The sequence below is a fragment of the Rhizobium centroccidentale genome, from assembly GCF_030182565.1.
Taxonomy (GTDB): Bacteria; Pseudomonadota; Alphaproteobacteria; order Rhizobiales; family Rhizobiaceae; genus Rhizobium.
Map to the genome: position 1 here is coordinate 57,672 of NZ_JAQJCG010000018.1, position 56,825 is coordinate 114,496.

Consider the following 56,825-nt stretch of genomic DNA (forward strand, 5'->3'; position numbering starts at 1 on the left):
GCATGGCCGGCCAAGGCCTCGTCGATCGCGTTATCGACCACCTCATAGACCATGTGATGCAGGCCCGAACCATCATCCGTATCGCCGATATACATGCCGGGACGCTTGCGCACGGCATCGAGTCCTTTCAGGACCTTGATGGAATCTGCGCCATACTCGGCGTTGCCACCATTATCGGTTACGGACGTGTCAGTCATATATTGAAGTCTTTCCAGTGTTTAGAGAACGCTACCGATCCCTAGAGCATGATGCCGAAAAGTGTGAGCGGTTTTCGGACGGCATCATGCTCTACTTCTTTAAGTTTGGAGCGGATTCAGATTTCAGGTCGTGAAATCATCCGACCCTAACGAATCAGCGGTTTTTCCTAGCTTGTATATAGGATGTTTCACCCTGAAGTTCCAAACGGAAGGCCCCGAAATCAGGTATAAAACAGGGGATTAAGGCGGTTTTCAGCCGGTTTTTCCGGCATTTTCCAGAACCTTCGAGAGTTCGCGGATCGTTGCTGCGTCAAGGCTGCGGATCTTGCCTGCCAAGTGATTGACAAAGGCCGTATATTCCGGCGCAAGCCCGGAGGTATCGACGACGACGCGCGGGTCGGAAAACCGCGCCAGCAAGAACAATTCCTCGGCCTCGTCCCAGATGATGTTGAAGTAGCCGGCGATGCGCTGCAGGAGATCGAAGGTCGGCAGACCGCGCTTTCCGTGTTCTAAGGCGGATAAATAAGCCGGAGTCACGTTCAGCGCAGCCGCCATCTGCTTCTGCGAGACGCCCTTGCGTAGCCGCAGCTTGCGTACCGCTTCGCCGAAAGGGGTCAAAGCTTCTCCCCCTTCAGGCGCGACAGGCGGATATAGAGCGCACCCTCACCACCGTGATGTTGTGCCGCCGTCTCGTAAGAGGAAATCAGAAAACGGAATTCCGGCTTGGAAAACCAGAGCGGTACGGCGCGCTTCAGCGCTCCTTCGCTGCCCATGGAGCTGCCCTTGCCTGTTATGACGAGCACATGGCGAAGGCCGCGGCTATGGGCGCGCAGCAGGAAATCCAGAAGCATGCCATGAGCCTCGCTCTGGATGAGGCCGTGAAGATCGATCCTGGCTTCGAGTGCCAGATGCCCCCTGGCGATCTTGCGCTTGACGGGCCGTTCGAGCGGATAGTGACGGCCGGCGGGCTGCTTGGCCGGTGCCGGAGTTTCCTGCGTTTCGGCCGAGGAAGACACTGGCTTCGTCTTTGCGGCGCGGGCGATTTCTTCGATTTCGGCTTCCGCCTGCAGTGCCGCTTCGAAAGCCTCGATATCAGCCACACGTCCGGGCATGGGACGCGTGCTCTTGGCGACCTTACCCCAGAGGATACGGTCCTCTGCACTGAGCTTTCGTTCCTTGTTCTGCCGTTCCGGGGCCATCAGCCAAACCTCTGCGCCGCCGCCTTCGGAATGAGTATATAAAAATCAGCGTCGTTGCGCACGGTGCCGGCGAGCTCTCCGGCATCGTAGCCGGAGCCGGTAAAGATATCGCCACGCGCCGGCCCCACGATCGCCGAGCCAGTATCGAGCGCCAGCATCAGCCGAGCGAAGGGCTTGCCAGCGTCGAGATGCGTCAGGCTTTCAGATCGGATGAAGAAGGGGAAACCGAAAGTGTGGATGAGCCGGTCGACCGCAAGGGAACGGCCTGGTACCAGCGGCACCTTCGCCGCTGCAATCGGGCCGAGAGCGGGATCGCTGACATCGGCTTCACGGAAGAAGATGTAGGATCGATTGTGCGAGAGGACCTCGTCGACCTGATCCGGATGGGCATACAGCCAGTCGCGGATCGTCTGCATAGAGATCGTCGCGCGATCCAGCAGGCCCCGGTCTATGAGCAGGCGCCCGACGGCGGAGAAGGGATGACCCGCCTTGGCGGCGTAAGTGATACGGCCAAGACGCCCGTCCGGATAGCGCAGACGCGCCGCGCCCTGCACATGCACGAAGAAGACATCTACCTTGGATTTCGCCCAGGCGATCTCCAGGCCCTCGCCTTCGAGATAGCCGCGATCGATCTCGCCGCGGTCCGGATAAGCGGAAATTATCCCGTCTCGCAACCGTCCGAACATGTAGGATGGGTCAAGTTCCGCGGGTCGGTTGCTGTCATCCAGATCGATCAGATCGGCCGGCCGGCGATAGAAGGGGTAGCGATAGGGTCCACCCGGCACAGCCGAAACGTCTATTTCCGGCTCGAAGAAGGCGGTTACGAAACCACTGGCACCGCCATCGCGGCGAATGAAGAAGGGCTGGCAGTGCTCTTCGAAGAAGGCTCTGGCTTCGGCTGCATCGCCAGGCTCTTTCCGTTCTGCGGCATCGAGGAGCGTCAGGAGATCCTTAGCCGTCAGTCCGGCAGCGCCGGTGCGATAGGGCTTCCCATCGCGGATATGGGTGCGACAGTCCTTCATCGCGCGAAAAAGGCTGGAAGGATCGTCCTCCTCCCAGCCCCTCAGATCGGCGAAGGTTGTCGGCTCCAGCCTGAAGTCCTGCGATGGGCTCGTCATTGTTCCGATTCGGTCGCCACGAGTTTCCAGTTCGGATCGCGCGAACGCGTGTCGCGGGCAAAGGTCCATAGGTCGCTGATTTCCGCAACAGCTTCAGCATCACCATCGATCAAGGTGCCGGCCTTGTCGTAGGTGGCCGAGATCATCTGGCTGACGATGCGCATGGTGATGAGGGCATCCGTGCCCTTCACCTCGGCGGTGACGATATCGGCCTTGTCGATGCCGACGAAGGTCGATTTGACCTTTTCACCCTTGGCTTCGCGTTCGGCGATGGCGGCATCGAAACCCTCGTAGACCTCACGCGACAGCAGCCCCTTCAGCGACTTGCGGTCGCCCTCGGCAAAGGCCATGACGATCATCTCATAGGCCATGCGGGCACCGTTGACGAATTCCTTCGGATTGAAGGAAGGATCGGCCTTGCTTACGTCGCGCAGCGAATCATTGAGTGGCGTTCCGGCCGGGGTGAAGGCATCGATCGCAGCAAAACGGTCTTCCTCTTCGGTGCCGTCACGGCGCGGCAGGGTGACCACCTTGCCGGCGTCCGGTGCCGTCTGGCTATTTGCCGGATCTGCAGAACCGTAGAGATCGCGCGGCGGCTTCTCATTTCCCGTACGGCGGCCAAGAACGCTGCGCAGCTGAAAGAAGATCAGCACCGCCGCCACCAGGAAAAAGATCGTCACAAAGTCGTTTGCACCCATCTCGTATCGGAACCACCGTTAAAATTAAAAGATCAAACCCCATATAGTCCGCATCGATCTATCATTCAAATAGCGGACCCGTTTCTTTATTATATGCGAGAAACCAACGCTTACGCGAAGAAACACGCTCTCAGGACCACCGTAACATGCGCCTATCACTTCTTCCTATCGTCGTTTTTCTGATGCCTCTGGCTGAAATCGCCGGATTCATCGTGGTCGGAAAAATGATCGGCGTCTGGGCAACCCTGGGGCTTGTCATCCTCAGCGTGCTGCTCGGTGCCGCTCTTTTGAGAATCCAGGGCATTGGCATTCTCCAGCGCATCTCTGCCGAAAGCCGCAACGGCGGCGATCCCGGTCGCGAGATGGTGCATGGCGCCATGATCGTCGTGGCAGCCTTCTTCCTGATGCTGCCCGGCTTCATCTCAGATATCATCGGCCTGCTGCTCTTCATCCCGGCCGTACGCGATCTCGCCTGGCAGGTTTTGCGCAAGCGCATCGTCGTTGTCGGCAATTCGCGGGCGTTCCGCCGCGGGCAAGGCCCGGGCGCCGGACCGCAGGGCCGGCCGAACAAACCCGGAAACGTCGTCGATCTCGATGAAGGCGATTTCCATCGGGAGCCGAACCGCAACTCGCCCTGGTCGGACCAAAAGCGGCTGGAAGACTAGAGAACGGCCTCCGGAGCGCCGGAGCCATAAGGGTTGTAAGCCCCTTTTCTAAATGCTAGATGGCGACACCCATCGAGACGTGAGAGGACACCCCCATGGCCAACGAGACCAACGGCAACGGTGCTGCCAGCCCGAGCCTCAGCATCCTTGCTCAGTACACCAAGGATCTTTCCTTTGAAAATCCGGGTGCTCCGCGCTCGCTTCAGGCCCGGGAAAATGCCCCCGACATCAATATCAATGTGAACGTCAACGCCAACCCGCTGTCGGATTCCGATTTCGACGTCGTGCTGACGCTGAGCGCCGAAGCCAAGGATGGCGAGCGCGTACTCTTCCACACCGAGCTGGTCTATGGCGGCGTCTTCCGCGTCACCGGTTTCCCGCAGGAACACATGCTGCCCCTGCTCTTCATCGAGTGCCCGCGCCTGCTGTTCCCCTTCGCACGCCAGATCATCGCCGATGTCACGCGCAATGGCGGCTTCCCGCCGCTGATGATCGACCCGATCGATTTCGCGCAGATGTTCACGCAGCGCATGGCCGAAGAGCAGGCTCGCGCTCAGGTTTCGGCTGTTCCGAACTAAGCCTGTATTTTTCCAGTTCCAGAAGCGAAAATGCCCGGATCGCACGTCCGGGCATTTTCCTTTGATGTTTTGGAAAGCGCTTTTACTCGGAAGCGCTGTATTTCGACCAAACTCCCTTCGTGCCGAGCTTGGCGACCAGCGCTGCATGAGCCGCGAGTTCCTCCTCGGTCAGTCGGCTCGGCAGCGGAGCGGGCCGCGCGAAGATGTCGACGACGACTTCTTCCGCGACATCGTTCTGGCGTGAGCGCGCTGATGAACCGGTGACGCTGCCAAGCCCCAGGGCCGTCTGCCTTCCACCGATCATCTCGATATAGACTTCGGCCAGCAGTTCGGAGTCGAGCAACGCGCCATGTTTCGTGCGGTGCGAATTGTCGATGCCGTAGCGACGGCAGAGCGCATCCAGCGAATTTGGCCCCATCGGATGCTTGCGTCGCGCCATGGCGAGCGTATCGATTACCATGTCGGGAAGAATCGGCGGGCGGCCAAGCCTTGCGAACTCCGCATTGACGAAGCCCATGTCGAAGGTGGCGTTATGCGCAATCCATTTGGCATCGCCGAAAAATTCGAGAATTTCGTCTGCGACGGTTTCGAAGAGCGGTTTGCCCGTCAGGAACTCGTCGGTAATGCCGTGCACGGCCAGAGCATCGGGATGCACTTTGCGGTCACCCGGATTGATATAGATGTGCAGCGTCTTTCCGGTCGGGAAATGGTTGAAGAGCTCGATGCCGCCGATTTCGATAATACGGTCGGCCCTGTTGTCGAGGCCTGTGGTTTCCGTATCGAAAATGATTTCGCGCATATCGAAACTCCGCTTTCCTATGTCTTGCTCTGCTGTTTGCGCCGCAGATCCGCAATGATCTCTCTGACCTGTTCGCCGGCCGCCTCGATGCTTCCGCCGGTATCGATGACGTAATCGGCGCGCGCCCGTTTTTCCGCATCCGGCGTCTGGCGGGAGAGAATCATATTGAATTTTTCCTCCGTCATGCCCGGTCGGGCAAGCACCCTCTGCCGTTGAATCTGTGGATCGCAGCTGACGACGACGATTTTATCCACGCGTTTGTCGGCGCCGGTTTCGAAGAGCAGGGGGATATCCAGCATCACCATATCGGCGCCGGCCTTACGCTGACGTTCCAGAAACTGACGCTCGCGTTCGCGCACCAGCGGATGAACGATGGCCTCGAGACGCTTGAACCCGGAAGGATCGCCGGCAAGCTTTCGGCTGAGCTCCTGCCGGTCGACCTTGCCGCTGCTGGTCGTGCCCGGAAAGGCCGCCTCGACCAGCGGAACGGCTTCGCCACTATAGAGATCGTGCACGACCGCATCGGAATCGTTCACAGGTATTCCGGCTTCGGCGAAGAGTTTTGCCGAGGTCGATTTTCCCATACCGATCGATCCGGTGAGCCCGATCCTGATCATATTAGTGCTTTTCCATGTCGGCGATGATCAATGCCCTCAAGGTTTCATCAACTGCCGGACGCTTTCCAAACCATTTTTCGAAGCCCGGCACGGCCTGGTGCAGTAGCATGCCGAGACCGTCGACGATGGCAAAGCCCTGTTCCTCGGCTTGGGCGAGAAGCGGCGTCTTCAGCGGTACGTAGACAATGTCGGTGACGACGGCGCCTTCGGCAAGGGGAGAGAAATCGATGCGGGGCGCTGCTTCGCCATCCATGCCGAGCGATGTCGTATTGATAAAGAGACCGGCATCCTGCATGACCTCGCCGAGCGCGGTCATCGGATGAGCATGGACCCGCTCGCCGAAGCGATCCGCTAGTTCCTGCGCCCTCTCGATCGTGCGGTTGACCACATGAATTTCCTTGAAACCGCGATCGCGCACCGCCTGGATGACGGCTCGGCTGGCGCCGCCGGCTCCAAGGATGACGGCACGATCGCTGCGATCCCAACCGGGATGACGCTCGTCGAGGTTTGCCGTGAAGCCGCGGCCATCGGTATTCGTTGCATGCAGCTTGCCATTTTCAAGCCACAGGGTGTTGGACGCGCCCAATTCTTCCGAAAGTTCGTCGGGCCGATCGGCGAGTTTGAAGGCTGCTTCCTTATGAGGGATGGTGACGTTGCCGCCGCCGAAGCCGCTGGTGCCATCTTTCAGGGACGCAATGAAGGCGGCGAAATCCTCCGCTGCCACTTCATGGGCGCGGTAGGTTCCGGCCAGACCGAGCTGCTTCAACCAATAGCCGTGGATCAGCGGCGAACGCGAATGCCTGACCGGATAACCCGTTACGAAAGCGTTTACGCTTTGTGTTTCACGTGAATCATCCATCGATCGTCCCCAACTCTCGCAGTTTTTCCAGAAGCGGTAGCATCGGCAATCCGAGGATGGTGAAGTAGTCGCCGTCGATTTTCGAGAAGAGCTGGATGCCTTCGCCCTCAAGCTGATAGGCGCCGACGCTTGACAATGCCTTCTCGCCGACGCGGCTCAGATGCCGATAGATGAAGTCGGCCGGCAGCTGCCGCATGGTCAGATCGGCGTGGGATACATGTTCCCAGATGATATCGCCGTTGCGCGCCAAAGCGATGGCGCTGTTCAGCCGATGGGTTTTACCCGATAGCGTCCTCAGATGATTTTCCGCATCGGCCATCGACTTCGGCTTGTGAAAGACCTGGGCACCGAGCGACATGGTCTGATCCGAACCGATGACGAGCGAGGCGGGAAAGCGATCGCTCACCTCTTTTGCCTTCGCCTTTGCCAGCACGAGCGCGACCGCATCCGGGCTGGCGCCACCCAGTTCCAGCGGTGCTTCGATGGCGCGCTCATCGATATCGGCGGCGATCGCCTGAAAATGTAATCCGGCGTTTTCCATCAGCATCCGCCGGAATGGGCTGGATGATGCAAGGATAAGGGGCGAGGTCATGACGGCTGCCTCCGAGATAGTCATGGGGAGCGCTTAGCGCAGCTTGGGTCGCAGGGCAACAATGGCGGCGGCGGTCTCTTCGATGGAGCGGCGGGTCACATCGATGATCGGCCAATTGTGCCGCGCGCAGAGGGAACGAGCATATTTGAGCTCTTCGGAGATGGCGGCTCGATCCGTATAGCCACCACGATCGAAGCCAGGGGTCGCCCCGAGAATGCGATTTTCACGAACCTGCGAGATACGGTCGGTCGTCGCAACCAGTCCGACGATCAAGGGCTTCGTCGCCCTGGCGAGGCTTTCCGGCAACGGCACGCCATGGACGATCGGAATGTTGGCCGTCTTGATGCCGCGGTTCGCCAGATAGATGCTCGTCGGCGTTTTCGAGGTGCGGCTGATACCGATTATGACGACATCGGCTTCGTCGTAATCGTCGGGCATCTGGCCGTCGTCGTGATCCATGGTGAAGTTCAGCGCCTCGATGCGGGCAAAATAATCGGCATTCATCACATGCTGCGCGCCGACGCGCCGGCGCGACGCCGTGCCGAGATAGGTCTGGAAAACATTCATGACCGGCTCGAGAACATTGACGGATGGTACGCCCATCTCCCTGCAGCGCTCGGCGATGAAATCGGCAAGTTCGCGATCGACGATCGTATAGAGGACAATGCCGGGGCTGTGGTCGATCGCCTCCAACACAGGCAGAAGCTGCTTGCGGTTTCTGATCAGCGGATAGACGTGCTCGATCGGCTGGCTGGCATGGAATTGCACCGAAGCGGCGCGGCCGGCGGAGATGAGAGTCTCGCCCGTTGAGTCAGAAATCAGGTGCAGATGAAAGAAGCTTGTTCGGTTTTCCACGCTACTTTCCATCACCTGTTGATATCTCGGGAGAAAAGAGAGGTACGGGAAGGGGGCCATCTTGGGCAAGTGGAAAACGGCCGAGTTTTCCACATTTGGAATTTTCGAGAGACGGCTTTCGCGGTGGCTGTGAGCAATGTGGATAAGATCGACAACACCTCACTCATTCCCGACTTGTCCCCAGAAGGCGAAAAGCCGAATTTCTCCTCAAGCTCCTCAAAAGATTGAAAAATCACCTTTCTTTTCCACATATCGGCTTTTGATCTCGAAATCTCTCCAAATTTATGCGCGAGGCGCGACAAATTGGACAGGCAAGGGATGAACTTTAATCCTTGCTACTCACCGACTCTAAGAAATAGAAACCTTTCAATATATGTTTGGTTTTATATAGGACGACGTCTGTGACCGATGAACGCCGGAAGATCATGCGGGTCTTGAGCGGAGAAACGCTCACCCCTCCCCCGCTCTGGCTGATGCGGCAGGCAGGCCGTTATCTACCCGAGTATCGTGAAACGCGCGCGAAGGCGGGAAGCTTTCTCGATCTCTGTTATTCACCAGAGCACGCCGTCGAGGTGACGCTGCAGCCGATCCGCCGTTATGGCTTCGATGCTGCCATTCTCTTCTCCGACATTCTTGTCATTCCCGATGCATTGAAACGGAATGTTCGCTTCACCGAGGGGCATGGGCCGGAAATGGACCCAATCGACGAGACGGACATCCTGGCTTTGAAACCGGAAGGCATCTTGACGTATCTGGAGCCTGTCATGGAGACGGTGCGTCGGCTGCGGCGGGACTTGCCCCAGGAAACCACGCTTCTCGGCTTCTGTGGGGCTCCCTGGACCGTTGCGACCTATATGATCGCCGGACATGGCACGCCGGATCAGGCCCCTGCCCGATTGTTTGCCTATCGCTATCCCAGGGCCTTCGAACATCTGCTGATGCTGCTTGCGGACATTTCAGCCGATTATCTCGTGGCCCAGATCGATGCCGGTGCGGATGCCGTGCAGATTTTCGATTCCTGGGCAGGCGTGCTTGGTGAAAAGGAATTCGAGGCTTTCGCCATCAAGCCGGTCGCGAAGATGATCGCGTCGATCAAAGCGCGGCGGCCGCAGGCTAGGGTGATCGCCTTCGCCAAAGGTGCGGGCTATCTGCTGAAGACCTATCGGCAGAAGACGGGTGCCGATGCGATCGGCCTCGACTGGTCGGTGCCTTTGGCCTTTGCTCGGGAACTGCAGAAGGACGGACCGGTGCAGGGCAATCTCGATCCGATGCGCGTGGTTGCCGGCGGCAAGGCTCTGGAGGACGGGATCGACGATATCCTGCAGCAGCTCGGAAATGGCCCGCTGATTTTCAATCTCGGGCATGGCATCACGCCGCAGGCTGATCCCGCCAATGTGGCGGCGCTGGTCGAACGCGTGCGGGGACGGAGGAACTGATGACAGTGGAAAAGCAGACGGATTCCGCGCCGGGCCAGAAGGCCGGACGGCGGGCCTATTTCATGATCCTGATCTTTGCGGTGCTCGCGATCGGTCTTTTCGCCTGGCATCCGGCCGATCTCTATCTCTGGATCAAGGCGCTGCACATCATCGCCGTCATCTCGTGGATGGCCGGCATGTTCTATCTGCCGCGGCTTTTCGTCTATCACATCGATGCCGAGCCGGGTTCGCAGCAATCGGAGACCTTCAAGGTGATGGAGCAGCGTCTGCTGCGCTATATCATCAACCCGGCGATGATCCTGACCTGGATTTTTGGGCTTTATCTTGCCTGGTCGGTATATGATTTCCAAGGCGGCTGGCTGCATGCGAAGATCGGGCTTGTCGTGATTCTGTCGGGCGTTCACGGTTATTTCAGCAGTGCGGTCCGGGCTTTCGCAAGGGACGAAAACAAGCATTCGGCGCGTTATTGGCGTCTCATGAACGAAGTGCCGACACTTTTGATGATCGCGATCGTCATTCTCGTGGTCGTCAAGCCGTTTGCGTGAGGCGGGCTGTATTAGGGGTAGCGTTAAATTTCTTTCATTTTGTTTGCCCCCCTTGCGGTTCAGAAAGCGAGTCGCTATTTTCCCGCCATCTCTCTTCGTGGCATGTATCCATTCTGTCGCCCGCGAGCGCCCCTATCGCGGTTCTGAATACGAACAACATTGCCTTTCCCCTCCTAAAAAAATGAGTAATTCCCTTCATGGCTGAAATGAAGCTTCAGGAACTGAAAAATAAATCCCCGACCGATCTCCTGGCCTTTGCCGAATCGCTCGAGGTCGAAAACGCTAGCACGATGCGCAAACAGGAACTGATGTTTGCAATCCTGAAGGAGCTGGCGAGCCAGGACGTAGAAATCATCGGCGAGGGCGTCGTCGAAGTTCTGCAGGACGGCTTCGGTTTCTTGCGTTCCGCAAATGCAAATTATCTTCCCGGTCCGGACGACATCTATATCTCTCCCTCCCAGATCCGCCGCTTCTCCTTGAAGACGGGCGACACGGTCGAGGGACCGATCCGCGGACCGAAGGAAGGCGAGCGCTATTTCGCGCTGCTGAAGGTCAACACCATCAATTTCGACGATCCGGAAAAGATCCGTCACAAGGTACACTTCGACAATCTAACGCCGCTCTATCCGAACGAGCGTTTCAGGATGGAGCTCGACGTTCCCACCTCGAAAGATCTTTCGCCCCGCGTGATCGATCTTGTCGCACCGCTCGGCAAGGGCCAGCGCGGTCTGATCGTCGCACCGCCGCGCACGGGTAAGACCGTCCTGCTGCAAAACATCGCCCATTCGATCACCGCCAATCATCCGGATTGCTATCTGATCGTTCTGCTGATCGACGAGCGCCCCGAAGAAGTGACTGATATGCAGCGCTCTGTGCGCGGCGAAGTCATCTCGTCGACCTTTGACGAGCCGGCCGTGCGCCACGTTCAGGTCGCCGAAATGGTCATCGAGAAGGCCAAGCGCCTCGTCGAGCATGGTCGCGACGTGGTCATCCTGCTCGATTCCATTACCCGCCTCGGCCGCGCCTACAACACCGTCGTCCCCTCCTCCGGTAAGGTTCTGACTGGTGGTGTGGACGCCAATGCCCTCCAGCGCCCGAAGCGCTTCTTCGGTGCTGCGCGTAATATCGAGGAAGGCGGTTCGCTAACCATCATTGCGACGGCCCTGATCGATACCGGCAGCCGTATGGACGAAGTGATCTTCGAAGAATTCAAGGGTACCGGTAACTCGGAAATCGTGCTTGACCGCAAGGTTGCCGACAAGCGCATCTTCCCTGCCATGGATATCCTCAAGTCCGGCACGCGTAAGGAAGACCTCCTGGTTCCGCGCCAGGATCTGCAAAAGATCTTCGTTCTTCGTCGCATCCTCGCGCCGATGGGGACGACCGACGCGATCGAATTCCTGATCGACAAGCTCAAGCAGACGAAGAATAACCCGGATTTCTTCGATTCGATGAATACGTAATCCTTAGCCGGATTCATCAAATCGGCGCTTTGACGGTGCTTTTAGGATGTTATGATCGGGCTGCATATTGCGGCCCGATTTTGTTTTTTGGGATCAGAAGCCGACCTCGAGGAACGCGAGGCGATCGATTCGGATGCGGATCAATCTTATGCTGACGATGAACGAGACGATCTATGCTTTGTCCAGCGGCGGCTTGCCGGCCGGCGTCGCCGTGATCCGCATCAGCGGAAATCTGGCGCTTCGCATTGCTGAAGCTCTTGCTGGCGTGTTGCCGCAGCCCCGACAAGCTGCACTTAGAACGATTCGGACTCGTAACGATCTGGTCATTGATCGTGGCCTTGTGCTGGTTTTTCCGGGTCCGGCCTCTTTCACGGGCGAAGATTGCGTGGAGATTCATGTTCACGGCGGCAAAGCCGTGGTGAATGCGCTTCTCAAGGAGCTCTCGACCTTTGAGCATTGTCGTTTGGCGGAGCATGGTGAGTTTTCGCGGCGAGCTCTCGAGAATGGAAAGATGGATCTCGTTGAGGTGGAAGGCCTTGCCGATCTCATCGGTGCTGAAACGGAGATGCAGCGCAGGCTCGCGCTGGAGCATGCGGCCGGCGGGCTGTCGGGTATCTATAACGGTTGGGCCGACAGGCTAACGCGGGCACGCGCTCTGATCGAGGCGGAACTCGATTTCGCTGATGAAGACGATGTGCCTGGTTCCGTCTCGGACACGGTATGGGCCGATATGAAGCGGCTGCGTCTTGAAATTTCCGATCATCTTGCCGGCGCCGATCTCGGCGAAATCATTCGCGACGGCTTGAAGGTGGTCATTGCAGGCGCGCCCAATGCCGGCAAGTCCAGTCTCATGAATGCGTTGGCAAAGCGCGAGGTGGCGATTGTTACAGATATTGCCGGCACGACCCGCGACGTGCTGCATGTCGATCTGAATATCGAAGGATATGCGGTCAAGCTTTACGATACGGCGGGCCTGCGGGAAACGGATGAGGTCGTCGAGCGCGAAGGCATTCGCCGGGCGCTACGGACAGTTGCGGATGCGGATCTTGTTCTGTCTCTTGCCGAGATCGGCAGTGAGGCGCAGCGGAGTTTTCCCGGTTTTCCCGGTAAGGTCCTGACTATGGGTACGAAAGCGGATATTCACGCCGGGGAAGAAGCCAACGGCTATGATTTGTTGATCTCCTCGACCACTGGCTCAGGCCTGGCGGAATTGCACGAGCTTCTTCGCCAGGATCTGCAGGCCCGTTCCGGGATGTTGTCGCTCGCTTTGCCGAGCCGGCTGCGCCATCGCACCCTGCTTGCCGAGAGCCTTAACGCGGTTGAAGCTGCACTGGCTTCGGAAGATCGCGGTCTGGATATCAGAGCCGAATACCTGAGACAGGCGGCAACAAGCCTTGGGCGCATTACCGGACGGGTCGATGTGGAAGATTTGCTGGATGTAATCTTCTCGGAATTCTGCATAGGAAAATGATTCACGTGAAACAGAGTAGCTAGAGCTTCTTGACTGACGTTTCACGTGAAACCTTCTTGACTCCTGAAATTGGTGTGCCAAACAAGCGGCACGACCGAGGACTTGATGATGTTCAATAAAGCGTATGATGTGATCGTTGTGGGTGGCGGCCATGCGGGCAGCGAAGCTGCCGCTGCGGCCGCACGCCTGGGCGCGCGCACGGCACTGGTGACGCACAAGCGCGACACCATCGGCGTCATGTCCTGCAACCCCGCCATTGGCGGTCTCGGCAAAGGTCATCTGGTTCGAGAAATTGACGCCCTTGACGGCTTGATGGGCCGCGTTGCGGATGCGGCTGGTATTCAGTTCCGCATGCTCAATCGCAAGAAGGGTCCCGCTGTGCGCGGTCCCCGCACCCAGGCAGATCGCAAGCTTTATCGCCTGGCCATGCACGCGGAGATCAACGCGATCGACAATCTGGAGGTTATCGAAGGCGATGCTTTCGATCTTACCTTCGAGCACGGCAGGGTGTCCGCGGTGATCTTGAAGGACGGCCGCGCCTTTCGCTGCGGAGCCGTTGTTCTGACAACAGGAACTTTTCTTCGCGGTCTCATTCATATTGGCGACAAGAAGATACCGGCTGGCCGCGTTGGCGAAGAGCCGTCCCTCGGACTTTCTGCGACATTGCTGCGACACGGCCTTGCCCTGGGTCGATTAAAAACCGGAACGCCGGCTCGCCTCGATGGGGCGAGCATCGATTGGGATTCTGTCGGACGTCAGGGTGCGGACGAAGATCCGACACCCTTCTCTTTCATGACCGAGTCCATCGTGAATCCGCAGATCGAATGCGGGGTAACCCGTACGACGCCCGAAACCCATAGGATCATCGCCGAAAACCTGAAGCGTTCGGCAATGTATTCCGGTCAGATTGAAGGTGTGGGACCGCGCTATTGCCCATCGATCGAAGACAAGATCGTTAAATTCGGTGAACGTGACGGTCATCAAATCTTCCTTGAGCCGGAGGGATTGGATGACAGCACGGTCTATCCAAATGGCATATCGACTTCCTTGCCCGAGGATGTTCAGGATGAATTCATCAAGACCATTCCGGGTCTGGAACGAGTTCGCATTCTCCAGCACGCCTATGCCATCGAGTATGATCATGTCGATCCCCGCGAATTGAAGCTGTCTCTCGAAGTGGAAAAGATTCCCGGGCTTTTCCTGGCTGGCCAGATCAACGGTACGACGGGATATGAAGAGGCCGGCGCCCAAGGTCTTGTCGCGGGGCTGAATGCCGCGCGTCTGGCTGCTGGCGGCAAACCGATCGAGTTCAGCCGCACGGAATCCTATATCGGTGTCATGATCGACGATTTGACGTCGCGCGGCGTGGCGGAGCCTTATCGCATGTTCACCTCGCGCGCGGAGTATCGCCTATCGCTCCGGGCGGACAATGCAGATGTCCGGCTGACGCCCATCGGCCTTTCCATAGGTTGCGTCGGTTCCGGCCGCGCATCACGTTTCGATCAGTATATGAAGAGGCTCGAGCAGGCCCGCGATCGGCTGAAGAGCTTGACGGTAACGCCGAACGAAGCTGAAAAGGGCGGTATGCATCTCAATAAGGATGGTCAGCGGCGTTCTGCCTATGAGCTCCTTTCTCATCCTGGGCAGTCGGTGGAGAACTTGTCGCGGCTCTGGCCGCAATTGCAGTCCATCGAGCGCAACGTGGCCGAAGCCATTGAGATTGAAGCGGCCTATGCCGTCTATATGGATCGCCAGACAGCTGATATTATTCAGGCTCGCAGGGAAGAAGAGCGCGTCATTCCGGCGGAATTTGATTTTTCCGTTCTTTCGGGATTGTCAAATGAGCTGAAGCAGAAGTTGGAAACGGCGCGGCCCAAGAATCTCGCCCAGGCGTTGCGCATTGACGGGATAACGCCCGCGGCTATTTCTTTGCTATTGGCTTATTTAAGAAAAATGAGCATACCGGACGAACAGAAGCTCGTTTCCTGACACGACTACAAGGCTAGAGAGTCCATAGTATGGAATTGAACGGTGTGCGTGTTTCACGTGAAACACAGGAACGGCTGCAGCATTTTGCGCAGCTTTTCCAGAAATGGGCGAAGACCATCAATCTTGTCGCGCCGTCTACGATCGACGATGTCTGGCGTCGCCATATCGCGGATAGTGCGCAGATTTTCCAGCTGCATCCGGCAACCGACCATTGGGTCGATTTAGGGAGCGGCGGCGGATTTCCGGGCGTGATAACGGCAATCCTGCTAGCCGAAAAGGGTGCCGGACATGTCGATCTGGTCGAAAGCAATCAGAAAAAGGCTGCTTTTTTACGTGTCTGTCTACGGGAATGCGCGGCCCGGGGCGCTGTTCATGCCATTCGTATCGAAGAGGCACCGGCTGCGATCCAGACCTGCGATGTTATCTCGGCCCGGGCGCTTGCGGAGCTTGAACTGTTGCTGGATTACGCAGCTCCCTGGCTCGAGCGCAATGAAAATCTGCGCCTCTTTCTACATAAAGGCCGGGATTACGAACGCGAGCTGCAGAAAGCCCGTGGTCGTTGGGAATTCGATCTGGTAAAACATCAGAGTGTCGTTGAGCGAGATTCCGTCATTCTGGAGCTAAGTCGTCTTCGACGCCTGATTTAACCATAATTGGATGTGCGGCAGATGATCGGCGAGCGAAACCGGATTATTACCATCGCAAATCAAAAGGGCGGCGTTGGCAAGACGACGACCGCGATCAACCTGGCGACGGCTCTTGCCGCCATTGGCGAACGCGTCCTGATTGTCGATCTCGATCCCCAGGGCAATGCCAGCACGGGTTTGGGCATCGAGCGCCGTGACCGCAAGCTGTCCTCCTACGATCTGCTGGTGGGCAGCCACGGGATCATGGATACGGTGCAGGAAACGGCCGTTCCGAATCTCTTCATTGTGCCATCGACGATGGATCTTCTTGGTGTGGAGATGGAAATTGCGCAGCAATCGGACCGCGTTTTCAAGCTGCGGCGTGCGTTGAATGCGTCGGACGCTCTCGCCTTTTCCTATATTCTGGTGGACTGCCCGCCTTCCTTTAACCTCCTAACGATGAATGCCATGGCCGCGGCTCATTCCGTTTTGGTGCCGTTACAGTGCGAATTTTTCGCTCTGGAAGGTCTCAGCCAGCTGCTGGAGACGGTCGATCAGGTGCGGCGCACGGTCAATCCGTCACTCGACATCCAGGGAATCGTCTTGACCATGTTCGATTCCCGCAACAATCTGGCGCAGCAGGTCGTCAGCGATGTGCGGACCCATCTTGGCGAGAAGGTCTACCATACGTTGATTCCGCGCAACGTCCGCGTGTCGGAAGCGCCGTCCTACGGCAAGCCTGCCATTCTTTACGACCTGAAGTGCGCAGGCAGCCAGGCCTATCTGCAGCTTGCTTCGGAAGTGATCCAAAGAGAGCGGCAGCGAAAAGCTGCCGCCTGATATGACCTAGTATTTGTTCCAGAGTGAGTATCGGCGATGAATGATGATCTTTCGAAGCGGCGTCTCGGGCGCGGACTGGCGGCTCTCATCGGGGAGATGGACCAGTCGACGCCCGTAGATGCCGGCAGACCGGCCGTCAATCCGGATCGCTTGGTGCCGATCGAATTCATCAGCCGCAATCCACGCAATCCTCGCCGCTATTTCGATGAGACCGAGCTGCATGATCTCGCCAGCTCCATTCGCCAGCACGGTATCGTCCAGCCGGTCGTCGTTCGCACAGTTTCCAGCGATCGCTTTGAAATCATTGCCGGTGAAAGACGCTGGCGCGCGGCACAGCTTGCCGGTCTGATCGAAATTCCAGTGATCGTTCGCGATGTCGATGACAAAACGGCGCTTGAGATCGCCATTGTCGAGAATGTCCAGCGCGCAGATCTCAATCCTTTGGAAGAGGCGCTGGGTTACGAGCAGCTGATTGCCGAACACGGCTATACGCAGAATGATCTCGGCGAAATCATCGGCAAGAGCCGCAGCCATGTCGCCAACTCCCTGCGTTTGTTGAAGCTTCCCGATCCGGTGCGCGATATGCTCGCTGCGGGCTCGCTTTCCGCCGGTCATGCACGCGCCCTGGTTTCGACCTCCGATCCCACCGCGCTGGCGCGAACTATCGTTTCCAAGGGCATGTCGGTTCGCGATGCCGAACGTCTTGCGCAGAATGACATCAAGGCTCAGAACGACCCCCGCCCCGCCGGCGCGCGCAGGGATGAGAAGGATTCCGATACGCTGGCGCTCGAGCGCACGCTGTCGGACACGCTTGGGCTCGATGTTTCCATCAATCACCGCGGCAACGGCGGCCAGGTGAAGATCAGCTACAAGACGCTGGAGCAGCTGGAGGAAATCTGCCGGCTTCTGGAGCGCCGCTAAGACGGTTCTGCTCTACATGAAACGTCAAATCGTTCCGGCTGTTTGCTTCTCGCGATTCTGGATGGAAACGGTTACGCACCTTTCGGCGATTGCGCGGAAAGATTATTATAGTCCTGTAAAAACAACGAGATAGGCTGCTAGTGCGCCGCTATGCATACGCCTGTCCAAGTCCGTATCCCGTGAAACATCAGCCCCTGCGTGCCGACTGCAATGTGGTCGCAAGCAGGGTTTGCGTTGCGATCGTGTCTTCGAGGCTCGCACGCTGGCGTGTCTGGAGAATGGCGGATTGCAGCCTGTTCATCTCGCGGGCAATCGCAGGGCTGGACCAGGTCTTGAGGGCCTGCTCAATGATCGGCTTGCGCCTGAAATGCAGATGGCGCCCGTGCGTCTGCATGACTTGTGCCGGGGCAACGCGCTTTTCATCCATTTCGGCTCGCATCGTATCGAGCATCTGAAATTGCCGCAGGCAGCCCTGCAGCACAAGAAACATCGGAGTCTTGGAGGAGGCGATCTTCTGCATGGCATGCAGAAAGGCCTCGGAGTCCCCTTTCAAGATGGCATCGACGGCATCGTCAGTGGAAATTGCGCTGGCATCACCGATGATCTCCATGACATGGCTCTCTTCGATCGTGCCCTGCCCGCGGCAGTAAAGCGCCAGTTTGCGCACCTCGTTGCGCGAGGCGATCCGGTCGCCGCCCAGAAGTTCGAGCAATGCTTGGCGAGCTGCTGGGGCTATGCGCAACCCTTCATTTGCCAGCTCCGTATCGATCAAACCATTGAGAGCTCTGGCATCGTCGGCATAGCAGGCAATGGTTGCGACGGAGCGCGCCGGTTCCGCCACCTTGCGCAGACCTGCGCCCTTCTTCAGATCGCCGGCTTCGATGATGACGAAACTCGTCTCCGGCGGGTTTTCGGCAATGATCTGCAGCGAATCGACCAATGATTTTTCATTGGCGGCGCCGCGAATCCAGACCAGTTTTTCGCCGCCGAATAGACCGATGGCGTTGACTTCGTCAAGCAGGCGTCCTGCATCGTTCTGCAGGTCGCCGACGTCGAGTTTGATGAGGGAAAAGGCATCGTTGAGATCGACGCCGGTTTTGGCAGCGATCTGTGCTGCACGTTCAGAAACGAGGCCGCGATCCGGACCGTAGATTACAAAGATCCGGTAGCTGCGCGCGGCATTTTGGAGGAATCCGTCGAATTCGTGAGACTTGATTTCCGCCATGCCGCGCTCTTTATCAGCGGCTGAGCGCGGCAGCGATGTCGGCTGCGACCATTTCGGCAACTTCGCGGGCGGCACGGTCTTCCGAATCACGGATTGCGCGCTGCTTGGCGAATTCCTGCGTCGGGAAGTCGACGAGCGAAGTCACCGCACGGCTACCCGATTTGACAACCTTGCCGGTGCCGATCTCCCTCAATGTGAAGGAGACGGTCACAGTCGTGCGGCCTGCGGCCGACGTGCTCGAAGACGGAAGATAAAGCACGCCACCAGTGCCGGAGCTGACACTCAGATCAACACTGTATTTCGGCGTCTTGGTCTCGCCTGCGCCGCGACCCGCAATGAAGATCAGCTGGTTGCGCACTTGGAGACCGACACGCGAGCCGACGTCGGAGAAGGAAACTTCCGACAGCTTCTGCGTGACACCGGTGCTGACAGCGTAGAGCGGCCGAACCTGGCAGGCCGACAGAAGGCCGGCAACGGCCACAAGAGACGCAGCGCCGGCGACGCGGGCGAATTTGAAAAGACTATCAGACGACAATGTTTACGATCCTCTGTGGAACGACGATGATCTTCTTTGGCGCCTGACCATTCAATGCGCTCGTAACGGCATCCAGGGCGAGCACGGCCTGCTGCACGGCATTCTGATCTGCATCGCGCGCGATTGTCAATTCCGCGCGCTTCTTGCCGTTGATCTGAACGGGATAGATGATCTCGTTCTCGATGACGAGGGCTTCGTCATAGGCCGGCCATGGGCTGGTCGCGACCATGTTGACGTTGCCAAGCGCGGCGGAGCACTCCTCGGCCAGATGCGGCGTGATCGGCGCGACCAAAGCAATCAGGATTTCGACGGCTTCGCGGACGGCAGAGCGATAGATGCCATCTGCCTGACCGGCAGCCACTTTCGTCAGCGGTGCCGCCAGCGCATTGACGAATTCATAGATGCGCGCCACGGCCTTGTTGAAGGCGAGCTTGTCGTAATCACCCTGAACCGCCTTCAGCGTACGGTGTGCGATCTGCGAAATCGCCAGAGCGTCGCCTTCCTTAGCCGGCGTAGATTCGACCGCCTTCAGAGCATCGGCGGCTTCGGACACCAGGCGCCACATGCGCTGGGTGAACCGATACGCACCCTCGACGCCGGCTTCCGACCAGATGACGTCGCGATCGGGTGGCGAATCGGACAGCACGAAGAAGCGCGCGGTATCGGCACCGTAGGAGGCGATGATGTCATCGGGATCGACGACATTCTTTTTCGACTTCGACATCTTCTCGATCGAACCGATGGCGATGTCCTCGCCTGACGACAGCAGCGTTGCGCGGCGCTGGCCGTCCACTTCCTCGATCTTGATATCGGCGGGCGACACCCATTCGCGGGTCAGGCCGTTTCCGCGGCTATAGGTTTCATGCACGACCATGCCTTGCGTGAACAGGCCCTTGAAGGGTTCCTTCACGTCGAGATGGCCGGTTTCGCGCATGGCGCGGGTGAAGAAGCGCGAATAGAGCAGGTGCAGGATCGCGTGTTCGATACCGCCGATATACTGGTCGACAGGCAGCCAGTGATTGGCGGCCTTCGGATCCGTCGGCTGATTTTCCCAGGGAGCGGTGAAGCGGGCGAAATACCAGCTCGAATCGACGAAGGTGTCCATCGTATCGGTTTCACGGCGGGCATCCTTGCCGCATTGCGGGCAGGCGACATGCCGCCAGCTGGCGTGCCGGTCGAGCGGATTGCCCGGCTGGTCAAACGTGACGTCATCAGGCAGCTTGACCGGCAGGTCTTTCTTCGGCACCGGCAGCACGCCACAATCGTCGCAATGGATGACCGGGATCGGGCAGCCCCAATAGCGCTGACGGGAGATGCCCCAGTCACGCAGGCGGAAATTCACCTTGCGCTCTGCCTGCGGTGCATTGCCAAGGCTCGTCTCGGAGAGCTTCGTTGCTACCGTCTGGAAGGCTTCCTCGGTGCTCATGCCGTCGAGGAAGCGGGAATTGATCATCACGCCATCGCCGTCATAGGCGACGTCGCCGACGGTAAAGGTCGCTGCATCGCCATCGGCAGGCATGACGACGGGAACGACAGGCAGGCCGTATTTGCGGGCGAAATCCAGGTCGCGCTGGTCGCCGGACGGGCAGCCGAAGATGGCGCCCGTGCCATAATCCATCAGCACGAAATTGGCGATATAGACGGGCAGCTCCCAGGACGGGTCGAAGGGATGGTGGACGCGGATGCCGGTGTCCATGCCCTTCTTCTCGGCGGTTTCGAGCGCTGCCAGCGAGGTGCCGGCACGGCGGCATTCCTCACAGAATGCCTCGATGGCCGGATCCTTGGCAGCCGCTTCCTTGGCGAGCGGATGGTCGGCCGAGATCGCCAGGAAGGAGGCGCCGAATAGCGTATCCGGACGGGTCGTATAAACGGTGATCTCGCGATCGCTGTTGGGAGCGGTTTCGGCCACGATTTCCCAGCGCACCGTCAGGCCCTCGGAGCGGCCGATCCAGTTCTTTTGCATCAGCCGCACTTTTTCCGGCCAATGGTCCAGCGTATCCAGGGCATCCAGCAGTTCCTGGCTGAATTCGGTGATCTTGAAGAACCACTGCGTCAGCTCGCGCTGCTCGACCAGAGCGCCCGAGCGCCAGCCGCGGCCGTCGATGACCTGCTCATTGGCGAGAACGGTGTTGTCGACCGGGTCCCAGTTGACCTTGGACTTCTTGCGATAGACGAGGCCTTTTTCCATCATGTCGATGAAGAGCATCTGCTGACGGTGATAATAATCGACGTCGCAGGTCGCGAACTCGCGGCTCCAGTCCAGCGACAGGCCCATGGCCTTCAGCTGGGTGCGCATCGAGGCGATGTTCTGATAGGTCCATTCCTTCGGATGCACCTTGTTGTCACGCGCGGCGTTTTCCGCCGGCATGCCGAAGGCGTCCCAGCCCATAGGATGCAGCACGTTGTAGCCGCGAGCGCGCTTGTAGCGGGCGACGACATCACCCATGGCGTAGTTGCGCACATGGCCCATATGAATGCGGCCCGACGGATAGGGAAACATCTCTAGAACGTAATATTTCTCACGCGGATCGGCATTGTCTGTCACGAAGACCTTTTCTTCGTTCCATTTTTCCTGCCAGCGGGGCTCGGCGTCGCGCGGATTATAACGTTCGCTAGTCATCTGATTTTGTATTCCGGAAAATCATGGGGATTAAGGCGTGACCTTCACCACGAAACCACCCAAGCGTCAAGTTTAGCGGGTGCAGCAAGTGCCCTATCTTGCAAAGCAAAGCCGGATTCCAGTGCATTCGCCCTTGGCAAAGCCTGTGAGCCTCATTACTGCAAAGTTTGAGAAGCAAGCCAAATATCGAGGCGGAAAGATGGAACTTCAAGAGCGTCTGAACGAAGTCCGTTCCCATATCGCAGCCGCCGAGCGTCACGCCGGCCGAGCTACCGGCTCCGTGCAGCTCGTTGCCGTTTCCAAGACCTTCGATGCCGATCAGATCCGGCCGGCGATTTCGGCCGGCCAGCGCGTGTTCGGCGAAAACCGCGTGCAGGAAAGTCAGGGCAAGTGGCCGGAGCTGAAAGCTGAAACGCCTGGAATCGAGCTGCACCTGATCGGGCCACTGCAATCGAACAAAGCCGCAGATGCGGTGGCGCTATTCGACGTTATTGAGACGATCGACCGGGAAAAGATCGCGCGGGCCGTCGCCGATGAAATGAAGCGGCAGGGCAAGAGTTTGCGGCTCTATGTGCAGGTCAATACCGGACTGGAACCACAAAAGGCCGGGATTGCGCCCGACGATACCGTCGCTTTCGTCGAGCTGTGCCGCAAGGAACTGGGGCTTTCGATCGAGGGCCTGATGTGCATTCCGCCGGCCGAGGAAAATCCGGGGCCGCATTTTGCGCTGCTGGCAAAGCTCGCCAAGCAGGCCGGCGTCGAAAAGCTTTCGATGGGCATGTCCAGCGACTATGAAATTGCGGTTGCCTTCGGCGCGACCAGCGTCCGGGTCGGCTCGGCGATTTTTGGGGCGCGATAGTTCTGCTGAAATAAATATGTCTGAAGGCCTTGCTGCGTGGAACACACGAGCGGACCGGATTGGGATTTGACGGGACTTTTTAGTCCCGAAAATGGTAATTGCGGGGAGAGGGAGCCTGCCGTGCCCGCACAACGAAAAGCTCCGGTCGCATTGCGACCGGAGCTCGGTAAATCTTCAATGATACCGGATTTCAGAACTGATCGTCGTCCTCGTCGTCGCGGCTGGTCGACTTCAGCGACTTCAGCTTGGCGAAAACGGCGTCGGCGTCGATTTCCTTTTCCTTCTCTTCTTCGCGATCATAGCTGAAACCGAGCTTCTCGGTTTCCTGGGCCGGCTGCAGGGTTGCGCCAAGTTCGGCGGCAGTCGGCAGCGGACGGCCCTTGGCGGCCTTTTCGACTTCCATGTCGAGGTCGATCTGGCTGCAGAGACCGAGCGTGACCGGATCCATCGGCGCCAGGTTGGCCGAGTTCCAGTGGGTGCGGTCGCGGATCTGCTCGATGGTCGACTTGGTGGTGCCGACCAGGCGCGAAATCTGCGCATCCTTCAGTTCCGGATGGTTGCGCACCAGCCACAGGATGGCGTTGGGACGGTCCTGACGCTTGGAAACCGGCGTGTAACGCGGGCCGCGGCGCTTGGATTCCGGCACGCGGACCTTCGGCTCGGAAAGCTTCAGCTTGTGGTTCGGGTTGGCTTCGGCGCGGGCGATTTCATCGCGGGTCAGCTGGCCGGTCGAGATCGGGTCGAGGCCCTTGATGCCCTGCGCTGCTTCGCCATCGGCAATGGCCTTCACTTCGAGCGGATGCAGCTTGCAGAACTGCGCGATCTGGTCGAATGACAAGGCCGTATTGTCGACAAGCCAGATGGCAGTTGCCTTCGGCATGAGCAATTGTTGAGCCATGGATATAGTCCTTCTGTCAGTCCGCGCCGGTGTCGCGGTCCGGGGTGTAACACCACATTGTCCGGGAAATACGGCCCTATATAGCGATAGTGTCGCGGAATTGCAATTCTTTGCGCATGAAATGCACTTTGTCCAATTGCTGTCGTAGTTTGACCTGCTATTTATTGCGCGGAAAGAGCACTCGCGGTTACAAATCGGGGTGCGAGGATTTGAGGAGGAAACAATGTCGGAGAAGATCCATCCCGTGACCAAACCGGTCAAGGCGCGCGCCCTGATCGACAAGGCGAAGTACCAGAAATGGTATGAGCAGAGCGTCGAGGATCCCGACAAATTCTGGGGCAAGCACGGAAAGCGCATCGACTGGTTCAAGCCCTACACGAAGGTCAAGAACACATCCTTTACCGGCCAGGTCTCGATCAAGTGGTTCGAGGACGGCGTCACCAACGTCTCCTATAATTGCATCGACCGGCATCTGAAGAAGCATGGCGATCGCGTCGCCTTCATCTGGGAAGGCGACAATCCCTATATCGATAAAAAGATCACTTATAACGAGCTCTACGAGCAGGTCTGCCGGCTGGCGAATGTCTTGAAGAAGCACGGCGTCAAAAAGGGCGACCGCGTTACCATCTACATGCCAATGATCCCGGAAGCCGCTTATGCGATGCTGGCCTGCGCCCGCATCGGCGCGGTGCATTCCGTCGTCTTCGGCGGTTTCTCGCCGGAAGCGCTTGCCGGCCGTATCGTTGATTGCGTCTCGACCGTCGTCATCACCTGCGATGAAGGAGTCCGCGGTGGCAAGTCCATTCCGCTGAAGGAAAACACCGACAAGGCAATTCAGATTGCCGCCAAGCAGCAGGTTGCGGTCAAGACCGTGATTGCCGTGCGCCGCACCGGCGGCAAGGTTGCCTGGGAACCCGGCCGCGATGTCTGGTATCACGAGGAAACCGCCAAGGTGAAGGCGGACTGCCCGCCGGCGAAGATGAAGGCGGAAGATCCGCTGTTCATTCTCTACACCTCCGGCTCGACGGGCAAGCCGAAGGGCGTGCTGCACACGACGGCCGGCTATCTCGTCTATGCGGCGATGACGCATGAATATGTGTTCGACTATCATCCCGGCGATATCTATTGGTGCACGGCCGATGTCGGCTGGGTGACCGGCCATTCCTATATCGTCTATGGACCGCTCGCCAATGCGGCGACCTCGCTGATGTTCGAAGGCGTGCCGAACTACCCCGACCAGGGCCGTTTCTGGGATGTGATCGACAAGCACAAGGTCAACATCTTCTACACCGCCCCGACGGCGATCCGCTCGCTGATGGGCGCTGGCGATCAGTTCGTCAAGCGCGCCTCGCGCTCCAGTCTGCGCATCCTTGGCACCGTCGGCGAACCCATCAATCCGGAAGCCTGGGAGTGGTATTACAAGGTGGTCGGTGACAGCCGCTGCCCGATCGTCGATACCTGGTGGCAGACGGAAACCGGCGGCCACATGATCACGCCGCTTCCGGGCGCGACCGATCTGAAGGCCGGTTCGGCCACCCTGCCCTTCTTCGGCGTGCAGCCGCAGTTGGTCGACAATGAGGGCAATGTGCTGGAAGGGGCGGCCGACGGCAATCTCGTCATCGCCGACAGCTGGCCGGGCCAGATGCGCACCGTCTATGGTGACCACGAGCGTTTCATCCAGACCTATTTCTCCACCTACAAGGGCAAATATTTTACCGGCGACGGCTGCCGCCGCGACGAGGACGGCTATTACTGGATCACCGGCCGCGTCGACGACGTGCTCAATGTCTCGGGCCACCGCCTCGGCACGGCGGAAGTGGAATCGGCACTCGTATCCCATAAGCATGTGTCGGAAGCCGCCGTCGTCGGCTATCCGCATTCGATCAAGGGTCAGGGCATCTATTGCTATGTAACGCTGATGGTCGGGATGGAAGGCACAGAAGCGTTGCGGCAGGAGCTGGTGAAGCACGTTCGCGCCGAAATCGGCCCCATCGCCTCGCCGGACAAGATCCAGTTCACCCCCGGCCTGCCGAAGACCCGCTCCGGCAAGATCATGCGCCGCATCCTGCGCAAGATCGCGGAAGACGATTTTGGCGCGCTTGGCGATACCTCGACACTTGCCGATCCGGCTGTGGTCGATGATCTGATCGCCAATAGGCAGAACAAGGCGGATGCGGCTTAAAATGATCGGAGCGAGCAGTTCGTTCCCATTCATGTCGTGAAATCACGAAATTTGCGTTGGCGAGGGCTTGTCTCTCGCCAATTCATTTTCACGTGAAACCTTCACCGATCTCGAAAGCTTATTGCGGAAGCCGGATTCGACAAGTCTGGATATTCCAAGGATCACCCTCAGCGATGAGCTTTCCTTCGTCGATAAGAGCGATCAATCGTGCCTGCAGCATAACGTCGCCAACTTGGTAGTATGGGTCGCAAGTCAAACCCATTGTGTTTCCGACAATGCGCGCCATTTTTTGCCATTCTGGGGATGCGTGTTCGAGCAGGAATTGATCACAATAATCGAGCGGCGCGGATAATAATCCTGTCGACGTAACAATGCGAAAAGGGGCATTTTCGCCCATCAAGCGCTTCCATTCATTCCGGTTCGCAAGATCGTGCTCAGGTGTGACGGGTTGTGCTTCGTCTAGTACCGTTGCCAAAGTTTCCGCTCCGATTAAGGAAACTCCCTGCGGGGAGTAAGTCCTGGGTTGCCCATCCTCACTTTGGCGGCGTGGAAGGCGCAAATCGGTGACGTCGATGGCGTCATAAGGGCGGCCGTTCATGTGGAAGGCAAAGGCGAGCCGGAAGGCAAGCTCCTGTGCGCAATGGCGCCCAAACCAGACGACCAATCTGTCTTCGCTTTCGTCGATGCGACGCCAGAAGCTCAGAAAATGCTCGTCCATGGCATCCTCGTAAAATGGATGCCACCACGCTACCCTACCTGCCGCGTCGGAATTAATCGGTCCGCAAGTCAGGTCATCTCCGAAAGGCAGGACGGCATCTTCCCGCCCCGCCAATCGGAGTGCCTCGCGCAGTGAGCCTGCGGCGGAAAAGCCAGGCGTTACATGCAAAGTTTTCATTGCCCGGTTCCGATGAGCGAAATGGTGTTCATATTAGCGTGGCAAATGCACTCGAATTTAGTTGAGAATCAAAAATCGATCGCCCGGCCGTTGATTTCCCAGTCACTGAAGTGAGCGGGGTCGGCACCGCCACGGCCGCCGCTTTCCAGGGGTAATTCGGCCTGTGTTTGAGCTTCCTGCGCTCCTCGGCTCTCGCCTAAGTTTCTCATTTCGCAGTGCTGAAAAAAGCAATTGCCATTTGGGCAACATGGTTATGCACGTTTTCTCGCACCAAGCCAGCAATGTCGGTAAAGACTGCTGGTGCGGCCTTGAGGCCTTGTGATGTAGGCTCAGGCAAAAACGTATAATGGCCCACTCCGCCGCCCATGATTTCAAGGGAACTCGAGCGCAGATTCTCGTGGAGCCATGTGCAGCATTCGCGGGCCGGCGCTATAATATCTGCGTCGCCGCCAACGATCTGAACGGGTGCTGTTATTTCTTCGAGGCTTTCCCTGGCAAAGCCCAGAACCGACCGACCCGGCGCGATCGCCAAAGCGGCTTTCAATCTGTCATCCCTAAAACTGTCCCGTCGTCGATTCCAGGATTCCAGGAACATCTCGTCCTGAAGAAGCGAAGGAATGCGATCCACCAAATCGGGGAATTCTCTCGGGCCACGTATGGGGCTCTTCTGAGGGTTATCGGGTTCGAATTGAGAGTATGCGACGCGCGCACCGACAAGCAGCATCGCGGTATAGGCGCCGGCGGAGAAGCCTGCGACGCAGGCATGGTCTTCGACGGTCCCGCCTAAAACCTCTCTCCAGTCATTGGCATCGAGCAAGGCGGTCAGATCAGTTGCACGCTCCCAGAGACAGAGGAACCCCTCAGCCCTGTAGGGTTCCGAACCTGTATGGCCGTGATGGTCGATGCCCAAGGCTACGAAGCCCGCCTGCGCCAGGCGAAGTCCGAGCCATTCCAGCCCGATGGCAAGGCCGCCGGACCCATGAGACAACAACACCAGGGGGAGTGGATCGGAAGATTTCTTCATCGGCGCGTTGGGCGCGACCGGCTTTTGCTTAAACCAGGACGGCGAAGGTGCAATTTCGACTGCATCATCATCGGCCGGATACCACGCGCACCAAGCCAGAGGGCGGTGGCCCGTGCGGCTCCAGTTTGCGCGCTTCCTATCAAAGGACAGACCTTGAGCGAAACCTACAGGCATTATTCTTTCATCGAACGATGGCTAACCTAACCTGATCTCAAAAATCGATAGCCCGGCCGTTGATTTCCCAGTCCCCAAATCGGGCGGGGTCGGCGCCGCCGCGGCCACCGATTTCGGGGGGAAGTTCGGCCTGTGCTTGAGCTTCCTGCGCTTTGCGGCGCTCCTCGGCTTCGGCAAGGGCGCGCTTGGCGGCGGGCGAGAGCGGCTTGCGGGTCGCTTCGCCGGCTTCGGTGTCGATATTGTTGTCGTTATCTGCTGTCTGCATGGTCTCGTATGACCTCCGGAATATTGAAATGGAGGGAGGAATAGCCAAATCATAGAGCATGATGCCGAAAAGTGTGAACGGTTTTCGGATAACATCATGCTCTGCTTTTTTTGATTCCGGAGCGGATTCAGATTTCAGGTCGAAGAGACCTGAAATCATCCGCCTCCGGCGTGTCCGGCCGCAAAGAAAAAGGTTTGGACACCAGATGTGTTGGAGACCTCTCGATGAATCTCATGCGTACAGCCATGCTGCTTGCCTTCATGACCGCGCTCTTCATGGGCGTCGGCTTTCTGATCGGCGGCCAATCGGGCATGCTGATCGCATTTGTCGTCGCTGCCGGCATGAATTTCTTTTCCTACTGGAATTCGGACCGGATGGTACTCTCCACCTATAGTGCGCAGGAGGTGGATGAGCGCAGCGCGCCGGAATTCTACCGCATCGTCCGCGATCTCGCCCGCAATGCCGGCCTGCCGATGCCTAGGGTTTATCTCTATGACAGCCCGCAGCCGAACGCCTTTGCGACGGGCCGCAACCCCGAAAATGCCGCCGTTGCCGCCTCCACCGGCCTGCTGCACGCGCTGACGCCCGAAGAAGTGGCCGGCGTAATGGCCCACGAACTTGCCCACGTGCAGAACCGCGACACGCTGACCATGACGATCACGGCGACGCTTGCCGGCGCCATTTCCATGCTCGGCAATTTCGCTTTCTTCTTCGGCGGGCGCCGCGACAACAACAATCCGCTCGGCATGGTCGGCGTACTCGTGGCGATGATTGTCGCTCCCCTGGCCGCCATGCTGGTGCAGATGGCGATCAGCCGGACGCGCGAATATTCTGCCGACCGCCGCGGCGCGGAAATCTGCGGCAATCCGCTGTGGCTCGCCTCTGCGCTCGGCAAGATCGCCCGCGGCGCGGCGCATATTCCGAACGAAGAGGCCGAGGGACATCCGGCGACGGCACATATGTTCATCATCAATCCGCTCTCCGGCGAGCGCATGGACAACCTGTTTTCTACCCATCCGAACACGGAAAACCGCATCGCCGCGCTGCATGACATGGCCCGTTACGGCGGCGGTGGTGCCTCGTCGATGACACCGTCTTCCGGCCCATCTTCCGGCTTTGGCTCGACGGGACCGTCCTTCACTGCTAATCCGGGGCGCAAATCGCGCTCCGTGCCGAATACGGGTCGCGGTGGTTCGCAACCGCCGAAGGGTCCCTGGTCTTGAGTTCTGACACGAAAAACAACGCTTCCAAGAGAGACGGAAAACGATCGGGCAAACGGCCGCAGCCGCCGAGGCCGGTCGATTCGTCTCCGCCGAAGCCCGGCCTTGCGGCCCGGGCGGCGGCGTCGAAGATCCTGGGAGCCGTGCTGGACCGCAAGACGCCACTCGACGGCATGCTCGATGCCGAAGGCGGCAGCGCCGCCTATACGACGCTCAGTGATGGCGATCGTGCTTTGGTGCGAGCAATCTTGAACAGCGCGCTTAGGCACCTGCCGCGCATCGAGGCGGCGATATCGTCGCTGCTCGACTCACCGCTGCCGGAGGGTGCGCGCGCGCTGCATCATGTGCTTGTTGTCGGTGCGACGCAGATCCTCTATCTCGACGTGCCGGATCATTCCGCCGTCGATCTTGCCGTCGAGCAGGCCAACCGTGATCCCCGCAATCGCCGTTTCGCCAAGCTAGTCAATGCCATTCTTCGCCGCATCGGCCGCGAGAAGCAGGAGATTCTCGAGCGGGTCTCGAAGGTGCCGGCCATGCCGGATTGGTTCCTGTCCCGCCTGGAAGTTGCCTATGGCGCGCCTGCGGCGCTCAGGATTTCCGACACGCAGCTCGAGCCTGCGGCGATCGATCTTACTGTGAAATCCGATGCCGAGGGTTGGGCAAAGCGGCTGAATGGCATGGTGCTGCCGACTGGCGGCGTGCGGCTTGCCGCGTTCGAAGGGTCCATTCCCTCGCTGGAAGGCTTCGAGGATGGCGAGTGGTGGGTTCAGGATGCTGCCGCCAGCATTCCGGCAAAGCTTTTCGGCTCGCTGGCCGGCAAGCGGGTCGTGGACCTTTGCGCAGCACCTGGCGGCAAGACGGCGCAACTCATTCTCGCCGGCGCTGAGGTCACGGCTCTCGATCAATCCGCCAATCGCCTGAAGAGGCTATCCGGCAATCTGGCACGCCTTGGCTTCGAAGCAGAAACCGTCGTTGCCGATATGAGCAAATATCAGCCCGACGAACTTTTCGACGCCGCTCTTCTCGATGCCCCCTGCTCCTCGACGGGAACGACGCGCCGCCATCCGGATGTGCTCTGGACCAAGGGACCGGAGGATATCGCCAAGCTGGCCGCCCTGCAGGAACGCCTGATTCGCCATGCCCTGTCCTTGGTCAAACCGGGCGGTGTGGTGGTCTTCTCCAACTGTTCGCTCGATCCCGAAGAGGGCGAAGATCTGGTTGCACGCTTGCTTGCCGATACTGGCAATGTCGAGCGCGTACCGATCGCATCAGGCGATTGGCCGGGTCTGGAAGCGGCGATTTCGCCGCTTGGAGCCTTCCGCACCACGCCGGATATGCTGCCGCTTGCCGATGGTTTCGCCTCCGGCCTCGACGGCTTCTTTGCCGTCGTGCTTCGCCGCACGCATTAGTCCCACCTCGAATCGTTTTTACCGGACGGTTAAAAAACCGGCGAACATGTCTTTAATTGGTATATCTGTAACCTCTTTTTAACCACGGGTAATGAGAGTAAGCAGAAGCAAATATGCAGATCTGCGGCAGGGTTTAGTGAGTTCATACATGCGGGAAGCATGGCGGCGGATGTCGCGCCGCGCGGCGTTGACGCGATTGCGTCTCACCCGCCACACGATGCGTGTGCCGGACCGCCTGATCGTGGCACCGACCGATCTGCGCAGCGTCGATCCCTTTTTCGTCGAAGAGCTTTTGAACGGCCGCATTCTGCTCGCCGGGCGCGTTCTGGAAACACAAGGTGCGTCGCCCTTCTCATTGGAGCTGCCGTCGCTGGCCTTTGCTGCCCGGCTGCATAATTTTCGCTGGCTGCGGCATTTGCGGGCGGAAAAGAGCGATCAGGCCTCGGCCATGGCGCGGTCGATCCTTACCGACTGGATTGCGGTCCATGGCCGCCGGCTGCACGGCCTTGCGTGGTCGCCCGATATAGCGGCGCAGCGGCTGATCGCGCTTCTGTCGCATTCGCCCGTGCTCCTGCAGGGTACAGATAGCGGTTTCTACCGCCGTTTCATGCGTATGCTCGTCTTCCATGTGCGCTTTCTGCGGCGGATCGTTGCGTCGTCGCCTGACGGCATCACACGGTTTCGCGTTCGCATCGCGCTTGCCATGGCCTCGGTCGCCATGCCGAGCAGTTCTCTCACGCTGAAGCGGGCGGGGCAGGCGCTCGACCGGGAGATCGACCGGCAGATTCTGCAGGATGGCGGCCATATCTCGCGCAATCCGCGCGCCTCGCTGGAATTGCTGCTCGATCTGCTGCCGCTGCGCCAGACCTACGTCAATCTCGGCCATGACGTGCCGGTGCGGCTGATCTCTGGTATCGATCGCATGTATCCGGCGCTGCGCTTCTTCCGCCACCAGGATGGTGATCTGGCGCTGTTCAACGGTGCGACATCGACGCTCGCCAATGAGCTGATGTCGGTGCTGCGCTATGACGAAACGGCCGGTCAGGCCTTCAAGGCGTTGCCGCATACCAAGTATCATCGTTTGGCCGCCGGCCAGGCCGTTGTCATCATCGATGCCGGGACAGCAGCTTCGACCGATCTCAGCCGCACGGCGCATGCCGGCTGTCTCTCCTTCGAGATGTCGTCGGGCAAGACGCGCTTCATCATCAATTCCGGCGCGCCCGAATTTGCCGGTGACCGCTTCATGCAGGCGGCGCGGGCGACGGCGGCGCATTCGACCGTGACGCTAAACGACACCTCATCCTGTCAGTTCTCCAAATCGAAATCGCTGGGGCCGATCATGGTCGCAGGCGTGAAGAAGGTCATCGTCGAGCGCGCTGAGACCGAGGACGGACGCGACTATGTCCGTGCCGCGCATGACGGCTACCTCTCCGCCTTCGGTTATGTCCATGAGCGCGAGATCAGTCTGAATGCCAGCGGCACGATCGTCGCCGGCCGCGACCGGTTCTTTGTGCCGGAGGGCAAGAAGCATCAGTCGAAGGGTGAGGGCATCGCTTCGGCCCGCTTTCACATTCACCCTTCCATCAGCCTTTTGCAGACGGAAACGGATTCCGCGCTGCTGATCGCGCCGGATGGAGAGACATGGGTCTTCTCCTCGCCCGGCAACGAGGTGCTTGTGGCGGAGGATATCTTCTTTGCCGATCCCTCGGGGATGCGTTCTTCCGATCAGCTCGAGATCGTCTTTCGGATCACGGAAAAGCCGGAAATCCGCTGGTTTTTATCGCATCGGCCATAGGCTAAGCGCGTGAGCTATGCTAACGGGGCGGCATTATCCGTCCCGCGCCATCTACGCCGGACGCCACATCTCCTCATTCCAGAGCGTTTCCGCTCTGTTTTTTGTTATCGCAACTCCGGACGGAAAACCGCCATACACTTTTCCTGGAGTTGCTCTAGACCGGAGAAAGCCCATGGCCGTCGTTTCCAAGAAAATTCCCGCTCCCGACAAGGTGAAGGTGAAAACCGCGCTTCTGTCCGTTTTCGACAAGACCGGCATCGTCGAGCTGGCGCGTGCGCTCAGCGAACAGGGCGTGCGCCTGCTGTCGACCGGCGGCACGCACAAGGCGATTGCTGCAGCGGGCCTCGCGGTGACCGACGTGTCGGAAGTGACGAATTTTCCGGAGATCATGGACGGGCGCGTCAAGACGCTGCATCCGAAGGTGCATGGCGGCCTGCTCGCCATCCGTGACGATGCCGAGCATCAGGCTGCGATGAAGGAGCATGGCATCGAAGGCATCGATCTTGCCGTCATCAACCTCTATCCCTTCGAGGACGTGCGCAAGGCAGGCGGCGATTATCCGACGACAGTCGAGAATATCGACATCGGTGGTCCGGCGATGATCCGCGCTTCGGCCAAGAACCACGCCTATGTGACGACGCTTACCGATCCCGCCGATTATGCCGAGCTGCTGGCCCAGCTTTCCGCCGACGCCGGCCAGACGACCTATGATTTCCGCAAGCGCATGGCCGCCAAGGCCTTTGCCCGCACCGCAGCTTACGATGCGATGATCTCCAACTGGTTTGCCGAAGCGCTCGATATCGCCACGCCGCGCCATCGCGTCATCGGCGGCGTGCTGCGCGAGGAGATGCGCTACGGCGAGAACCCGCATCAGAAGGCGGCCTTCTACGTGACCGGCGAAAACCGCCCCGGCGTTTCCACGGCGACGCTCATCCAAGGCAAGCAGCTATCCTACAACAACATCAACGATACCGATGCCGCCTATGAGCTCGTTGCCGAGTTCCTGCCGGAAAAGGGGCCGGCCTGCGCGATCATCAAGCACGCCAATCCCTGTGGTGTCGCCACCGGTCCGAGCCTGGTGGAAGCCTATAAGCGCGCTCTCGCCTGCGATTCCACCTCGGCCTTCGGTGGCATCATCGCACTGAACAGCCTGCTCGACGCCGAAACGGCCGAAGAGATCGTCAAGCTCTTCACCGAGGTCATAATCGCGCCCGAAGTCAGCGAGGATGCCAAGGCGATCATCGCCCGCAAGCCGAACCTCCGCCTCCTCTCGGTCGGCGCCCTACCCGATCCCCGCATAGCTGGCCTTACCGCCAAGACCGTCTCCGGCGGCCTGCTCGTCCAGAACCGCGACAACGCTTTGGTCGAGGATATGGAGCTCAAGGTCGTCACTAAGCGCGCGCCGACGGCACAGGAGCTTGAGGACATGAAGTTCGCCTTCCGTGTCGCCAAGCATGTGAAGTCGAATGCCGTCGTCTATGCCAAGGATGGCCAGACTGCCGGCATCGGCGCCGGACAGATGAGCCGTGTCGATTCCGCTCGCATCGCTGCCATCAAGGCCGAGGAAGCCGCCAAGGCCATGGGTCTTGCCGAGCCGCTGACGCGCGGTTCCGCCGTTGCCTCCGAAGCCTTCCTGCCCTTTGCCGACGGCCTGCTCTCCGCGATCGCCGCAGGCGCCACGGCCGTCATCCAGCCTGGCGGCTCGATGCGCGACCAGGAAGTGATCGACGCGGCCAATGAGCACAATGTCGCGATGGTCTTCACCGGCGTGCGCCATTTCCGCCATTGATCGGCGGATATACCAGATTTAAAAACTTATATCCCGGCTGGTTCGCCCGCCGGGATTTTCTTTGCCTACTTCGTCTTATCGGCTGGATAGGGCGTCGGCAGCAGAAGCAGCAGGCCGCCGGCAAGAAAGATGACGAGCGTTGCCATGCCGAGGCGGGCTGAGCCGCTCCAATAGGTTACCAGCGAGAAGAACAATGTTGCCATGAAGCTCGTGGCGCGGCCTGACAGTGCGTAGATGCCGAAATAGCGGCCGGCTTCCGAGAGGTTGACGCTGCGGGCGAGATAGGAACGCGAGGAGGCCTGCACAGGTCCGAAGGCGATACCGATCAGCAGGCCGTAGCCGATATAGGCCTTTTCCGCCGCAGTGCCGAACAGGCCGCCGGCGCTTACAGTTGATAGCGATACGAGGCCGAAGAGCGTGAAGCCGGGTCCGGTGGAGATGATGCCGAAGGTCGCGACAAGCAGCAATGTCAGGCTGATGACGACGGTCGTCTTCGAGCCCAGCCAGCGATCGACATAGCCGGCGGCGAAGCAGCCGAAAATGGCGATGACGTTGAGGATGATGCCGTAGATGCCGATCTCGATCGTCGCCCAGCCGAACATGCCGGCCGCAAAGGTGCCGCCGAGGATCAAGAGGCCGTTGACGCCATCCTGGTAGATCATGCGGGCGATGAGAAAGAGACTGATGCCGCGCCGACGCTTCAGCTCGCCCAAGGTCGCCGATAGTTCACGCAGGCCCGAGCGAACGGCGGCGCCAAGCGGCAGGCCGCGGGCGGCATCCGGTGTGAAGAGGAACATCGGCAGAATGAAGATGAAATACCACACAGCCGAGATTGGCCCGGTGATGCGCGCATCCTCGCCGAGTGTGGCATCGAGGCCAAAGAGCGGTGTCAGGCCGAGAATGGTCTTGCCGGTCTGCGGATTGCCGGCGAGCAAGGTCACGACCGTGATCAGCACGATCATGCCGCCGAGATAGCCGAGCCCCCAAGCGGCGTTCGACAGCCTGCCGACATCGTCCTTAGCCACCAGCCGTGGCATCATGGAATCGTTGAAGACGATCGAGAACTCGGCCGAGATGGAAGCCAGGATCATGAAGATCACCGGATAGATGACTGGCGACCCGGGGGCTGCGCCCCAGAGGCAGAAAAGGCTTGCAATCTTGATGACGGCGAAGAAGGCGATCCATGGTTTGCGGGCGCCGGATTGATCGGCGATCGAGCCGAGGACCGGCGAGAGGATGGCGATGATCACCGAGGAGATCGTCGCCATGTTGCTCCAGGTCGTCTGGGCGGAGACAGGATCGGCCGTCAGCCGCGCGACGAAATAGGGACCGAAGATGAAGGTAGTGACGACGGTGAAGAACGGCTGAGCCGCCCAGTCGAAGAACATCCAGCCCCAGATGCCGTGTGCCGGCACTTTCGCCGGCACGTCATTGCTAACTTCGGTTGCCACCAGATCCTGCCCCTCAATCCCTCATCCGCCTAACGGGTTGGGGCGGACTGTCTCACCTTGCCCGACCGTTCGCAAGATCGCTGAGCAGGCCGGCGGCGACAGTGATGCGGGCGAGGTTGGGATCGCCACTTTCGCTGAGGCCGCCGAGTTCCTCGGCGATGCGATTGATGCGGACCCGGTCTTCCGCATGCCATGCTTGGACCGGCTGCTTGTCCTTCGGATGATTGGACAAGGCGGAGATGACGATATCGCGGCGCGCGCCGGCGATCTGGTCGAGACTGCGCGCCAAGGCGAGGCTCTCATAGTGATCGCCTGTGACGATCCGGCTGCCGGCGAGCAGCAGGCGGCCGACGCGGAAGGTCTGCGAGACGGTAAAGTAGCTTTCGGCTGCCCGGTTCAGCGTATCGCCGGTGCGTTCGGCGATCTGCATGATCTCCGGCACGAGGACGAGCGCGTAGATGGTTGCGATCTCCGAAGCCAGCTTCTCCGGCAGGCCGGCAGCCTGGTATTCCGCTTCGCGAGCGGCGATTTCGGCGGCAAAATCCGCCGGGATATGGGTCAGGAAGACAGGTCGCAGTTTCTTCAGAGCTGCGCGAAGCCGGCTAACGGTTTCCTCGATCTCGCCCTTGGCGGCCCCGGTCTTCAGCAGGAGCCGCGTCAGCACGGTATAGACTTCGGTGATCTCGCCATAGACGCGGTTCTGCATCTGGCCGCCCACCTTACCATCAAGCGCATCCGTCTCGTTCCAGAGCCGATCGAGATCGAAGCCGTCGCGGGCGATAACGGCGGCCTTGACCACTTCGGCCGCCGATGCCGCCGTCGCATCCATCATGCTGACGGCAAAGCCCGGACCGCCACGATTGATCGCTTCGTTGGCGAGCGCCGTGCCGATGATTTCGCGGCGCAGGCGATGGCTTTCGATATCCGTGGCGTTCGAACGCTGCATCTTGGCCGGGAAATAGCGGCTGAGGGTGGCGGCGAAATAGGGATCGTCAGGCAGGTTGCTGGCGACAATCGCGTCGAAGAGCACGATCTTGGCGTAGGAGAGCAGCACGCCGATTTCGGCGCGGGTCAACGGGCGTCCGTTGGCATAACGCTCGGCGAAGGTCTGATCGTCCGGCAGGGTCTCGACCTTGCGGTTGAGCTGTTTTGCCGCTTCCAGCACGCTCATGAAGCGGCTGAGTTCGAGGGCGTTGCCGGTGCCTTTGCGCTCGGTCAGCGAGATCGCCAGGGATTGCAGGTAGTTGTTGCGCAGGACGAGCGCTGCCACCTCGTCGGTCATGGAGGCGAGCAGCGTATCGCGCTTGGCGCGTGTCAGCCGCTCGTCGAACATGGCATTGGCGAGCGCGATCTTGATGTTGACCTCGACGTCGGAGGTGTTGACGCCGGCGGAGTTGTCGATGGCATCGGAGTTGCAGCGCCCGCCCTTCAGGCCATAGGCGATGCGGCCCTTCTGCGTGACGCCGAGATTGGCGCCCTCGCCGATCACCCTGGCGCGGACTTCCTCGGCGGTGATGCGGATCGGATCGTTGGCACGGTCGCCGACTTCCGAGTCCGTTTCGGATGGCGCCTTGACGTAGGTGCCGATGCCGCCGAACCACAGCAGGTCGACGGGTGCCTTGAGGATCGCCGTCATGATCTCAAAGGGCGTTGCAACCGACTTTTCGATGCCAATGGCAGCGGCGGCTTCCGGCGTCAGCGTGACCGACTTTGCCGAGCGGGAAATGATCATCGCGCCCTTCGACAGGACCGACTTGTCGAAATCCTGCCAGCTCGAGCGTGGCAGGTCGAACAGGCGCTGCCGCTCGGCGAGCGTCTTTGCCATATCCGGATCGGGATCGATGAAGATGTCGCGATGGTCGAAGGCAGCGAGCAGGCGGATTTTCGGCGACAGCAGCATGCCGTTGCCGAAGACATCACCGGACATGTCGCCGACGCCGACGACGTTGAAAGGCGTCGTCTGGATGTCGATGTCCATTTCGCGGAAGTGGCGCTTCACGGTTTCCCAGGCGCCGCGGGCGGTGATGCCCATCTTCTTGTGGTCGTAGCCGGCCGAGCCGCCTGACGCAAAGGCATCGTCGAGCCAGAAACCGGCTTCCTGTGCCAGCGCATTGGCGGTGTCGGAGAAAGTCGCGGTGCCCTTGTCGGCGGCGACGACGAAATAGGGGTCGTCGCCATCGAGCCGGACCGTATCGGCAGGCGGGATGATATCGGCGCCGGAGATGTTGTCGGTGATCGACAGCAGGGTGCGGATATAGGTCTTGTAGGCCTCGCGGCCGGCGTTAAAGATCTCGTCGCGGCTCCCGCCGACCGGGAGCTTCTTCGGATAGAAGCCTCCCTTGGCGCCGACAGGCACGATAACGGCGTTCTTGACTTGCTGTGCCTTCACGAGGCCCAGCACTTCGGTGCGATAGTCCTCGGCGCGGTCAGACCAGCGCAGGCCGCCGCGCGCCACCTTGCCGAAGCGCAGATGCACACCTTCCACTTCGACGCCGTAGACGAAGATTTCGCGGAACGGTCGCGGTTCGGGCAGGCCGTCGAGCAGCTTCGGATCGAGCTTGAAGGCGAGCATGGCTTTCGGCGTGCCATCCGCGTTCTTCTGGAAATAGTTGGTGCGCAGCGTCGCATCGATGGCGTTGACGTAGCGGCGCAGGATGCGGTCGTCGTCAAGGCTCGGAACGTCGGCAAGCTCGGCTTCGATGCCCGCATGCAGGTCGGAGAGCTTCTTCGTACGGTTCTTGTCGCTGAGCTTCGGATCGAGCGTGTCGTAGAAGAGGCGGAAGAGCGATGCGGCGATCCCAGGATATTTGTCCAGCGTTGCGGCGATGTAATCCTGCGAATAGGCGATGCCGGCCTGTCTGAGATAGCGGGAATAGGCGCGCAGCACATTGGTTTCGCGGGCGGAGAGATCGGCAGAGACGATCAGCCTGTTGAAGGCGTCGTTGTCGATCGTGCCACCGAAGGCGGCGAGGAAAGCTTCCTCGAGAGCCGCGCCGTGGCGGGCGAGATCGATGGTCAGGCCATTGCGGGCCTCGAGCTCCATGTCATGCAGCACGACATGGCCGGTCGAGCCGTCCTTGGCCGTGACGTAGATATCGAAGGTGCGCTCGCTGATGACGTTGAAGCCGAGATTTTCCAAGAGCGGCACGCGGCGCGACAGCGCCAGATTGCCGTCTCCATGGAAGATCTTCAGCGAGAGAATGTCACTCGCTTCATCCTTGCGGATATAGAAGCCGATGCGGATCGGCTCGGTGCCGGCTGTGGCAATGATATCAGGCAGATCGGCAAAGGCATCTTCCGGCGAAAAGGCCTCCTGGAAGGCCTGGCTGACGGAAATGCTCGGCGCTTTCGGGCCGGCCAGCATGACGAAGCGCTCGTCCCACCGGGCTGTTATGGCGCGGATCGCCTCTTCGAGCTTGCCTTGCGGAACATGCGGCGTCTTGCCGGCGCTGCGGCCGATGATGAAATGCACGCGCGCCACGCCGCCTTCCGGGAAAGCCGGGTAATAAGCGGAGACACGGCCGTCATAGACTGACTTCAGGTAGTTGCCGATCTTCTCGCGAACGACGGAATCATATTCCTCGCGCGGGACATAGACGATGACCGAAACGAAGCGATCGAAATGGTCGATGCGTGGCAATGCGCGCACGCGCGGCCGGTCGGTCAGATCGTTGATCTGTTCGGCGAAGCTTGCGAGCAGGGTCGTATCGATCTGGAAGAGGTCGTCGCGGGGATAGGATTCCAGTGTGTTTTCGAGCATGCGGCCTGAGTGGCTCGTGGGATCGAAGCCGAAGTGATCCTTGACCTTCTGCACCTTCGAGCGCAGCAGCGGCACTTCGGCAGCAGCGCTGGTATAAGCCGTCGATGTGAAGAGGCCGACGATGCGCAGCTCGCCCGTTACGTTGCCATCGGCGTCGAAACGCTTGACGCCGACATAATCCATGTAGGCGCGGCGGTGGACGACCGATTTGACGTTCGCCTTGGTGACGATCAGGAAATCCGGGCCGTCGAGGAAGGCGAGGATTTCCGGCGTGGTAGTGACGGCGTCCTTGCCCTGCCGGAGAACGCGGACATCCGGATTGGAGAGGATGCCGAGGCCCGTGCCACGATCCCGCTCGACTTTGGCGTTGGCGCCCTTGCCCGAATAGACATATTCGCGCATGCCGAGGAAGGTGAAATTGCCGTCGCGTAGCCAGGCAAGGAAAGCAAGCGCCTCATCGCGGTCATTCTTGCGGCGGCCGGCAGCCTCATAGGTCGATAGTTCCGATATCACTGTATCGAGGCGCGACAGCATCGGCTTCCAGTCGGAAACGGCAAGATGCGTCTGATCGAGCACGGTCTGGATCCGCTTGGTCAGATCGGTCGCCTGCGCTGTCGTCAGGGGCGAGAGATGAAGCTGGATATGGCTGACGCGATGGGCCGGATCGCTCGGTTGATCGGCGGAATAAAGGCTCGGCTGCTTGCCCTTCTCAATGACCAGGATCGGGTGGACGGCCATATAGAGATCGCGGTAGCTGCTGGTCACTTCGCCCATGATCGATTCATAGAGGAAGGGCATGTTGTGGTCGGTGATCGAGAGGATCGACACCGCAACGCCATCGGGTTCGATATTGGCGACCTGTTCTATGCTCACACGCGGAGAGGTGCCGCTCCAGGCTGCCAGTTCCTTGGCCGCGTGCGTTGCGGCAAGGGCCAGCATTTCCGGGCTGTACAGCTCCATGTCGTCATTGCTTGCCCGGCCGAACAGGATTTCGGGATCGAGATGCGCCTCGCCCGTTGCCGCGGCTATCTTGCGTGCCGCTTCAATCTGTTTTTCCCGTTTCGGATTGGTCTTAGGCGCCATGGAATTCCTCCCGATTTTCGAATTTTGACGACAGTAGCAGAAGGTTTAGCGAAAAAACTGGCAAAAAGAATGCGAATTTGGTTGCTTTCGGACTGATTTTGGCCGGTTTTTTTTAAAAATCTTGCCGGAGGGCGCGATCCCGATGCAAAGCGGATATCATTGGTGTGAAATTAGCGGAGTGGGCTCGTCAACAGAGGTTTTCATGACTCTGTGAAGTGCGGTTGACAGAGTGGCGCGAAAGGGATCATCAACTTGCGCCATTGCAGTTTGAAGCCCTGAACTTGAAAGCTAGCATCATGTCGCAAGTGTCCGCCGGCGCCGTTATCGTCATCTCCAGCCACGTCGTCCGAGGGTCAGTCGGCAATCGCGCCGCCGTTTTCGCGCTGGAGACGCTTGGCCATCCGGTGTGGGCGCTGCCGACGATCGTTCTGCCGTGGCATCCCGGCCATGGACGTTCGACGCGATTGACCTTCAACGAGGCAGATTTCGACCATGCGATCGACGATCTCATCGCCGCGCCCTGGCTTTCGGAGGTCAAGGCGGTTCTGTCGGGATATTTCGGCAATGCAGCGCAGGCGCATTCCGTTGCAAGGCTCGTAACGGCTTTGCGGAAGAAGAACCCCGATCTCCTTTATGCCTGCGATCCTGTTATCGGCGATGCCGGCGGCCTTTACGTGCCTGAGGCAACTGCGGAAGCGATCCGCGACCACCTGATCCCGCTGGCGTCACTCGCAACGCCGAACCGTTATGAGCTTGCCTGGCTGGCGGGAGCGCCGCTCGAGGATAACAACGCCATCATGGAGGCGGCGCTCGCGCTTGGACCGTCGCGTATGCTGGTGACGTCCGCCGTTCCGATGATGGCCGGTGGTATCGGCAACCTCTATCTCAGCGGCCGAAACGCGCTGCTTGCCGAACATCGCAGCGTCGAAGGCGCACCGAATGGGCTCGGCGATCTCCTGTCTGCCGTCTTCCTGTCGCGCCTGCTTTCGGGGATGGATGAGGAGCGGGCATTGCAGCTGACGACGGCCAGCGTCTTTGAAGTGCTGGCGCGGGCCGTTAAGCGCGGCAGCAACGAGCTGACGCTTGCCGTCGATTCCGCAAGCCTGTCGACGCCGATGGCGATGGTGCAGCTGCGCCATCTTGTTCATCCGGCACAGCGGAAGAAAAAATAGCGGTTCGCGACGGTTAACGCTTTTTGCAGCGCAGCAGTTGCCTTCGGTCGAAGCGCGCTGTAATCCAATATCATGCAAAGCTTTCCCGACACCCTTCTGAACGGTTATCGCAACTTCATGAGCGGGCGTTACGTCGATGAGCGCGAACGCTACCGCACTCTCGCCGAGCTCGGCCAGAACCCGTCGACCCTCGTGATTGCCTGTAGTGACTCCCGTTCGGCGCCGGAGATCATCTTCGACGCAGGACCGGGAGAACTCTTCGTCATCCGTAACGTCGCCAACATGGTGCCGCCCTACGAACCGGACAGCAACTTCCATGCGACTTCGGCTGCACTCGAATTCGCTGTTTTGTCGCTGAAAGTCTCCGACATCGTCGTGATGGGCCACGGCCGCTGTGGCGGCATTCGCGCGGCGCTCGATCCCAATGCCGAGCCGCTGTCGCCGGGCGACTTCATCGGCCGCTGGATGGCGCTATTGAAGCCTGCGGCCGAACAGATCCAGAGCAACGACATCATGACGCAAACCGAGCGTCAGACCGCGCTGGAGCGCATCTCGATCCGCAATTCGCTCGACAATCTGCGCAGCTTTCCGGAGATCAAGGCGCGCGAGGAAGAGGGCAAACTTAGTCTTCACGGCGCATGGTTCGATATTTCGACCGGCGAACTCTGGGTCATGGATCCGGCAACGCGCGATTTCATCCGCCCTGAGATTTAAGGGACCCGAGGTTTAAGAGGCAGGCGCCCGGTAGGGCGGCAGGTGGATCAACGAAAAAGGCGCTGCTGACCATCTGGTCGCAGCGCCTTTTTTGATTCACGAGATCAGGACTACTTGCCGTCGATCTGCTGGCCGATATAGGCGATTGCCTGCTGATAGACCTTTGCGTCGTTCCAGCCGGCAATGGCGGAGAAATTCGGCTCACCGGGCTGATAGCCGGCGCCGGGCTGCCAGCCGTGGCCGCGCAAGAAGTTGGCGGTCGAGGCGAGTGCGTCGGCGCGCGATCCCACAAGATCGACCCTGCCGTCGCCATCTTCATCGACGCCGAAGGCGACGACGTTTTTCGGCATGAACTGCGTCTGGCCGATTTCGCCATGAGCTGCGCCGCGTGCCGACGGGCTGAGATAACCTTCGCCGACGAGCTTCAGGGCGGCGTAGAGCTGCTCAGTAAAGAATGCGGAACGACGGCAATCATAAGCAAGGGTTGAGACGGCCGAAAGCGTATGCTGATCGCCCATATAGCTGCCGAAGCCGGTTTCCATGCCCCAGATGGCGATGATCGGGCCTGGGGGGACGCCGAAGCGCTTCTGGATCTTGGCGAAGAGTGCGGCATTGGCCTGCTTCATGCTCTTGCCGCGATTGATGATCGTCTGTCCCCCGCGCTTCTTCATGAATTCCTCGAAGGAAAGCTTGAAGCTCTTCTGGCCGCGGTCGGCGCGGATGGTGGGTTGGTTGTAATGGACGTTGGCGAAGGCCCTGTCGAGGGTGGAGGGGCTGACGCCCTGTGCCTGCGCTTCCCGCTTGAATTCCTGCACCCAGTTCTCGAATCCGGCGGAAGTGTTGCCGCAAGATGCGGCATTTGCCGCAAGCGGCATTCCCAGCAGCAATCCGCCCGCCACGAGAGCTGCCATTCCAGATTTTGTGAAGCGCATTCAGTGTCCCCGAATTCTTACCGCGGTGCGAAAGCGGTAACCGTTTTCAATAGCGCGCAAACCCTTGAAAGCCAGGGGATCACGCGCGTTTAATCGCCAGCGGACCATGCCAGCATCCGACCATCATGTCATCATATTTTAGCGAGTGATGTTTTCGTTTCATGTGAAACATCGCCGCCAAAACCATTCAGAAAAGCCCCGCCTTTCATCCGAAATGGCGAGGCTTTCATTTTATTCTGCTTAACCCAGGAGGGTTGATAAACCGTAAATTGGTTTACAGATCCTTATGCAGCCTGCTTGCGCGGCTTGATGAGGCCACGGTTGACGAGCAATTCGGCGATCTGGATGGCATTCAGTGCGGCACCCTTGCGCAGGTTGTCGGAGACAACCCAGAGGTTGAGACCGTTCTCGACGGTCGCATCTTCGCGGATACGCGAAATATAGGTCGCATCTTCGCCAGCGGATTCGTAAGGCGTGATGTAACCGCCGTTTTCGCGCTTGTCGATCACGAGGCAGCCGGGGGCTTCGCGCAGGATGTCACGGGCCTGATCGGCAGTGATCTCGTTTTCGAACTCGATGTTGACCGATTCGGAATGGCCGATGAAGACGGGGACACGGACGGCCGTGCAGGTGACCTTGATCTTCGGGTCGAGCATCTTCTTGGTTTCGGCCAGCACCTTCCACTCTTCCTTGGTGTAGCCGTCTTCCATGAAGACATCGATGTGCGGGATGACGTTGAAGGCGATGCGCTTGGTGAACTTCTTCGCTTCGATCGGGTCGGCGACGAAGACGGCGCGGGTCTGGTTGAACAGCTCGTCCATGCCGTCCTTGCCGGCGCCGGAAACCGACTGGTAGGTCGAAACGACGACGCGCTTGATCTTGGCGAAATCATGCAGCGGCTTCAGGGCCACGACGAGCTGCGCGGTCGAGCAATTCGGGTTGGCGATGATGTTGCGCTTGGTGAACTGCGTGACGGCATCCGGGTTTACTTCCGGAACGATCAGCGGCACGTCGGCGTCGTAGCGCCATGCTGAGGAGTTGTCGATGACGACGCAGCCCTGGGCGCCGATCTTCGGCGAAACCCTCTTCGAGACGTCGCCGCCGGCCGACATCAGGCAGATGTCGGTGTCGGAGAAATCGTAATTCTCAAGGTTGGAAACCTTCAGCGTCCGGTCCCCGAAGGAAACTTCGGTTCCCTGCGAGCGAGCCGATGCGAGCGCCACGACCTCATCGGCCGGGAAGCCGCGTTCGGCCAGGATATTGAGCATTTCGCGGCCGACATTCCCGGTCGCGCCCGCTACTGCAACTTTGAAACCCATTTCACAAGCTCTCTTTCTCTTCTCTCCTCTTGGGCGAGGGGGGAACCGCGGCCATGACGACCGGTTCCTGTCCCCGGCCGGGCCGGGGAGAGAGCGGCAGGCCAGAGACGTCAGACGGTTTTCGTCGTCGTTTTGGCCTTGGTTTTGGAAGAAACCGGAAAATAGACATCCCGCCCGGCACATTGCGCCAGGTGACTGAAGCTATCGAGCTGTTCGAAGCGAACCATGGAAGTCTTCCTTTTCCGTCGCCGGTTCTAAGATGTTTTCCACAGGAGTCAAGGATTTCCTCGCTACCACCTTGCGGAAGCGAGGAAATCGAGTGCGCCGAAACCAGCCGTCAGCCTATCATGTTCGAAGGCGCGCCGGTTCGGCGTCAGCGATTGGACTTGCGGGTGGTTTCAAACAAGAACCAGGTGCGCCGCTCGGTCTCGTCAATCCAGTTTTCCAGAAGGCTGGCTGTAGCGACATCGCCGTACTCGTCGCAAACGTCGTGGACGGCCCGCATTTCGGCGGAAAGCTTCAGATTATCGTCCGCCAATTCGGCGAGCATGTCCTGCGGATCGACATATTCGGCATCATTATCCGGGATGCGCTGCAGCTTGGCGATCTGGCCGATCGACCGCAAGGTCGTCCCGCCGATCTTCCGGGCGCGCTCGGCCATCGGATCGGTCATCGCAAAAATCTGCTCGCCCTGCTCGTCGAGAAGCAGGTGATAATCACGGAAATGCGGGCCGCTCATGTGCCAGTGAAAATTCTTGGTCTTCAGATAGAGAGCAAAGACATCCGCCAGCAGGGCGGACAGCGCTGCGGAAATATCGCGTGTCGCGTCTTCGCTGAGATTGGTGCGAGTGCCCAATTTCGATTTGGTATTGGCGCTATTCATAAAGACGTCCTCCATTTATTGTTCACGACAGCGACCGCCGGCGGATCTTAGGGGAGTTCCATGACATCAGCCGCTGCGTGGGATCGCATTGAAGACAGGATCGTTTTGAAATCTCGCAGCCGAAATACCGCCTTGCGACATGGTGACTGCGTTGCTTAAGCGGAAAACCCGAACATATTCATTAAATAGGAAATTGGAGCGGTTTGGCAATTGCTTGCTAATGTATAGGCGCGGCGTGCAGTCATGTCGCGCCGCCGATGCCGCCTTCTTGTCAGAGGGCGGCATCGGTATGGGCGACTACTTCAGGCCACCGCCGACATAGATGGTTTCGCCGGTCACCCAGGCGGCGTCCTGCGATGCGAGGAAAACTGCGACCGGGGCGATATCCGTCGGCTGGCCGAGGCGGCCGAGGGGCGTCTGGGAGACGAGATGCTTCTCGAAGTCGCTGCCGATGACGCCTGCCGCAACGACACCCTCTGTTTCAACGCCGCCCGGCGCCAGGTTGTTGACCCGGATATTCCGCGGCCCGAGCTCTTTGGCGAGGATCTTGGTGATGGAATCGACGGCGGCCTTGGTTGCCGTATAGACGGAGGCAGTCGGCAAGTTCATGCTGACGGCGTTGGAGCCGATGTTGATCACATTTCCACCTTCCGGGCCGAAATACCTGACGGCTTCCCGCGTGGTCAGCAGCGTGCCCAGCACGTTGATATTGAATTCACGGTGGAATTCTTCCTCGGTGAACTCCTCAATTGTCGCGAATTGATAGACGCCGGCATTGTTGACGAGGATATCGACGCGGCCTAAGGCTTGTTTGGTTTCAGCGAAGAGGCGTTTGACGTCTTCGGCTTTGGAAACGTCGCCGTGCACGGCGAGCGCCTTGCCGCCCTTGGCGGTGATTTCGGCTACCACCCTGTCGGCGCCCTCGCGGCTCGAGGCATAGTTGACGACGACGGCTGCGCCCGCCTCGCCCATCGCCTTGGCGATGCCGGCGCCGATGCCCTTGGATGCTCCGGTCACGATCGCGACCTTGCCTGTCAGTTTGCTCATGTCATTTTCCTTCGAAAAACTTAGACAGTTTTACAATCATCAAATCGGTTGGCGCATGCGACCCGAAAACCGATCGCACCGTCGCTTTGATATTTAGATAATCATCTAACTGATACAAGAGCCGGAGCGAGAAATGCCGATGGTGTGGAATCGGATGGTCAGATCTTGGAAAGTTCCGCCATATAGGCGTTCAGCGTATCGCGTCGCAGCACGAGGTTGGCGAACTTGCCTTCGCGCTGGATCTCGATAAGCCCGGCATTCTCCAGTTCCTTGATGTGATGCGACATCGTTGCGGCGCTGACAGCGTGGCATTCATTCAGAAGGCTGCAGGGCGTAGGCACGGTTCGCGTGCCGATCTCTTTCAGAATCTGCACACGTCGCGGTTCGGCAAGTGCCCGGGAAATCAATCCCATCTGCCTTTCGCTTAAACGTATTGGCCCGGCATCCATGGTGTTCATCGCAAACGAAATCGGGTTGACCGTCTTCGGCCATCCCTACCCTGCCAGATATATGAATGCGGGAGGGGCTTGGCAACCTTTGCGTTGTAGCGCAGGCCGGCTCAGGAATCGGTCTCGCGCAGCTTGCTGCTTTTAAGGAGTGGCAAGCGCGGCGTCGGCCAACCGGCGGCATTGATGCGGAAGAGCAGGCCGTAGCGTGAATAGACGATCGCCATCATGAAGGCAAACCAGCCGCCGAGCGCCAGACCGGCCACCACGTCGCTCGGATAATGGGCACCGACGATGACGCGGGTGATCGCCAGCCATAGGGCGCAGGCGGCGAAAACATAGCGATAGCGCGGAAACAGGAAGGCAAGCGCCACGAACAGAGCGCCGATGGTCGTGGCATGGCCGGAGGGGAAGCTTTCGAAGCTGGCACGGCCATTGAAGGGCGAAAAACCGAAGGGTCCCCAATCGGCAAAATGCGTCGGGCGGGCGCGGCCGATGGCGCGCTTCAGCACGTTGGCAAGGATGCCTGAAAGCGCCACGGTCGTCAGGAGATAGCCGCCGATCTGGCAGATGCGCAATGCCTGGCAGCGACAGCGCTGCGAATGCAGCAGTTTGCTGCCAGCCCAGCCTTCGAAAAACAGGAAGGCGCTGATGAGGAGGATCCATCCGGAATCGCCGAAATCTGTCAGCATTCCGCCGACGAAGCGAATGGAGGGCGATAGGCTTTTGAGGGTGGCGCCGACAGGCCAATCGAACAGGAGAGCTGAGAGAAGGACGATATTAGTGGTCAGAAAAAGGCAGTTTTTCCAATGTGATGGTGCAAATGCGGCATCGCTTCGCCGCCAACGCCGGTCGAGAGACGTCAAGATCGCCTGCATAATCAGTGCCTATGTCGATTTCCAATCAGCTGTACGACTAGCAGGCTCCTGTAACAGTATTTTTAAGATCGCCGGTATCGGTCTGCCGATTCGGACCTCGCTGTTGGCTCCTCGTATTCGATAAAAACCCCGCGCTGCTCTGCAGAACGGGGTTCCATGTTTCACGTGAAATATATTAGGCGACTTATGCCGAGAGAGCCTTGAATTCGGCAAGAATGGCGTCGCCCATTTCGGTAGTGCCGACCTGGCGGCTGCCTGCCGACATGATGTCGCCGGTGCGGATGCCGCTGTCGAGCACGTTGGCGATCGCCTTTTCCAGTGCATCGGCCTCGGCGACGAGGCCGAAGGAGTAACGCAGGCACATGGCGAAGGAAGCGATCATGGCGATCGGGTTGGCGATGCCCTTGCCGGCGATATCGGGGGCGGAACCGTGCACGGGTTCGTAAAGCGCCTTGCGCTTGCCGGTCTTGGCATCGGGGGCGCCGAGCGAAGCCGAGGGCAGCATGCCGAGCGAGCCGGTCAGCATGGCGGCGACGTCGGACAGCATGTCGCCGAACAGGTTGTCCGTCACAATAACGTCGAACTGCTTCGGCTGGCGAACGAGCTGCATACCGCCGGCGTCGGCCAGCATATGCTCGAGCTGCACGTCGGAATATTTTTCCTTATGCGTGGCGGTGACGACCTGGTTCCAGAGCACACCCGACTTCATGACGTTGCGCTTTTCCATCGAGCAGACGCGGTTGTTGCGGGTACGCGCCAGCTCGAAGGCGACGCCGGCAATGCGCTCGATCTCATAGGTGTCGTAGACCTGGGTGTCGATGCCGCGCTTCTGGCCGTTGCCGAGGTCGATGATTTCCTTCGGCTCGCCGAAATAGACACCGCCCGTGAGTTCGCGCACGATCAGGATGTCGAGACCCTCGACCAGTTCCGGCTTCAGCGACGAAGCCGATGCCAGCGCCGGGTAGCAGATGGCCGGGCGCAGGTTGGCGAAGAGCTGCAGATCCTTGCGCAGGCGCAGCAGGCCGGCTTCCGGGCGCACTTCATAGGGAACGCTGTCCCACTTCGGGCCGCCGACGGCGCCGAAGAGCACGGCGTCGGCAGCAAGCGCCTTTGCCATGTCTCCTTCGGAAATGGCGGCGCCATGCGCATCATAAGCGCTGCCGCCGACAAGGCCTTCGTCCGTGACAAAGCCGGCATTCTTCGCCTCGTTCATATAGGCGATGATCTTGCGAACTTCGCCCATGGCCTCTGGGCCGATGCCGTCGCCCGGCAGGAGGAAAAGATTGCGAACTGTCATGGGAAAGCCTCCGCGAAAGAAAAAGTTGCGGGGTTTTTAGACCTGCAAATGCGGCTTTTCAAGCGAGGAAGGGACCGAAACGGTACGGTTTTCGGGGTTTTGAGACTAGTCACCCGCCCTTGAACCACGAGGGTGGGTGACTTGCGTTGTTTATCCTTACTCAGCCAGTCCGAGCGAAGCGAGATAGGCGGCAGATGCCGGGATCTTGGATTTGTCCTTGATCTCGATGATCAGGCGCGGATTGCTGTTAAGCTTGGCAAGAGCAGCAAAGACGGCGCGCCAGTGGATATTGCCTTCGCCGAGGCTCCAGTGGCGGTCGGCATAGCCGTCAGCATCCTGCAAGTGGACATGCTGCAGACGGTTACCGGCGGCGTGGACGTAGTAGTCGACCGGCGGAGCGCCGGTATAGCCATGGGCGTAATGGGCGTGGCCGGTGTCGATCGAAACGGCGACGGCGGGCGAATTGAAGCTGTCGGCGAGGCCGACGCGGATATGGGGATCCTTGTCCTCGATATTCTCGATGACCATGGTGAGCCCGATGTCTTCGGCGCGCTTGACGGCCTCTTTCAGCGTCAGATGCGTGTACTCGATGATCTTCTCGCGCTCGCCCTTGTTGTTGTCGAGGTTGTTGTAGGACCACGACGTATAGGGGCTATGGATGACCATCTGCGTGGCGCCGATATTGGCGCAGACGTCGAGTGCCTGCAGCAAGCGCTTGGTGACGACGGTGCGGACGTCCGGGTCCTGCGAGGCGATGACAAAGCCCCAGAACGGGCCGTGGATGCCGAGCCGGCCCTGATGGCCGTCGAGCAGCTTGCGGGCGCGCTCGGCCAGCGGAGCCCAGTCGCCGTTGAGGACTTCGGCTTCGACGAAGCTCTGCAACTCCAAGTCACGCGGCTTTTCGAGCAACCAGTTACGATGGATTTCGACGTCGTCGAGCGTCATGGCTGCGCCGACAATGGGAAGGGAGGTCATGGAGGCTCCATTGCGTGGAGGAAATTTAAGGGCGGGAGAGAGGCCGCAAGGGTCTCGGCGGCCTGTATGGACCTGCTTTTTGTCGATCATATTACAGCGAGTGGAAAAGATGTGTCTCGTTTCCGGGATTTGCGTTTTCGCTTCTGGGTGTCGCAGCCGCGGATAGTTCCCTCTTCTCTCCGCAGGCGGCGGGCGTTTTGGCATGAAAAAAGCCGGGCGCAAGGCCCGGCTTCGAAACGTGAAATAGAGATAAAGCCGATCAGGCGGCCCAGGGACGCGACGCGGCGTTCGTCTTTTCGAAATTATCGATCGCGGAGGATTTTTCCAGCGTCAGGCCGATATCGTCGAGGCCGTTCAGCAGGCAGTGACGCTTGAACTCGTCGAGTTCGAACTTCAGCGAGCCGCCGTCCGGGCCGGTGATTTCGAGGTTTTCCAGATCGACCGTCAGGATGGCGTTGGAGCCGCGCGAGGCGTCGTCCATCAGCTTGTCGAGATCTTCCTGGCTGACCTTGATCGGCAGGATGCCGTTCTTGAAGCAGTTGTTGTAGAAGATGTCAGCGAAGCTCGTCGAGATGACGCAGCGGATGCCGAAATCGAGCAGTGCCCAGGGCGCATGCTCGCGCGAGGAGCCGCAGCCGAAATTGTCGCCGGCAACGAGGATCTTGGCGTTTTGATAAGCCGGCTTGTTCAGCACGAAATCCGGGTTCGGAGAACCATCTTCATTATACCGGGCTTCAGCGAAGAGCCCCTTGCCAAGACCCGTGCGCTTGATGGTCTTCAGATAATCCTTCGGGATGATCATGTCGGTATCGACATTGACGACCGGGAGGGGTGCTGCGACACCGGTCAACTTCACGAATTTGTCCATGGGTCCTGCCTTCATTCTCGTCTAAGCACGAATTACCTTGCCAATAGAGCAAATCCGGCCCGAAATGAAGGAGAATCTTGGAAATGCTCTCAAAGACGGCACTTTAGCCGTCCTTGCCCTTCAGCACGTGGCCTTAATCGGACACATAGGCCGGGAGCCGGCAACAGACCACCCTGCCCTGCTTTCAATCTCAGAGATCGATGATGGTGCCGCGACCGTCGTTCCAGATGCGCATTTCGCGCTGGCCGTTCGTCTTCGCCTTGGCGCGCACCGGTGCCGGCTTCATACGCAGCGAAATCGCGCGGGCCGCCATCAGCACAGTCAGGATAGCGCCGACAGCAAGTGTGACCGAAACGGTCAGCAGGGCCATGGCTGCAAACACGGTGATACCGGCAAGCGCAATGAACAGGGAACGAATATTCTGCATGGTCGAGACCTCTCTACACCAAGCAATGTGGTCTTCATCTCTGTCATCTGCAAGAGGAGCATGGCTTTTTGTTGACTTGCTTGTCGATTAAAAGCGCGGCAAAACGGCACAATGAGCCAATCTGCGAGCCCAAACCCCCCTTCCCGTCCCGCCCGTCTGCGCCGATCGGTCTTGAGCGTTCCCGCCATCAATCGACGCGCGCTGGACAAGCTTTCGAGCCTCGATTGCGACGCGGTCATCTTCGATCTCGAGGATTCGGTTTCGCCGGAGAAAAAGGCCGAGGCGCGGGAGATCCTACGAGCCTTCTTTGCGGCCTCACCGCTACCGGGTAAGGAGCGGATCATCCGCATCAATGCGCTTTCCTCGAACTTCGGTGCCGATGATCTGGCGCTGGTCGTGGAGCTGGAGCCGGATGCGGTCTTGCTGCCGAAGGTAGGCGAGCCTCAGGACGTGACTGCTGTCAGTGACCGGCTTGCGGAAGCCGATGCGCCTGAGGATTTGCGTATCTGGGCCATGATCGAGACGCCGCGCGGCATCCTGAATGCGGCCGCGATCGCCGAGGCTGGGCGCACCGCCGGCAGCCGGCTCGATTGTTTTGTCGTCGGTCTCAACGACCTCAGGAAGGAAACGGGCGTCCTGCCGCAGCCCGGTCGCCCCTATCTCGTACCCTGGCTGATGCAGGTGATATTGGCTGTCAGTGCTTATGGCCTCGAGGCGATCGACAGCGTCTTCAACGATTTCAAGGATACCGAAGAATTCGCGGCAGAATGCGGCCAGGGGGTCGCTATGGGCTTTGCTGGCAAGATGCTGATCCATCCGAGCCAGATCGAAGCCGCCAACCGGCATTTTGGCCCTGACAAGGCCGCCGTTGCCGAGGCGGAGTCTATTATCGCCGCCTTCGCCGCACCGAATGCCGCCACTCTCAATGTCGTCAATCTCGGCGGACGGATGGTGGAGCGGCTGCACCTTGTCCAGGCGGAGAGACTCGTTCATAAAGCTCGCCTGATTGCGCGACGCTCCTCAGGCGCCGCCGCAACGCCCCGCAGCGATGTCTGATGGCAAATACACGAAAGATGCCTTGATGAAACTCTACCGCTTCCTGACCGGTCCCGATGACGCTTCCTTCTGCCACAAAGTGAGTGCGGCGCTGAACAAGGGCTGGGAGCTATACGGCTCGCCGACCTATGGCTTCAATTCTGCAAGCGGGCGGATGGAATGCGGCCAGGCCGTCGTCAAGGACGTGGCCGGTAGGGATTACGATCCGGATATGAAGCTTTCCGAGCAGTAAGCGCCGGCTGAAATTCTCATTCTTCCCGACCGTCTTGCGGCCGGAACCGATATCAGCGATCCGTCGCTTCCTCGGCGCTCGCCTCGATGCGCTCCATATCCTCGTCGCTCAGGCCGAAATGGTGGCCGATCTCATGGATCAGGACATGGGTGATGATGTCGCCGAGGGTTTCTTCGTTCTCAGCCCAGTAATCGATGATCGGCCGGCGATAGAGGCGGATCTTGTTGGGCATGTCGCCCGTCTGGGCGGTAAAGCGCTCCGAGATGCCGCGGCCTTCGAAGAGGCCGAGCAGGTCGAAGGGGGTTTCCAGCGCCATGTCCTCGAATACCTCGTCATCCGGGAAATCCTCGATGAGGATGACGAGATCACCGGTGAGCGAACGGAATTCGTCCGGCAGGTGGCTGTAAGCCTCCATTGCCAGGGATTCGAATGTACTGATGGAGGGCGAGTGGCGATCCCGCCAATCTTCGCTCTGGTCGACGCGAGCCATGAATATTCCTTCCTTGGCTGGTCATATAGAGACTTTGCGCCGCTTTTACGAGTGTAGATTGCGGCAGAGGAATATTTTCTCATGAAATGGTGTTGACTCTTTTCGCAAGCTCTGGAATCCATAAGAACATAACAGGAACATTATCGATCTGGAGTGAACGTCATGGCCGAGGCTGCCGTGGCGCGGGAAACGCTTTTTGCCCTGCGTGAAACCATTGCCCGACTGGAAGGCAGGCCGATCCCGGCACTGGCGGCCGCGGCGCATGAGACGCTGGCAGACAAGCCGGCGAGGCAGGCGGCTGGTATTGCGAAGTCCCTTCCGGAGCAAACTGGGTTCCTTCCGATCGGTGTCGGCGAGCTCGATACGGCGCTGCAAGGCGGCCTGCCGCTCGATGCGCTGACGGAAATCCGTTCGCTTGGCCTGCGCGATGCCGGGGCCGCAAGCGGTTTTGCCCTGGCGCTTGCCGCGCGGCTGCATGCGCAAGCGTCGGATACGGTTGCGGCCAAGTCTCCGGTTCTGTGGATCGGCGATACGGTCGCGACGATGGAGGCGGGTCTGCCCTATGCCATCGGCATCAGCGATTTCGGGCTGGAGCCCCAGGCTTTCCTGCAGGCGTCACCGCGCAAGCTGGATGATGCGCTTTGGGTGGCGGAAGCAGCTCTTGGCAGTGCTGCCTTTGCCGTCGTCATTCTGGAAGTACGCGGCAACCCCGCTCGTTTCGGCCTGACCGAAAGCCGGCGGCTTGCGCTGAGGGCCAAGGCGGCGGGACGGCCCTTGTTTCTGTTGCGACAGGGAGGCGAGGAGGAAGCAAGCAGCGCTCTCTTCCGCTTTTCCGTCGAACCCGCGCCGGCGCCGGCGCGGCCCCTGCCGGACGGATCGGTGCTTGGCGGCAGTATCGGTCATCCGGCCTTTCGTCTGACCTTGGAAAAGAGCCGAAACCCGGCGCCCCTTTCCATAACCCTGGAGTGGAATGCCCATGACCGCCGCTTTGCCCCTGTCCTCGACACTCAACGCCCTGCCTTTCCCGGCGCACACGCAGCGCATTCTGGCGCTGACCTTCCCGCATCTGCCGACCGACCGCATCGCGCGCAAGCGCTGGGGTCTGTCCTGGCGTTCGACAGGCAGGCTTGAAGCGCCGCCGCTCGCCTGCGCCGGGAAGCTCAACAATGCCATGCGGCTGACCGCCCTCAACGAGCGCGCGGAGATGATCGGCCTGAAGCAGGGACAGGGCGTGGCCGAGGCAAAGGCGATCTGTCCCGAGCTCGATGTCATTGAGGAGGACCCAGCAGCGGATCGCAAGCTTCTGGAAGCGATCGCCGACTGGTGCGACCGCTATACGCCATTGGTGGCGATCGACGGCAAGGACGGTCTGTTTCTCGATATTACCGGCTGCGCTCATCTCTTCGGCGGCGAGGAGGCGTTGCTTGAGGACATCCTGATCCGGATTTCCCGGTTGGGCTTCGATGTGCGCGGCGCCATTTCCTCCGCACCCGGCCTCTCCTGGGCCGTTGCCCGCTTTGACGAGAGCCGTATCGTTCCGCCGGAGGCCATGGAAGAGGCATTGGCATCGCTGCCGGTCGCATGTCTTCGGCTTGGCGAGGAGACTATTGCAGCCTTGCAGAAGATGGGCCTGAAGCAGGTGGGCGATCTTCTGGCCGCACCACGAGCGCCGCTTGCCCGCCGGTTCGGCGCACAGCTGCTGCTGCGGCTCGATCAGGCCGTCGGTCTGGTCGAAGAGCCGATCTCGCCTCGCCGCCCGGTCGCGCAATTGTCGGCCGAGCGCCGGCTGGCCGAGCCGGTGCAGGCCGAAGAGGATATTCTTCAGCTTGCCCGCCAGCTCGCCGAAAGCCTGAAGCTGGGGCTAGAAGCCCGCGGCATCGGCGGCCGATCCTTCGAGCTCCTGCTCTTCCGTGTGGATGGTGCGGTCTTCCGCATCGCGGCCGGCGCGTCGCAACCGCTGCGGGAGCCGAGCCGGATCGCCAGCCTGTTCGCGGAACGCTTCGGCGCCATTCATGACGATCTCGATGTCGGCTACGGTTTCGAAATTATCCGCCTCAATGTGCTTCAGCATGCGCCTTTTGATGCAATGCAAGGCGATTTTGTCGGAGAAGACCGTCAGGAAGGCTCGCTTGCCGCCTTTGTCGATCGCGTGGCCGCGCGCCTGGGGCCGGACTGTCTGCAAGGATTCGAGCTGCGGCAGAGCCATATCCCCGAACGGGCTGTGCGGCCGATACCAGCCATGGGCCTTCTCGCTTCTCGGCGGCGGACAGGTCAGGAAGATGCCGGGTTTGGCTTTTTCCGCAGCGAACGGCCGCTACGGCTGTTTCGCATGCCGGAGCTGGTCGAAACCATCGCTGCTGAAGTACCTGAAGGTCCGCCCCGGCAATTCCGCTGGCGACGGGTCATGCATCGGGTCAGCCGGGCCGAAGGGCCTGAGCGGCTTTCGGCGGAATGGTGGGTCGAGGAAAAGGAAGAGCCTGTCCGCGATTACTTCCAGATCGAAGATGAAGAAGGCCATCGTTTCTGGTTGTTCCGCAAGGGGCTCTATGGCCGAGGCGGTACGACACCAGACTGGTACATGCATGGGGTCTTCGCATGAACGCGCGCCCGAGCTTCCACGAATCCGTGCCCTTCTTCGAGATCGGGGTCAGAACGAATTTCTCCTTTCTCGAAGGCGCCTCGCATCCGGAGGAAATGGTGATGCAGGCCGCCCTCCTGAAATTGTCCGGATTTGGGATTGCCGATCGCAATTCGGTTGCCGGCGTCGTCAAAGCGCATGCGCATACCAAGCTTCTCTGGGAAAAATACAAGGAGGGCATTGAGAAGAACCTGGAGCTTCAAGCGAAGGGCAAGTCAGAAAAGCCGCTTCTGAAGCCGGTCCCTTTCCAGCCAGGCGCGCGCCTGGTGTTTTCAGACGGCATGCCTGACATTCTTGCCTATCCGGAAAACCGAAAGGGCTGGGCGCATCTCTGCCGGCTGCTGAGCGCCGGTAATCTGCGCGGCGAAAAAGGCGTATGCATTCTCAATGAAAGCGACCTCATGGAATGGGGTGACGAGATGATGCTGGCGCTTATTCCCGATGCTGAAAGCGTCGAGACGCAAGAGGGGCAGGAAAAGCTGGAGCAATGCCTGAAGCGGTTATGGATGCGCTTCGGGCGAAAGTTCCACATGGTCCTGTCACCGGCCTATGACGGGCGGGACCGAATGGTCTTCGCCACGCTTTCCATCCTGGCGCAGCGCAATGGCGTGCGGTTGATCGCCAGCAATCAGCCGCTCTATCATGCGACCGAACGCAAGCCGCTTGCTGATATCGTCGTTTCGATCCGCGAGCATGTGCCGATCGCCGAAGCCGGCTTCAGGCTGGCGGCGAATGCCGAACGCTACATGAAGGACGCTGCCGAGATGGCGCGCCTCTTCAGGGATTATCCGAAGGCTAT

53 protein-coding genes and 1 pseudogene (2 of these 54 cut by a window edge) are annotated in these 56,825 nt (G+C 59.6%); 23 read left to right on the top strand and 31 right to left on the bottom strand.

Annotated features, from left to right (window positions below; genetic code table 11):
* From gyrB to PH562_RS21960, 5 genes are all read right to left on the bottom strand, one after another.
* Positions 1–197, bottom strand: partial view of a DNA topoisomerase (ATP-hydrolyzing) subunit B gene (gyrB, locus tag PH562_RS21940; protein ID WP_285175592.1) — the beginning only. Its footprint begins 2,239 nt before the window's first position; only the first 197 of its 2,436 coding nucleotides appear in the window; it begins with the start codon at positions 195–197; its stop codon lies beyond the left edge, outside the window.
* A gap of 252 nt (positions 198–449) precedes the next feature.
* Positions 450–815, bottom strand: coding sequence for a helix-turn-helix domain-containing protein (locus tag PH562_RS21945; RefSeq protein WP_015338176.1), 366 nt, complete (start codon positions 813–815; stop codon positions 450–452).
* On the bottom strand, positions 812–1,396 hold the full coding sequence (locus tag PH562_RS21950; RefSeq protein WP_285175593.1) for a Smr/MutS family protein: 585 nt from the start codon (positions 1,394–1,396) through the stop codon (positions 812–814). The genes PH562_RS21945 and PH562_RS21950 overlap by 4 nt, the downstream gene beginning before the upstream one ends.
* The gene (gene mltA / locus PH562_RS21955) at positions 1,396–2,514 is read right to left on the bottom strand and encodes a murein transglycosylase A (protein ID WP_285175594.1); all 1,119 of its coding nucleotides are present in this window, start codon (positions 2,512–2,514) and stop codon (positions 1,396–1,398) included. The genes PH562_RS21950 and mltA overlap by 1 nt, the downstream gene beginning before the upstream one ends.
* Positions 2,511–3,212: a Tim44/TimA family putative adaptor protein gene (locus tag PH562_RS21960; protein ID WP_285175595.1), complete on the bottom strand. Its 702-nt coding sequence runs from the start codon at positions 3,210–3,212 to the stop codon at positions 2,511–2,513. The genes mltA and PH562_RS21960 overlap by 4 nt, the downstream gene beginning before the upstream one ends.
* A gap of 146 nt (positions 3,213–3,358) precedes the next feature.
* Between PH562_RS21960 and PH562_RS21965 the strand changes: the two genes are divergently transcribed.
* Both PH562_RS21965 and secB read left to right on the top strand, forming a co-directional pair.
* On the top strand, positions 3,359–3,877 hold the full coding sequence (locus tag PH562_RS21965; protein WP_095433401.1) for an FxsA family protein: 519 nt from the start codon (positions 3,359–3,361) through the stop codon (positions 3,875–3,877).
* A 95-nt stretch (positions 3,878–3,972) separates the two neighbouring features.
* Positions 3,973–4,455, top strand: coding sequence for a protein-export chaperone SecB (secB, locus tag PH562_RS21970; protein ID WP_069613913.1), 483 nt, complete (start codon positions 3,973–3,975; stop codon positions 4,453–4,455).
* Between the two features lie 82 nt (positions 4,456–4,537).
* On the opposite strand, the gene dnaQ is transcribed toward secB, so the two are convergent.
* Genes dnaQ through PH562_RS21995 form a run of 5 tightly spaced genes read right to left on the bottom strand, consistent with a single transcriptional unit; the run spans position 4,538 to position 8,177 of the window.
* Positions 4,538–5,254, bottom strand: a complete 717-nt coding sequence (dnaQ, locus tag PH562_RS21975) for a DNA polymerase III subunit epsilon (RefSeq protein WP_113232973.1) — start codon at positions 5,252–5,254, stop codon at positions 4,538–4,540.
* 17 nt (positions 5,255–5,271) lie between these two features.
* Positions 5,272–5,871 (bottom strand): dephospho-CoA kinase, encoded by a 600-nt coding sequence (gene coaE / locus PH562_RS21980; RefSeq protein ID WP_113232972.1) that lies wholly within the window; start codon positions 5,869–5,871, stop codon positions 5,272–5,274.
* A gap of 1 nt (position 5,872) precedes the next feature.
* Positions 5,873–6,730 carry a shikimate dehydrogenase gene (locus tag PH562_RS21985; protein ID WP_285175600.1) on the bottom strand — a complete coding sequence of 286 codons (858 nt, stop codon included), beginning with the start codon at positions 6,728–6,730 and terminating at the stop codon, positions 5,873–5,875.
* Positions 6,723–7,322, bottom strand: a complete 600-nt coding sequence (locus tag PH562_RS21990) for a Maf-like protein (protein ID WP_285175602.1) — start codon at positions 7,320–7,322, stop codon at positions 6,723–6,725. Before PH562_RS21990 ends, PH562_RS21985 begins: the two co-directional genes overlap by 8 nt.
* A 33-nt stretch (positions 7,323–7,355) precedes the next feature.
* Positions 7,356–8,177: a pyruvate, water dikinase regulatory protein gene (locus tag PH562_RS21995; RefSeq protein WP_095433397.1), complete on the bottom strand. Its 822-nt coding sequence runs from the start codon at positions 8,175–8,177 to the stop codon at positions 7,356–7,358.
* A 401-nt stretch (positions 8,178–8,578) separates the two neighbouring features.
* On the opposite strand from PH562_RS21995, the gene hemE reads away from it, so the two are divergent.
* From hemE to PH562_RS22035, 8 genes are all read left to right on the top strand, one after another.
* On the top strand, positions 8,579–9,613 hold the full coding sequence (gene hemE, locus PH562_RS22000; protein WP_113232969.1) for a uroporphyrinogen decarboxylase: 1,035 nt from the start codon (positions 8,579–8,581) through the stop codon (positions 9,611–9,613).
* A complete protein-coding gene (gene hemJ / locus PH562_RS22005; protein WP_285175606.1) occupies positions 9,613–10,158 on the top strand; it encodes a protoporphyrinogen oxidase HemJ in 546 nt (181 codons plus the stop codon). The genes hemE and hemJ overlap by 1 nt, the downstream gene beginning before the upstream one ends.
* A 197-nt stretch (positions 10,159–10,355) precedes the next feature.
* Complete coding sequence (rho, locus tag PH562_RS22010; protein WP_015341775.1) at positions 10,356–11,621, top strand: transcription termination factor Rho; 1,266 nt, start codon at positions 10,356–10,358, stop codon at positions 11,619–11,621.
* Between the two features lie 133 nt (positions 11,622–11,754).
* Positions 11,755–13,092 (top strand): tRNA uridine-5-carboxymethylaminomethyl(34) synthesis GTPase MnmE, encoded by a 1,338-nt coding sequence (mnmE, locus tag PH562_RS22015; RefSeq protein ID WP_285175610.1) that lies wholly within the window; start codon positions 11,755–11,757, stop codon positions 13,090–13,092.
* A gap of 108 nt (positions 13,093–13,200) precedes the next feature.
* Positions 13,201–15,081, top strand: coding sequence for a tRNA uridine-5-carboxymethylaminomethyl(34) synthesis enzyme MnmG (mnmG, locus tag PH562_RS22020; protein ID WP_285175701.1), 1,881 nt, complete (start codon positions 13,201–13,203; stop codon positions 15,079–15,081).
* A 29-nt stretch (positions 15,082–15,110) separates the two neighbouring features.
* Positions 15,111–15,728 (top strand): 16S rRNA (guanine(527)-N(7))-methyltransferase RsmG, encoded by a 618-nt coding sequence (gene rsmG, locus PH562_RS22025; protein ID WP_285175612.1) that lies wholly within the window; start codon positions 15,111–15,113, stop codon positions 15,726–15,728.
* A gap of 21 nt (positions 15,729–15,749) precedes the next feature.
* Positions 15,750–16,547: a ParA family protein gene (locus PH562_RS22030; protein ID WP_113232966.1), complete on the top strand. Its 798-nt coding sequence runs from the start codon at positions 15,750–15,752 to the stop codon at positions 16,545–16,547.
* Positions 16,548–16,583: 36 nt separating this feature from the next.
* Positions 16,584–17,468: a ParB/RepB/Spo0J family partition protein gene (locus PH562_RS22035; protein WP_285175615.1), complete on the top strand. Its 885-nt coding sequence runs from the start codon at positions 16,584–16,586 to the stop codon at positions 17,466–17,468.
* Between the two features lie 187 nt (positions 17,469–17,655).
* On the opposite strand, the gene holA is transcribed toward PH562_RS22035, so the two are convergent.
* Genes holA through leuS form a run of 3 tightly spaced genes read right to left on the bottom strand, consistent with a single transcriptional unit; the run spans position 17,656 to position 21,848 of the window.
* Complete coding sequence (gene holA / locus PH562_RS22040; RefSeq protein WP_285175617.1) at positions 17,656–18,693, bottom strand: DNA polymerase III subunit delta; 1,038 nt, start codon at positions 18,691–18,693, stop codon at positions 17,656–17,658.
* 13 nt (positions 18,694–18,706) lie between these two features.
* A complete protein-coding gene (lptE, locus tag PH562_RS22045) occupies positions 18,707–19,228 on the bottom strand; it encodes an LPS assembly lipoprotein LptE (RefSeq protein ID WP_285175619.1) in 522 nt (173 codons plus the stop codon).
* On the bottom strand, positions 19,218–21,848 hold the full coding sequence (leuS, locus tag PH562_RS22050) for a leucine--tRNA ligase (RefSeq protein ID WP_285175621.1): 2,631 nt from the start codon (positions 21,846–21,848) through the stop codon (positions 19,218–19,220). Before leuS ends, lptE begins: the two co-directional genes overlap by 11 nt.
* Positions 21,849–22,047: 199 nt before the next feature.
* Between leuS and PH562_RS22055 the strand changes: the two genes are divergently transcribed.
* Complete coding sequence (locus PH562_RS22055) at positions 22,048–22,707, top strand: YggS family pyridoxal phosphate-dependent enzyme (protein ID WP_113366510.1); 660 nt, start codon at positions 22,048–22,050, stop codon at positions 22,705–22,707.
* A gap of 190 nt (positions 22,708–22,897) precedes the next feature.
* Here the strand turns inward: PH562_RS22055 and PH562_RS22060 are convergent, their stop codons facing one another.
* A complete protein-coding gene (locus tag PH562_RS22060) occupies positions 22,898–23,605 on the bottom strand; it encodes a DUF1013 domain-containing protein (protein WP_285175625.1) in 708 nt (235 codons plus the stop codon).
* A gap of 223 nt (positions 23,606–23,828) precedes the next feature.
* On the opposite strand from PH562_RS22060, the gene acs reads away from it, so the two are divergent.
* A complete protein-coding gene (gene acs / locus PH562_RS22065; protein WP_285175626.1) occupies positions 23,829–25,787 on the top strand; it encodes an acetate--CoA ligase in 1,959 nt (652 codons plus the stop codon).
* 118 nt (positions 25,788–25,905) lie between these two features.
* On the opposite strand, the gene PH562_RS22070 is transcribed toward acs, so the two are convergent.
* From PH562_RS22070 to PH562_RS22085, 4 genes and pseudogenes are all read right to left on the bottom strand, one after another.
* The gene (locus PH562_RS22070; RefSeq protein WP_285175627.1) at positions 25,906–26,682 is read right to left on the bottom strand and encodes a DUF3658 domain-containing protein; all 777 of its coding nucleotides are present in this window, start codon (positions 26,680–26,682) and stop codon (positions 25,906–25,908) included.
* 68 nt (positions 26,683–26,750) lie between these two features.
* A pseudogene (locus tag PH562_RS22075) lies at positions 26,751–26,855 on the bottom strand (DUF1674 domain-containing protein); the annotation flags it as partial.
* Positions 26,856–26,887: 32 nt separating this feature from the next.
* Positions 26,888–27,880, bottom strand: a complete 993-nt coding sequence (locus tag PH562_RS22080) for an alpha/beta hydrolase family protein (protein WP_285175628.1) — start codon at positions 27,878–27,880, stop codon at positions 26,888–26,890.
* Between the two features lie 37 nt (positions 27,881–27,917).
* Positions 27,918–28,145, bottom strand: coding sequence for a DUF1674 domain-containing protein (locus PH562_RS22085; protein WP_113232959.1), 228 nt, complete (start codon positions 28,143–28,145; stop codon positions 27,918–27,920).
* Positions 28,146–28,369: 224 nt separating this feature from the next.
* Here PH562_RS22085 and htpX point away from each other — a divergent pair, with 224 nt between their 5' ends.
* The 4 genes from htpX to purH all read left to right on the top strand — a co-directional run bounded on the left by htpX (position 28,370) and on the right by purH (position 34,358).
* Positions 28,370–29,368: a zinc metalloprotease HtpX gene (gene htpX / locus PH562_RS22090; RefSeq protein WP_285175629.1), complete on the top strand. Its 999-nt coding sequence runs from the start codon at positions 28,370–28,372 to the stop codon at positions 29,366–29,368.
* Positions 29,365–30,774: an RsmB/NOP family class I SAM-dependent RNA methyltransferase gene (locus PH562_RS22095; RefSeq protein ID WP_285175630.1), complete on the top strand. Its 1,410-nt coding sequence runs from the start codon at positions 29,365–29,367 to the stop codon at positions 30,772–30,774. Before htpX ends, PH562_RS22095 begins: the two co-directional genes overlap by 4 nt.
* Before the next feature lie 148 nt (positions 30,775–30,922).
* Entirely contained in the window at positions 30,923–32,569 is a 1,647-nt protein-coding gene (locus PH562_RS22100) for a heparinase II/III family protein (protein ID WP_285175631.1), read from the top strand.
* A 172-nt stretch (positions 32,570–32,741) separates the two neighbouring features.
* A complete protein-coding gene (gene purH / locus PH562_RS22105; RefSeq protein ID WP_285175632.1) occupies positions 32,742–34,358 on the top strand; it encodes a bifunctional phosphoribosylaminoimidazolecarboxamide formyltransferase/IMP cyclohydrolase in 1,617 nt (538 codons plus the stop codon).
* 65 nt (positions 34,359–34,423) lie between these two features.
* On the opposite strand, the gene PH562_RS22110 is transcribed toward purH, so the two are convergent.
* Positions 34,424–35,812 (bottom strand): MFS transporter, encoded by a 1,389-nt coding sequence (locus tag PH562_RS22110; protein ID WP_350223781.1) that lies wholly within the window; start codon positions 35,810–35,812, stop codon positions 34,424–34,426.
* A 49-nt stretch (positions 35,813–35,861) separates the two neighbouring features.
* Positions 35,862–40,652 (bottom strand): NAD-glutamate dehydrogenase, encoded by a 4,791-nt coding sequence (locus PH562_RS22115; protein WP_285175633.1) that lies wholly within the window; start codon positions 40,650–40,652, stop codon positions 35,862–35,864.
* A 296-nt stretch (positions 40,653–40,948) separates the two neighbouring features.
* On the opposite strand from PH562_RS22115, the gene pdxY reads away from it, so the two are divergent.
* Entirely contained in the window at positions 40,949–41,824 is an 876-nt protein-coding gene (gene pdxY, locus PH562_RS22120) for a pyridoxal kinase PdxY (protein ID WP_285175634.1), read from the top strand.
* Positions 41,825–41,896: 72 nt separating this feature from the next.
* A complete protein-coding gene (locus PH562_RS22125) occupies positions 41,897–42,538 on the top strand; it encodes a carbonic anhydrase (RefSeq protein WP_285175635.1) in 642 nt (213 codons plus the stop codon).
* 110 nt (positions 42,539–42,648) lie between these two features.
* On the opposite strand, the gene PH562_RS22130 is transcribed toward PH562_RS22125, so the two are convergent.
* The 10 genes from PH562_RS22130 to PH562_RS22180 all read right to left on the bottom strand — a co-directional run bounded on the left by PH562_RS22130 (position 42,649) and on the right by PH562_RS22180 (position 51,610).
* The gene (locus PH562_RS22130) at positions 42,649–43,470 is read right to left on the bottom strand and encodes a lytic murein transglycosylase (protein ID WP_095433375.1); all 822 of its coding nucleotides are present in this window, start codon (positions 43,468–43,470) and stop codon (positions 42,649–42,651) included.
* Between the two features lie 284 nt (positions 43,471–43,754).
* Positions 43,755–44,789 (bottom strand): aspartate-semialdehyde dehydrogenase, encoded by a 1,035-nt coding sequence (locus PH562_RS22135; RefSeq protein WP_113408489.1) that lies wholly within the window; start codon positions 44,787–44,789, stop codon positions 43,755–43,757.
* Between the two features lie 373 nt (positions 44,790–45,162).
* Positions 45,163–45,672, bottom strand: a complete 510-nt coding sequence (locus PH562_RS22145) for a Dps family protein (RefSeq protein ID WP_095436101.1) — start codon at positions 45,670–45,672, stop codon at positions 45,163–45,165.
* Positions 45,673–45,969: 297 nt separating this feature from the next.
* The gene (locus PH562_RS22150; RefSeq protein ID WP_285175636.1) at positions 45,970–46,719 is read right to left on the bottom strand and encodes an SDR family NAD(P)-dependent oxidoreductase; all 750 of its coding nucleotides are present in this window, start codon (positions 46,717–46,719) and stop codon (positions 45,970–45,972) included.
* Between the two features lie 158 nt (positions 46,720–46,877).
* Entirely contained in the window at positions 46,878–47,132 is a 255-nt protein-coding gene (locus tag PH562_RS22155) for an ArsR/SmtB family transcription factor (RefSeq protein WP_095433371.1), read from the bottom strand.
* 146 nt (positions 47,133–47,278) lie between these two features.
* Positions 47,279–48,043, bottom strand: coding sequence for a lipid A 1-phosphatase LpxE (lpxE, locus tag PH562_RS22160; RefSeq protein ID WP_285175637.1), 765 nt, complete (start codon positions 48,041–48,043; stop codon positions 47,279–47,281).
* A 184-nt stretch (positions 48,044–48,227) separates the two neighbouring features.
* Positions 48,228–49,340 (bottom strand): 3-isopropylmalate dehydrogenase, encoded by a 1,113-nt coding sequence (gene leuB, locus PH562_RS22165; RefSeq protein ID WP_285175638.1) that lies wholly within the window; start codon positions 49,338–49,340, stop codon positions 48,228–48,230.
* Positions 49,341–49,496: 156 nt separating this feature from the next.
* Positions 49,497–50,315, bottom strand: a complete 819-nt coding sequence (locus PH562_RS22170; protein ID WP_113408491.1) for a sugar phosphate isomerase/epimerase family protein — start codon at positions 50,313–50,315, stop codon at positions 49,497–49,499.
* 259 nt (positions 50,316–50,574) lie between these two features.
* A complete protein-coding gene (gene leuD / locus PH562_RS22175) occupies positions 50,575–51,183 on the bottom strand; it encodes a 3-isopropylmalate dehydratase small subunit (RefSeq protein ID WP_113408492.1) in 609 nt (202 codons plus the stop codon).
* Between the two features lie 190 nt (positions 51,184–51,373).
* Entirely contained in the window at positions 51,374–51,610 is a 237-nt protein-coding gene (locus tag PH562_RS22180; protein ID WP_069613878.1) for a hypothetical protein, read from the bottom strand.
* A gap of 111 nt (positions 51,611–51,721) precedes the next feature.
* Here PH562_RS22180 and PH562_RS22185 point away from each other — a divergent pair, with 111 nt between their 5' ends.
* Both PH562_RS22185 and PH562_RS22190 read left to right on the top strand, forming a co-directional pair.
* Positions 51,722–52,666 carry an HpcH/HpaI aldolase/citrate lyase family protein gene (locus tag PH562_RS22185; RefSeq protein WP_285175639.1) on the top strand — a complete coding sequence of 315 codons (945 nt, stop codon included), beginning with the start codon at positions 51,722–51,724 and terminating at the stop codon, positions 52,664–52,666.
* 25 nt (positions 52,667–52,691) lie between these two features.
* A complete protein-coding gene (locus PH562_RS22190; RefSeq protein ID WP_113408564.1) occupies positions 52,692–52,898 on the top strand; it encodes a DUF1737 domain-containing protein in 207 nt (68 codons plus the stop codon).
* Positions 52,899–52,950: 52 nt separating this feature from the next.
* Here PH562_RS22190 and PH562_RS22195 read toward each other — a convergent pair whose 3' ends face one another.
* Complete coding sequence (locus PH562_RS22195) at positions 52,951–53,388, bottom strand: metallopeptidase family protein (protein WP_069611396.1); 438 nt, start codon at positions 53,386–53,388, stop codon at positions 52,951–52,953.
* A 162-nt stretch (positions 53,389–53,550) separates the two neighbouring features.
* Between PH562_RS22195 and PH562_RS22200 the strand changes: the two genes are divergently transcribed.
* The 3 genes in view from PH562_RS22200 to PH562_RS22210 are tightly spaced (at most 40 nt apart) and all read left to right on the top strand, a layout consistent with a single transcriptional unit that may run on beyond the window.
* The gene (locus PH562_RS22200) at positions 53,551–54,519 is read left to right on the top strand and encodes an ImuA family protein (protein WP_285175640.1); all 969 of its coding nucleotides are present in this window, start codon (positions 53,551–53,553) and stop codon (positions 54,517–54,519) included.
* 40 nt (positions 54,520–54,559) lie between these two features.
* The gene (locus tag PH562_RS22205) at positions 54,560–55,987 is read left to right on the top strand and encodes a Y-family DNA polymerase (RefSeq protein ID WP_285175703.1); all 1,428 of its coding nucleotides are present in this window, start codon (positions 54,560–54,562) and stop codon (positions 55,985–55,987) included.
* A protein-coding gene (locus tag PH562_RS22210) for an error-prone DNA polymerase (RefSeq protein ID WP_285175641.1) crosses the window boundary here: on the top strand, positions 55,984–56,825 show its start. The gene runs 2,629 nt beyond the window's last position; the window shows 842 of its 3,471 coding nt (coding positions 1–842); it begins with the start codon at positions 55,984–55,986; its stop codon lies off the right edge, out of view. Before PH562_RS22205 ends, PH562_RS22210 begins: the two co-directional genes overlap by 4 nt.

Excerpts from the sequence above, each read along its gene's own strand:
- PH562_RS21950 (WP_285175593.1), bottom strand. The coding sequence starts at position 1,396 with ATGGCCCCGGAACGGCAGAACAAGGAACGAAAGCTCAGTGCAGAGGAC.
- mltA (WP_285175594.1), bottom strand. The coding sequence starts at position 2,514 with ATGACGAGCCCATCGCAGGACTTCAGGCTGGAGCCGACAACCTTCGCC.
- PH562_RS21960 (WP_285175595.1), bottom strand. The coding sequence starts at position 3,212 with ATGGGTGCAAACGACTTTGTGACGATCTTTTTCCTGGTGGCGGCGGTG.
- PH562_RS21965 (WP_095433401.1), top strand. The coding sequence starts at position 3,359 with ATGCGCCTATCACTTCTTCCTATCGTCGTTTTTCTGATGCCTCTGGCT.
- secB (WP_069613913.1), top strand. The coding sequence starts at position 3,973 with ATGGCCAACGAGACCAACGGCAACGGTGCTGCCAGCCCGAGCCTCAGC.
- dnaQ (WP_113232973.1), bottom strand. The coding sequence starts at position 5,254 with ATGCGCGAAATCATTTTCGATACGGAAACCACAGGCCTCGACAACAGG.
- coaE (WP_113232972.1), bottom strand. The coding sequence starts at position 5,871 with ATGATCAGGATCGGGCTCACCGGATCGATCGGTATGGGAAAATCGACC.
- PH562_RS21985 (WP_285175600.1), bottom strand. The coding sequence starts at position 6,730 with ATGGATGATTCACGTGAAACACAAAGCGTAAACGCTTTCGTAACGGGT.
- PH562_RS21990 (WP_285175602.1), bottom strand. The coding sequence starts at position 7,322 with ATGACCTCGCCCCTTATCCTTGCATCATCCAGCCCATTCCGGCGGATG.
- hemJ (WP_285175606.1), top strand. The coding sequence starts at position 9,613 with ATGACAGTGGAAAAGCAGACGGATTCCGCGCCGGGCCAGAAGGCCGGA.
- rho (WP_015341775.1), top strand. The coding sequence starts at position 10,356 with ATGGCTGAAATGAAGCTTCAGGAACTGAAAAATAAATCCCCGACCGAT.
- mnmE (WP_285175610.1), top strand. The coding sequence starts at position 11,755 with ATGCGGATCAATCTTATGCTGACGATGAACGAGACGATCTATGCTTTG.
- mnmG (WP_285175701.1), top strand. The coding sequence starts at position 13,201 with ATGTTCAATAAAGCGTATGATGTGATCGTTGTGGGTGGCGGCCATGCG.
- rsmG (WP_285175612.1), top strand. The coding sequence starts at position 15,111 with ATGGAATTGAACGGTGTGCGTGTTTCACGTGAAACACAGGAACGGCTG.
- PH562_RS22030 (WP_113232966.1), top strand. The coding sequence starts at position 15,750 with ATGATCGGCGAGCGAAACCGGATTATTACCATCGCAAATCAAAAGGGC.
- PH562_RS22035 (WP_285175615.1), top strand. The coding sequence starts at position 16,584 with ATGAATGATGATCTTTCGAAGCGGCGTCTCGGGCGCGGACTGGCGGCT.
- holA (WP_285175617.1), bottom strand. The coding sequence starts at position 18,693 with ATGGCGGAAATCAAGTCTCACGAATTCGACGGATTCCTCCAAAATGCC.
- leuS (WP_285175621.1), bottom strand. The coding sequence starts at position 21,848 with ATGACTAGCGAACGTTATAATCCGCGCGACGCCGAGCCCCGCTGGCAG.
- PH562_RS22055 (WP_113366510.1), top strand. The coding sequence starts at position 22,048 with ATGGAACTTCAAGAGCGTCTGAACGAAGTCCGTTCCCATATCGCAGCC.
- PH562_RS22060 (WP_285175625.1), bottom strand. The coding sequence starts at position 23,605 with ATGGCTCAACAATTGCTCATGCCGAAGGCAACTGCCATCTGGCTTGTC.
- acs (WP_285175626.1), top strand. The coding sequence starts at position 23,829 with ATGTCGGAGAAGATCCATCCCGTGACCAAACCGGTCAAGGCGCGCGCC.
- PH562_RS22070 (WP_285175627.1), bottom strand. The coding sequence starts at position 26,682 with ATGAAAACTTTGCATGTAACGCCTGGCTTTTCCGCCGCAGGCTCACTG.
- PH562_RS22080 (WP_285175628.1), bottom strand. The coding sequence starts at position 27,880 with ATGCCTGTAGGTTTCGCTCAAGGTCTGTCCTTTGATAGGAAGCGCGCA.
- PH562_RS22085 (WP_113232959.1), bottom strand. The coding sequence starts at position 28,145 with ATGCAGACAGCAGATAACGACAACAATATCGACACCGAAGCCGGCGAA.
- htpX (WP_285175629.1), top strand. The coding sequence starts at position 28,370 with ATGAATCTCATGCGTACAGCCATGCTGCTTGCCTTCATGACCGCGCTC.
- PH562_RS22100 (WP_285175631.1), top strand. The coding sequence starts at position 30,923 with ATGCGGGAAGCATGGCGGCGGATGTCGCGCCGCGCGGCGTTGACGCGA.
- purH (WP_285175632.1), top strand. The coding sequence starts at position 32,742 with ATGGCCGTCGTTTCCAAGAAAATTCCCGCTCCCGACAAGGTGAAGGTG.
- PH562_RS22115 (WP_285175633.1), bottom strand. The coding sequence starts at position 40,652 with ATGGCGCCTAAGACCAATCCGAAACGGGAAAAACAGATTGAAGCGGCA.
- pdxY (WP_285175634.1), top strand. The coding sequence starts at position 40,949 with ATGTCGCAAGTGTCCGCCGGCGCCGTTATCGTCATCTCCAGCCACGTC.
- PH562_RS22125 (WP_285175635.1), top strand. The coding sequence starts at position 41,897 with ATGCAAAGCTTTCCCGACACCCTTCTGAACGGTTATCGCAACTTCATG.
- PH562_RS22130 (WP_095433375.1), bottom strand. The coding sequence starts at position 43,470 with ATGCGCTTCACAAAATCTGGAATGGCAGCTCTCGTGGCGGGCGGATTG.
- PH562_RS22135 (WP_113408489.1), bottom strand. The coding sequence starts at position 44,789 with ATGGGTTTCAAAGTTGCAGTAGCGGGCGCGACCGGGAATGTCGGCCGC.
- PH562_RS22145 (WP_095436101.1), bottom strand. The coding sequence starts at position 45,672 with ATGAATAGCGCCAATACCAAATCGAAATTGGGCACTCGCACCAATCTC.
- PH562_RS22150 (WP_285175636.1), bottom strand. The coding sequence starts at position 46,719 with ATGAGCAAACTGACAGGCAAGGTCGCGATCGTGACCGGAGCATCCAAG.
- PH562_RS22155 (WP_095433371.1), bottom strand. The coding sequence starts at position 47,132 with ATGGGATTGATTTCCCGGGCACTTGCCGAACCGCGACGTGTGCAGATT.
- lpxE (WP_285175637.1), bottom strand. The coding sequence starts at position 48,043 with ATGCAGGCGATCTTGACGTCTCTCGACCGGCGTTGGCGGCGAAGCGAT.
- leuB (WP_285175638.1), bottom strand. The coding sequence starts at position 49,340 with ATGACAGTTCGCAATCTTTTCCTCCTGCCGGGCGACGGCATCGGCCCA.
- PH562_RS22170 (WP_113408491.1), bottom strand. The coding sequence starts at position 50,315 with ATGACCTCCCTTCCCATTGTCGGCGCAGCCATGACGCTCGACGACGTC.
- leuD (WP_113408492.1), bottom strand. The coding sequence starts at position 51,183 with ATGGACAAATTCGTGAAGTTGACCGGTGTCGCAGCACCCCTCCCGGTC.
- PH562_RS22180 (WP_069613878.1), bottom strand. The coding sequence starts at position 51,610 with ATGCAGAATATTCGTTCCCTGTTCATTGCGCTTGCCGGTATCACCGTG.
- PH562_RS22185 (WP_285175639.1), top strand. The coding sequence starts at position 51,722 with ATGAGCCAATCTGCGAGCCCAAACCCCCCTTCCCGTCCCGCCCGTCTG.
- PH562_RS22190 (WP_113408564.1), top strand. The coding sequence starts at position 52,692 with ATGAAACTCTACCGCTTCCTGACCGGTCCCGATGACGCTTCCTTCTGC.
- PH562_RS22195 (WP_069611396.1), bottom strand. The coding sequence starts at position 53,388 with ATGGCTCGCGTCGACCAGAGCGAAGATTGGCGGGATCGCCACTCGCCC.
- PH562_RS22200 (WP_285175640.1), top strand. The coding sequence starts at position 53,551 with ATGGCCGAGGCTGCCGTGGCGCGGGAAACGCTTTTTGCCCTGCGTGAA.
- PH562_RS22205 (WP_285175703.1), top strand. The coding sequence starts at position 54,560 with ATGCGGCTGACCGCCCTCAACGAGCGCGCGGAGATGATCGGCCTGAAG.